General features: G+C 70.8%; 54 protein-coding genes, 3 tRNA genes and 4 pseudogenes (1 of these 61 only partly in view). 33 read left to right on the forward strand and 28 right to left on the reverse strand.

Annotated elements, in window-relative coordinates:
• Positions 1-51 precede the first annotated feature (51 nt).
• Positions 52-672 carry a hypothetical protein gene (locus tag J7I97_RS17485; protein WP_214936080.1) on the reverse strand — a complete coding sequence of 207 codons (621 nt, stop codon included), beginning with the start codon at positions 670-672 and terminating at the stop codon, positions 52-54.
• A gap of 114 nt (positions 673-786) precedes the next feature.
• Between J7I97_RS17485 and J7I97_RS17490 the strand changes: the two genes are divergently transcribed.
• The gene (locus J7I97_RS17490; protein WP_308365165.1) at positions 787-1,962 is read left to right on the forward strand and encodes an RNA polymerase sigma factor; all 1,176 of its coding nucleotides are present in this window, start codon (positions 787-789) and stop codon (positions 1,960-1,962) included.
• Positions 1,963-2,141: 179 nt separating this feature from the next.
• On the opposite strand, the gene J7I97_RS17495 is transcribed toward J7I97_RS17490, so the two are convergent.
• The 4 genes from J7I97_RS17495 to J7I97_RS17510 form a co-directional block, all read right to left on the reverse strand.
• Complete coding sequence (locus J7I97_RS17495) at positions 2,142-4,064, reverse strand: ABC transporter ATP-binding protein (RefSeq protein WP_214935936.1); 1,923 nt, start codon at positions 4,062-4,064, stop codon at positions 2,142-2,144.
• Positions 4,061-5,794, reverse strand: a complete 1,734-nt coding sequence (locus J7I97_RS17500; protein WP_214935938.1) for an ABC transporter ATP-binding protein — start codon at positions 5,792-5,794, stop codon at positions 4,061-4,063. The genes J7I97_RS17495 and J7I97_RS17500 overlap by 4 nt, the downstream gene beginning before the upstream one ends.
• 180 nt (positions 5,795-5,974) lie before the next feature.
• Complete coding sequence (locus J7I97_RS17505) at positions 5,975-7,423, reverse strand: FGGY family carbohydrate kinase (protein ID WP_214935940.1); 1,449 nt, start codon at positions 7,421-7,423, stop codon at positions 5,975-5,977.
• Positions 7,424-7,541: 118 nt separating this feature from the next.
• Entirely contained in the window at positions 7,542-7,853 is a 312-nt protein-coding gene (locus J7I97_RS17510; protein ID WP_214935942.1) for a YtxH domain-containing protein, read from the reverse strand.
• A gap of 145 nt (positions 7,854-7,998) precedes the next feature.
• On the opposite strand from J7I97_RS17510, the gene J7I97_RS17515 reads away from it, so the two are divergent.
• From J7I97_RS17515 to J7I97_RS17530, 4 genes are all read left to right on the forward strand, one after another.
• Positions 7,999-8,071, forward strand: a tRNA-Asn gene (locus J7I97_RS17515).
• A gap of 5 nt (positions 8,072-8,076) precedes the next feature.
• Positions 8,077-8,149: transfer RNA gene (locus J7I97_RS17520), tRNA-Asn, on the forward strand.
• 189 nt (positions 8,150-8,338) lie between these two features.
• A tRNA-Ile gene (locus tag J7I97_RS17525) sits at positions 8,339-8,415 on the forward strand.
• A 592-nt stretch (positions 8,416-9,007) separates the two neighbouring features.
• Positions 9,008-9,427 carry a hypothetical protein gene (locus J7I97_RS17530; RefSeq protein ID WP_214935944.1) on the forward strand — a complete coding sequence of 140 codons (420 nt, stop codon included), beginning with the start codon at positions 9,008-9,010 and terminating at the stop codon, positions 9,425-9,427.
• A 126-nt stretch (positions 9,428-9,553) separates the two neighbouring features.
• Here J7I97_RS17530 and J7I97_RS17535 read toward each other — a convergent pair.
• Together J7I97_RS17535 and J7I97_RS17540 are read right to left on the reverse strand one after the other, a co-directional pair.
• A pseudogene (locus tag J7I97_RS17535) lies at positions 9,554-9,690 on the reverse strand (thioredoxin-disulfide reductase); the annotation flags it as partial.
• A 46-nt stretch (positions 9,691-9,736) separates the two neighbouring features.
• A pseudogene (locus J7I97_RS17540) lies at positions 9,737-9,886 on the reverse strand (phosphotyrosine protein phosphatase); the annotation flags it as partial.
• A 3-nt stretch (positions 9,887-9,889) separates the two neighbouring features.
• Between J7I97_RS17540 and J7I97_RS38560 the strand changes: the two are divergent.
• The 3 genes and pseudogenes from J7I97_RS38560 to J7I97_RS17550 form a co-directional block, all read left to right on the forward strand.
• Positions 9,890-10,077: pseudogene (locus J7I97_RS38560) on the forward strand (pyridine nucleotide-disulfide oxidoreductase); the annotation flags it as partial.
• Positions 10,078-10,167: 90 nt separating this feature from the next.
• Entirely contained in the window at positions 10,168-11,496 is a 1,329-nt protein-coding gene (locus tag J7I97_RS17545) for a hypothetical protein (RefSeq protein ID WP_214935946.1), read from the forward strand.
• On the forward strand, positions 11,493-12,332 hold the full coding sequence (locus J7I97_RS17550) for a sulfite exporter TauE/SafE family protein (protein ID WP_374195486.1): 840 nt from the start codon (positions 11,493-11,495) through the stop codon (positions 12,330-12,332). Before J7I97_RS17545 ends, J7I97_RS17550 begins: the two co-directional genes overlap by 4 nt.
• A 91-nt stretch (positions 12,333-12,423) precedes the next feature.
• Here the strand turns inward: J7I97_RS17550 and J7I97_RS17555 are convergent, their stop codons facing one another.
• Positions 12,424-13,005, reverse strand: coding sequence for a hypothetical protein (locus J7I97_RS17555; protein WP_214935949.1), 582 nt, complete (start codon positions 13,003-13,005; stop codon positions 12,424-12,426).
• Between the two features lie 814 nt (positions 13,006-13,819).
• Between J7I97_RS17555 and J7I97_RS17560 the strand changes: the two genes are divergently transcribed.
• The 11 genes from J7I97_RS17560 to J7I97_RS17605 all read left to right on the forward strand — a co-directional run bounded on the left by J7I97_RS17560 (position 13,820) and on the right by J7I97_RS17605 (position 24,922).
• Entirely contained in the window at positions 13,820-14,587 is a 768-nt protein-coding gene (locus tag J7I97_RS17560; RefSeq protein WP_214935951.1) for a hypothetical protein, read from the forward strand.
• Positions 14,588-15,555: 968 nt separating this feature from the next.
• Positions 15,556-15,903 carry a CU044_2847 family protein gene (locus J7I97_RS17565; protein ID WP_214935953.1) on the forward strand — a complete coding sequence of 116 codons (348 nt, stop codon included), beginning with the start codon at positions 15,556-15,558 and terminating at the stop codon, positions 15,901-15,903.
• Between the two features lie 4 nt (positions 15,904-15,907).
• Positions 15,908-18,349: a trypsin-like peptidase domain-containing protein gene (locus J7I97_RS38565; protein ID WP_251058895.1), complete on the forward strand. Its 2,442-nt coding sequence runs from the start codon at positions 15,908-15,910 to the stop codon at positions 18,347-18,349.
• Positions 18,346-19,701, forward strand: coding sequence for a WD40 repeat domain-containing protein (locus J7I97_RS38570; protein ID WP_308378359.1), 1,356 nt, complete (start codon positions 18,346-18,348; stop codon positions 19,699-19,701). The genes J7I97_RS38565 and J7I97_RS38570 overlap by 4 nt, the downstream gene beginning before the upstream one ends.
• A gap of 1,040 nt (positions 19,702-20,741) precedes the next feature.
• On the forward strand, positions 20,742-20,975 hold the full coding sequence (locus J7I97_RS17575) for a type II toxin-antitoxin system VapB family antitoxin (RefSeq protein WP_214935955.1): 234 nt from the start codon (positions 20,742-20,744) through the stop codon (positions 20,973-20,975).
• The gene (locus J7I97_RS17580; RefSeq protein ID WP_214935957.1) at positions 20,972-21,379 is read left to right on the forward strand and encodes a PIN domain nuclease; all 408 of its coding nucleotides are present in this window, start codon (positions 20,972-20,974) and stop codon (positions 21,377-21,379) included. Before J7I97_RS17575 ends, J7I97_RS17580 begins: the two co-directional genes overlap by 4 nt.
• A gap of 59 nt (positions 21,380-21,438) precedes the next feature.
• Positions 21,439-21,768 (forward strand): hypothetical protein, encoded by a 330-nt coding sequence (locus J7I97_RS17585; RefSeq protein WP_214935958.1) that lies wholly within the window; start codon positions 21,439-21,441, stop codon positions 21,766-21,768.
• Positions 21,769-22,026: 258 nt separating this feature from the next.
• Complete coding sequence (locus J7I97_RS17590) at positions 22,027-22,332, forward strand: hypothetical protein (protein WP_214935961.1); 306 nt, start codon at positions 22,027-22,029, stop codon at positions 22,330-22,332.
• Positions 22,333-22,365: 33 nt separating this feature from the next.
• On the forward strand, positions 22,366-23,070 hold the full coding sequence (locus tag J7I97_RS17595) for an ABC transporter ATP-binding protein (RefSeq protein WP_214935963.1): 705 nt from the start codon (positions 22,366-22,368) through the stop codon (positions 23,068-23,070).
• On the forward strand, positions 23,067-24,020 hold the full coding sequence (locus J7I97_RS17600; RefSeq protein ID WP_214935965.1) for an ABC transporter permease subunit: 954 nt from the start codon (positions 23,067-23,069) through the stop codon (positions 24,018-24,020). Before J7I97_RS17595 ends, J7I97_RS17600 begins: the two co-directional genes overlap by 4 nt.
• On the forward strand, positions 24,020-24,922 hold the full coding sequence (locus tag J7I97_RS17605; RefSeq protein WP_214935967.1) for a hypothetical protein: 903 nt from the start codon (positions 24,020-24,022) through the stop codon (positions 24,920-24,922). The genes J7I97_RS17600 and J7I97_RS17605 overlap by 1 nt, the downstream gene beginning before the upstream one ends.
• 144 nt (positions 24,923-25,066) lie before the next feature.
• On the opposite strand, the gene J7I97_RS17610 is transcribed toward J7I97_RS17605, so the two are convergent.
• A complete protein-coding gene (locus J7I97_RS17610) occupies positions 25,067-26,212 on the reverse strand; it encodes a glutamate--cysteine ligase (protein WP_214935969.1) in 1,146 nt (381 codons plus the stop codon).
• Positions 26,213-26,427: 215 nt separating this feature from the next.
• Between J7I97_RS17610 and J7I97_RS17615 the strand changes: the two genes are divergently transcribed.
• Positions 26,428-27,702 (forward strand): MFS transporter, encoded by a 1,275-nt coding sequence (locus J7I97_RS17615; protein ID WP_214935970.1) that lies wholly within the window; start codon positions 26,428-26,430, stop codon positions 27,700-27,702.
• A gap of 14 nt (positions 27,703-27,716) precedes the next feature.
• Here the strand turns inward: J7I97_RS17615 and J7I97_RS17620 are convergent, their stop codons facing one another.
• Positions 27,717-28,082 (reverse strand): cupin domain-containing protein, encoded by a 366-nt coding sequence (locus J7I97_RS17620; RefSeq protein WP_214935972.1) that lies wholly within the window; start codon positions 28,080-28,082, stop codon positions 27,717-27,719.
• 49 nt (positions 28,083-28,131) lie between these two features.
• On the opposite strand from J7I97_RS17620, the gene J7I97_RS17625 reads away from it, so the two are divergent.
• A complete protein-coding gene (locus J7I97_RS17625; protein WP_251058897.1) occupies positions 28,132-28,983 on the forward strand; it encodes an AraC family transcriptional regulator in 852 nt (283 codons plus the stop codon).
• Between the two features lie 26 nt (positions 28,984-29,009).
• The gene (locus J7I97_RS17630) at positions 29,010-29,150 is read left to right on the forward strand and encodes a hypothetical protein (protein WP_214935976.1); all 141 of its coding nucleotides are present in this window, start codon (positions 29,010-29,012) and stop codon (positions 29,148-29,150) included.
• A 24-nt stretch (positions 29,151-29,174) separates the two neighbouring features.
• Here J7I97_RS17630 and J7I97_RS17635 read toward each other — a convergent pair whose 3' ends face one another.
• The 3 genes from J7I97_RS17635 to J7I97_RS17645 form a co-directional block, all read right to left on the reverse strand.
• Complete coding sequence (locus tag J7I97_RS17635) at positions 29,175-29,654, reverse strand: hypothetical protein (protein ID WP_251058898.1); 480 nt, start codon at positions 29,652-29,654, stop codon at positions 29,175-29,177.
• An 85-nt stretch (positions 29,655-29,739) separates the two neighbouring features.
• A complete protein-coding gene (locus J7I97_RS17640) occupies positions 29,740-31,143 on the reverse strand; it encodes a carboxyl transferase domain-containing protein (protein WP_214935978.1) in 1,404 nt (467 codons plus the stop codon).
• A gap of 63 nt (positions 31,144-31,206) precedes the next feature.
• Complete coding sequence (locus tag J7I97_RS17645) at positions 31,207-31,935, reverse strand: LysE family transporter (protein WP_214935980.1); 729 nt, start codon at positions 31,933-31,935, stop codon at positions 31,207-31,209.
• 70 nt (positions 31,936-32,005) lie between these two features.
• Between J7I97_RS17645 and J7I97_RS17650 the strand changes: the two genes are divergently transcribed.
• On the forward strand, positions 32,006-32,446 hold the full coding sequence (locus tag J7I97_RS17650; RefSeq protein ID WP_214935981.1) for an Lrp/AsnC family transcriptional regulator: 441 nt from the start codon (positions 32,006-32,008) through the stop codon (positions 32,444-32,446).
• A gap of 36 nt (positions 32,447-32,482) precedes the next feature.
• Here the strand turns inward: J7I97_RS17650 and J7I97_RS17655 are convergent.
• Positions 32,483-33,999 (reverse strand): annotated as a pseudogene (locus J7I97_RS17655) (GAF domain-containing protein).
• 131 nt (positions 34,000-34,130) lie between these two features.
• Positions 34,131-35,168 (reverse strand): rod shape-determining protein, encoded by a 1,038-nt coding sequence (locus J7I97_RS17660; protein WP_214935983.1) that lies wholly within the window; start codon positions 35,166-35,168, stop codon positions 34,131-34,133.
• A 222-nt stretch (positions 35,169-35,390) separates the two neighbouring features.
• On the opposite strand from J7I97_RS17660, the gene J7I97_RS17665 reads away from it, so the two are divergent.
• On the forward strand, positions 35,391-35,804 hold the full coding sequence (locus J7I97_RS17665; protein ID WP_214935985.1) for a triacylglycerol lipase: 414 nt from the start codon (positions 35,391-35,393) through the stop codon (positions 35,802-35,804).
• A 36-nt stretch (positions 35,805-35,840) separates the two neighbouring features.
• Here the strand turns inward: J7I97_RS17665 and J7I97_RS17670 are convergent, their stop codons facing one another.
• Positions 35,841-36,416 (reverse strand): hypothetical protein, encoded by a 576-nt coding sequence (locus J7I97_RS17670; RefSeq protein ID WP_214935987.1) that lies wholly within the window; start codon positions 36,414-36,416, stop codon positions 35,841-35,843.
• Between the two features lie 78 nt (positions 36,417-36,494).
• On the opposite strand from J7I97_RS17670, the gene J7I97_RS17675 reads away from it, so the two are divergent.
• The gene (locus J7I97_RS17675; RefSeq protein ID WP_214935989.1) at positions 36,495-37,349 is read left to right on the forward strand and encodes a hypothetical protein; all 855 of its coding nucleotides are present in this window, start codon (positions 36,495-36,497) and stop codon (positions 37,347-37,349) included.
• An 18-nt stretch (positions 37,350-37,367) separates the two neighbouring features.
• Here J7I97_RS17675 and J7I97_RS17680 read toward each other — a convergent pair whose 3' ends face one another.
• A complete protein-coding gene (locus J7I97_RS17680; RefSeq protein WP_214935991.1) occupies positions 37,368-37,790 on the reverse strand; it encodes a MarR family winged helix-turn-helix transcriptional regulator in 423 nt (140 codons plus the stop codon).
• A gap of 96 nt (positions 37,791-37,886) precedes the next feature.
• On the opposite strand from J7I97_RS17680, the gene J7I97_RS17685 reads away from it, so the two are divergent.
• The 3 genes from J7I97_RS17685 to J7I97_RS17695 all read left to right on the forward strand — a co-directional run bounded on the left by J7I97_RS17685 (position 37,887) and on the right by J7I97_RS17695 (position 40,322).
• Positions 37,887-38,909 (forward strand): NADP-dependent oxidoreductase, encoded by a 1,023-nt coding sequence (locus J7I97_RS17685; protein WP_214935993.1) that lies wholly within the window; start codon positions 37,887-37,889, stop codon positions 38,907-38,909.
• A 64-nt stretch (positions 38,910-38,973) separates the two neighbouring features.
• Positions 38,974-39,396 (forward strand): organic hydroperoxide resistance protein, encoded by a 423-nt coding sequence (locus tag J7I97_RS17690; protein WP_214935995.1) that lies wholly within the window; start codon positions 38,974-38,976, stop codon positions 39,394-39,396.
• A 77-nt stretch (positions 39,397-39,473) separates the two neighbouring features.
• Positions 39,474-40,322 (forward strand): EI24 domain-containing protein, encoded by an 849-nt coding sequence (locus J7I97_RS17695; protein WP_214935997.1) that lies wholly within the window; start codon positions 39,474-39,476, stop codon positions 40,320-40,322.
• Positions 40,323-40,368: 46 nt separating this feature from the next.
• On the opposite strand, the gene J7I97_RS17700 is transcribed toward J7I97_RS17695, so the two are convergent.
• Together J7I97_RS17700 and J7I97_RS17705 are read right to left on the reverse strand one after the other, a co-directional pair.
• Positions 40,369-41,082 carry a carbon-nitrogen hydrolase family protein gene (locus J7I97_RS17700; protein ID WP_214935999.1) on the reverse strand — a complete coding sequence of 238 codons (714 nt, stop codon included), beginning with the start codon at positions 41,080-41,082 and terminating at the stop codon, positions 40,369-40,371.
• Positions 41,083-41,220: 138 nt separating this feature from the next.
• On the reverse strand, positions 41,221-42,099 hold the full coding sequence (locus tag J7I97_RS17705) for an NAD(P)-dependent oxidoreductase (protein ID WP_214936001.1): 879 nt from the start codon (positions 42,097-42,099) through the stop codon (positions 41,221-41,223).
• A gap of 117 nt (positions 42,100-42,216) precedes the next feature.
• Here J7I97_RS17705 and J7I97_RS17710 point away from each other — a divergent pair, with 117 nt between their 5' ends.
• Positions 42,217-42,825 carry a TetR/AcrR family transcriptional regulator gene (locus J7I97_RS17710; protein ID WP_214936003.1) on the forward strand — a complete coding sequence of 203 codons (609 nt, stop codon included), beginning with the start codon at positions 42,217-42,219 and terminating at the stop codon, positions 42,823-42,825.
• Here J7I97_RS17710 and J7I97_RS17715 read toward each other — a convergent pair.
• A complete protein-coding gene (locus J7I97_RS17715) occupies positions 42,822-43,958 on the reverse strand; it encodes a low temperature requirement protein A (protein ID WP_214936005.1) in 1,137 nt (378 codons plus the stop codon). The genes J7I97_RS17710 and J7I97_RS17715 overlap by 4 nt on opposite strands.
• Before the next feature lie 53 nt (positions 43,959-44,011).
• Positions 44,012-44,587 carry a TetR/AcrR family transcriptional regulator gene (locus tag J7I97_RS17720; protein ID WP_214936007.1) on the reverse strand — a complete coding sequence of 192 codons (576 nt, stop codon included), beginning with the start codon at positions 44,585-44,587 and terminating at the stop codon, positions 44,012-44,014.
• 152 nt (positions 44,588-44,739) lie between these two features.
• Between J7I97_RS17720 and J7I97_RS17725 the strand changes: the two genes are divergently transcribed.
• A complete protein-coding gene (locus J7I97_RS17725) occupies positions 44,740-47,175 on the forward strand; it encodes a beta-glucosidase (RefSeq protein WP_214936009.1) in 2,436 nt (811 codons plus the stop codon).
• A 91-nt stretch (positions 47,176-47,266) separates the two neighbouring features.
• Here the strand turns inward: J7I97_RS17725 and J7I97_RS17730 are convergent, their stop codons facing one another.
• Positions 47,267-48,163, reverse strand: coding sequence for an SGNH/GDSL hydrolase family protein (locus tag J7I97_RS17730; protein ID WP_214936011.1), 897 nt, complete (start codon positions 48,161-48,163; stop codon positions 47,267-47,269).
• Positions 48,164-48,414: 251 nt separating this feature from the next.
• On the opposite strand from J7I97_RS17730, the gene J7I97_RS17735 reads away from it, so the two are divergent.
• Positions 48,415-48,909, forward strand: coding sequence for a DUF3145 domain-containing protein (locus tag J7I97_RS17735; RefSeq protein ID WP_214936013.1), 495 nt, complete (start codon positions 48,415-48,417; stop codon positions 48,907-48,909).
• A 160-nt stretch (positions 48,910-49,069) separates the two neighbouring features.
• On the opposite strand, the gene fabF is transcribed toward J7I97_RS17735, so the two are convergent.
• The 5 genes from fabF to J7I97_RS17760 all read right to left on the reverse strand — a co-directional run bounded on the left by fabF (position 49,070) and on the right by J7I97_RS17760 (position 53,964).
• Positions 49,070-50,335, reverse strand: coding sequence for a beta-ketoacyl-ACP synthase II (gene fabF, locus J7I97_RS17740; protein WP_214936015.1), 1,266 nt, complete (start codon positions 50,333-50,335; stop codon positions 49,070-49,072).
• A 79-nt stretch (positions 50,336-50,414) separates the two neighbouring features.
• Positions 50,415-50,663 carry an acyl carrier protein gene (locus tag J7I97_RS17745; protein ID WP_214936017.1) on the reverse strand — a complete coding sequence of 83 codons (249 nt, stop codon included), beginning with the start codon at positions 50,661-50,663 and terminating at the stop codon, positions 50,415-50,417.
• Positions 50,664-50,721: 58 nt separating this feature from the next.
• The gene (locus J7I97_RS17750; RefSeq protein ID WP_214936019.1) at positions 50,722-51,726 is read right to left on the reverse strand and encodes a ketoacyl-ACP synthase III; all 1,005 of its coding nucleotides are present in this window, start codon (positions 51,724-51,726) and stop codon (positions 50,722-50,724) included.
• 19 nt (positions 51,727-51,745) lie between these two features.
• A complete protein-coding gene (locus tag J7I97_RS17755) occupies positions 51,746-52,663 on the reverse strand; it encodes an ACP S-malonyltransferase (RefSeq protein ID WP_214936020.1) in 918 nt (305 codons plus the stop codon).
• Between the two features lie 89 nt (positions 52,664-52,752).
• A complete protein-coding gene (locus J7I97_RS17760; protein ID WP_214936022.1) occupies positions 52,753-53,964 on the reverse strand; it encodes a CdaR family transcriptional regulator in 1,212 nt (403 codons plus the stop codon).
• A gap of 81 nt (positions 53,965-54,045) precedes the next feature.
• Here J7I97_RS17760 and J7I97_RS17765 point away from each other — a divergent pair, with 81 nt between their 5' ends.
• Positions 54,046-54,702, forward strand: coding sequence for a pirin family protein (locus J7I97_RS17765; protein ID WP_214936024.1), 657 nt, complete (start codon positions 54,046-54,048; stop codon positions 54,700-54,702).
• Positions 54,703-54,710: 8 nt separating this feature from the next.
• On the opposite strand, the gene J7I97_RS17770 is transcribed toward J7I97_RS17765, so the two are convergent.
• The gene (locus tag J7I97_RS17770; protein ID WP_214936026.1) at positions 54,711-55,529 is read right to left on the reverse strand and encodes a serine hydrolase; all 819 of its coding nucleotides are present in this window, start codon (positions 55,527-55,529) and stop codon (positions 54,711-54,713) included.
• A gap of 52 nt (positions 55,530-55,581) precedes the next feature.
• Between J7I97_RS17770 and J7I97_RS17775 the strand changes: the two genes are divergently transcribed.
• A protein-coding gene (locus tag J7I97_RS17775) for a MerR family transcriptional regulator (protein ID WP_251050619.1) crosses the window boundary here: on the forward strand, positions 55,582-55,650 show its 5' portion. The gene runs 318 nt beyond the window's last position; the window shows 69 of its 387 coding nt (coding positions 1-69); the start codon lies at positions 55,582-55,584; the stop codon falls past the right edge of the window.

The raw sequence follows: 55,650 nt of genomic DNA on the forward strand, positions 1-55,650 counted from the left end.
CGGCCTAGGAGTCTGATGAAGATCTTGAAAACGCGCCCGGCTTGCACCGGTTCAACCCGATTGACATTTACCGGCAATATGGGGTGAATCGGCCGGTCGGAGCAAGATCTTCAAGAGCCTCCTAGGCGTCGCCGGCGCCTCTGCGAAGGTCGCCTCCAGCGCCGCCAGCAGCCGCCGGGCGTAGTCCTCCTGTGAGCCGGTGATCTGCGGGTACTCGGCTGTGAAGTGCTGCCACTCGTGGCCGGCGTCCCCGTACGTGGTGATGTCCTCCAGGATCACCCCGGGGTGCGGCAGCGGCTGCTCGGGCGCCAACCGGAACACCTGGTCGAGCAGCCCGTACGGCAGGGGGTACCGCTCGGCCAGCAGCACGGCGTCGTACAGGTCCTTCCCCTGCGGGTGGGCGTCGCTCACCAGCCACAGCACCTTCCAGGCCAGGGAGAGCGCGGGCGAGGCCGCCAGGACCACGGCCCCGCAGGCGAGTTCGACCGGCTCGGGCAGACGCTCGTGGCCCGTGCGGTCCCGGAGGGTCAGCATCGGCTGCGACACCATCCGGCCCCGGGCGAGCACGATGTGCGTCACCTTCAACTTCCTCCGCGCCGACCACACTTCGAGGTGCGCGAGGGTCTCCGCATCCGGGCAGCGCACCGTGATGTGGGTTTCGTACTCAGACATGGGATTGATCTTCTCGGACATGCGTCCGACGCGCATCGGGGTTCTCCCCAGGGGGTAACCATCCGGTCACGCACCGGACTCAGAAAGTGCTCGCACGCCCCTCGTGGCGGCGATGTGTCGTACCCCACACTGAGGTGCGGTGCCCCCGTCCTCGTTGCCCTGGAGGTCGCCCCCGTGCAGACCCAGACCCTGACCGTGAACGTGAGTCGGACCGGCACAGACGCCCAAGCTGCGAAAGACACCGACGTCGCCGAGGGTGCCGACCCCGTGGGACCCGAGGCAGAGGCCGAAGCCGTGGAAGACGAGCCCGAGGCCCTGGAGCTGATCGAGCAGGCGCCGCAGCAGCGCAGGCGCAGCGCCGACAGCGGGGGCGGAGCAGGCCCTTCCGCCGACCTCTTCCGGCAGTACCTGCGCGAGATAGGCAGGATCCCTCTGCTCACCGCGGCGGAAGAGGTCGAGCTCGCGCGGCGCGTCGAAGCCGGGCTGTTCGCCGAGGAGAAGCTCGGCAGCGCCACCGGTCTCGACCTGCAGCTCACCCTCGACCTGGACAAGCTCGTCGTCATGGGCCGGATGGCCAAACGCCGCCTCATCGAGTCGAACCTGCGGCTCGTGGTCTCCGTCGCCAAGCGCTACGTCGGCCGCGGACTCACCATGCTCGACCTGGTCCAGGAGGGGAACCTCGGGCTGATCCGGGCCGTTGAGAAATTCGACTACGCCCGCGGCTACAAGTTCTCCACCTACGCCACCTGGTGGATCCGGCAGGCGATGTCCCGGGCCATCGCCGACCAGGCCCGGACCATACGGGTGCCCGTGCATGTCGTGGAGCTGATCAACCGGGTCGTCCGCGTACAGCGCCGCATGCTCCAGGAGCGCGGGTACGAGCCCACCGCCGAAGAGGTCGCCGTCCACCTGGAGCTGACCCCCGAGCGGGTCCTGGAGGTGCTGCGCCTCGCGCAGGAACCCGTCTCGCTGCACGCCCCCGTGGGCGAAGAGGACGATGTGGCCCTCGGCGACCTCATCGAGGACGGGGACGCCGCCTCGCCCGTGGAGTCCGCCGCGTTCTTCCTGCTGCGCGAGCACCTGGAAGCCGTGCTGTCGACCCTCGGCGAGCGGGAGCGCAAGGTCGTCCAGCTGCGGTACGGGCTCGCCGACGGCCGCCCCCGCACCCTGGAGGAGATCGGCCGGATCTTCGGAGTGACCCGCGAGCGGATCCGGCAGATCGAGTCCAAGACCCTCAACAAACTGCGCGACCACGCCTTCGCCGACCAGCTCCGGGGCTACCTGGACTGAGAACGCGGAAGGGGTGCCCCCGCAAGAGAACGAGGGCACCCCTGGAAAAGCCGTCGGCCGGCTCCGGGGCCGCTAGTGCCGTGACCGGCAAGGTTCACCGGGTCGCGACGCCCAGTACGGCGCCTCGCCGCGTTGTCGGACCNNACGCCGCGCCCCGGCAAACCTATCCGGCCACGGCACTAGTCGACCTCGGCCACCGCCTGCGCGAACTGCGCCGTGTACAGCCGCGCGTAGGCGCCGTCCCAGGCCAGCAGCTCCTCGTGCGTGCCCTGCTCCACGATCGAGCCGTTCTCCATCACCAGGATCACGTCGGCGTCGCGGATCGTGGACAGCCGGTGCGCGATCACGAAGGACGTACGGCCGTGCGCGAGCCGCGCCATCGCCTTCTGGATCAGCACCTCGGTACGGGTGTCCACCGAGCTCGTCGCCTCGTCGAGCACCAGGATCACCGGGTCCGACAGGAACGCCCGGGCGATGGTGATCAGCTGCTTCTCGCCGGCGCTGACGCCCGCGCCCTCGTCGTCCAGCACGGTGTCGTAGCCGTCCGGCAGGGTGCGGATGAAGCGGTCCGCGTGCGCCGCCCGCGCAGCCTCCTCGACCTCGGCGCGGGTGACCTCGCGCGAGGCGCCGTAGGCGATGTTCTCCGCGATGGTGCCCCCGAACAGCCAGGTGTCCTGGAGCACCATGCCGATGCCGCCGCGCAGTTCCTCGCGGGTCATCTTCGCGATGTCCACCCCGTCGAGGGCGATCCGGCCGCCCGTGACCTCGTAGAACCGCATCAGGAGGTTCACGAGGGTGGTCTTCCCGGCGCCCGTCGGCCCGACGATCGCGACCGTGTGGCCCGGCTCGACCGCCAGCGAGAGGTTCTCGATCAGCGGCTTGTCCGGCTCGTAGCGGAAGGCCACCTTGTCGAGCGTGACCTGCCCGCGCAGCTGCTCCGGACGCTCCGGAACCTCGGCGTCCGGCTCCTGCTCAGCCGCGTCCAGCAACTCGTACACCCGCTCCGCCGAGGCGACACCGGACTGCACCAGGTTCGCCAGCGACGCGAGCTGCGTCAGCGGCATCGAGAACTGGCGCGAGTACTGGATGAAGGCCTGGACGTCACCGATCGACAGCGTGCCCGAGGCGACCCGCAGACCGCCGACGACCGCTATCAGCACGTAGTTGATGTTCGAGATGAAGAGCATGACCGGCTGCATGACGCCGGTGACCAGCTGCGCCTTGAACGAGGCCCGGAACAGCGCCTCGTTCTGCTCGGCGAAGATCGCCGCGGACTCCTTCTGCCGGCCGAAGACCTTGACCAGGCTGTGGCCCGAGTACATCTCCTCGATGTGCGCGTTGAGCGTGCCGGTGGTCTTCCACTGCGCCACGAACTGCGGCTGCGACTTCTTGCCGATCTTCGCCGCGGCGAAGATCGAGAGCGGCACGGTCACCAGCGCGACCAGCGCCAGCAACGGCGAGATCCAGAACATCATCGCCAGCACGCCGACGATCGTCAGCAGAGAGTTGAGCAGCTGGCTCATCGTCTGCTGGAGCGTCTGCCCGATGTTGTCGATGTCGTTCGTCGCCCGGCTCAGCACCTCGCCGCGCTTCTGCTGGTCGAAATACGACAGCGGCAGCCGCGACAGCTTCGCCTGGAGCTCCTCGCGCAGCCGGTACACGGTGCCGTTCGTGACGTGGTTCGACAGCCGGGTCGCGACCAGCATCAGCACACCCGACAGGGTGAAGACCACCAGCGCCCAGATCGCGACGACTCCGACGGCGCCGAAGTCGATGCCCTCGCCCGGGGTGAAGTCGGTGCCGGCAAGCATGTCCGCCATGCCGTCCTGGCCCTTGGCGCGCAGCCCGTCCAGCGCCTGCTGCTTGGTGAGCCCCTCCGGCATCTGCCGGCCGACGATCCCCCCGAAGACCAGGTCGGTGGCGGCGCCCAGGATCTTCGGGCCGACGACCGTGAGCGCGACGCTGCCGACGACGGCGACGATCATGCCCCAGATCTTGGCCCGGTCCTGTGCGATCTGCCTTAGCAGCCGCCCGCCCGAGCCCTTGAAGTCCAGGGACCGCTCAGCCGGCCCCATCATCATCCGTCCTCCGGGCCCGCTCATGCGGCCTCCGCCTCCGTCAGCTGGGAGAGCACGATCTCCCGGTAGGTCTCGTTCCCGGCCATCAGCTCGTGGTGGCGCCCCTCACCCACCACCTGTCCCTCGTCGAGGACGATGATCCGGTCGGCATCGCGGATCGTGGAGACCCGCTGGGCGACGATGACCACGGTCGCGTCCTCGGTCTCGCGGGCCAGCGCCGCGCGCAGCGCCGCGTCCGTCGCGTAGTCCAGGGCCGAGAAGGAGTCGTCGAAGAGGTAGATCTCCGGGCGCTGCACGAGGGTGCGGGCGATCGCCAGACGCTGGCGCTGGCCGCCGGAGACGTTCGTCCCGCCCTGGCTGATGGGGGCGTCGAGACCGCCTTCCAGCTCGGACACGAAGTCCTTGGCCTGGGCCACCTCCAGGGCCTCCCACAGCTCTTGGTCGGTGGCCTGCGGGCGCCCGTAGCGCAGGTTGGACGCCACGGTTCCGGAGAACAGGTACGGCTTCTGCGGGACCATGCCGACCGTCCGCGCCAGCAGCTCCGGGTCGAGCCGCCGTACGTCCTCCCCGTCGACCAGTACCTCGCCGCCGGTCGCGTCGAACAGCCGGGGGACCAGGCCCAGCAGCGTGGACTTGCCGCTGCCGGTGGAGCCGATCACCGCGGTGGTCTCGCCGGGGCGGGCCACCAGGTCCACCCCGCGCAGTACCGAGGCCTCGGCGCCCGGGTAGCGGAAGTCGGCGCCGCGCAGCTCCAGCCGCCCGCGCCGGACGAGCTCGCGCACCGGGTCGGCGGGCGGGACCACGCTGGACTCGGTGTCCAGTACCTCCTGGATGCGCTCGGCGCAGACCTCGGCGCGCGGCACCATCATGAACATGAAGGTGGCCATCATCACGGACATGACGATCTGCATCAGGTAGGCGAGGAAGGCCGTCAGCTGGCCGATCTCCATGGAGCCGCTGTCGACGCGCATCGCGCCGAACCAGATGACGGCGACGCTGGAGATGTTCACAACCACGATCACCGCGGGGAACATCAGGGCGAGCAGCTTGCCGGCGGCCAGCGAGACGCCGGTGAGGTCGGCGTTGGCCTCCCGGAAGCGGTCCTTCTCGTAGTCGTCGCGGACGAAGGCGCGGATCACCCGGTTGCCGGTGATCTGCTCGCGCAGCACCCGGTTCACGGTGTCCAGGCGCGTCTGCATCTTCCGGAACAGCGGGCGCGTCTTGAAGACGATGGCGCCCACCGAGACGCCCAGCACCGGCACGACGGCGAGCAGTACGCCCGACAGCTTCACGTCGAGGGAGAGCGCCATGGCGATGCCGCCGACGCACATGATCGGCGCGGAGACCATCAGCGTGAAGGTCATCAGCACCAGCATCTGGACCTGCTGGACGTCGTTCGTCGTACGGGTGATCAGCGACGGGGCGCCGAACTGGCCGACCTCCCGTGCGGAGAAGCTCTGCACCCGGTCGAAGACGGCGGCGCGGACGTCCCGGCCGACGGCGGCCGCGGTGCGGGCGCCGAAGTAGACGGCACCGCCGTTGCAGATGAGCTGGATGAGCGAGACACCGAGCATCAGCACGCCGAAGCGCAGGATGTAGCCGGTGTCGCCGTTGACGACACCGTTGTCAATGATGTCGGCGTTGAGCGTGGGCAGGTAGAGGGTCGCGCTGGTCTGCAGGAGTTGCAGCAGGACCAGGATCGAGATCGGTTTCCGGTACGGACCGAGGTGAGTCCGCAGAAATCGTATGAGCACGCGCAGGCTCCGGTCGGCAATGTCGAGGGGGGTTCACCCCATCTTGAGCCACCACGGGGCCGGAACCCCACCGGTTTTCGTAAACGGCGGTCAAAAGGAGTAGCCCCGCCGCACCGGTCCTAGGCCTCCGGTCCCGGGCGCACCCGGGGCCTCTTGATCGCGGACCGCTTCTCGAACGCCCTAGAACGCCTGGAACGCTCCGGGGTGGATCTGCTCCCGGGTGGCGATGTACTGCTGGCGCACCGCCTGCCAGGCCGGGAACTCCTCGCCGGGCTCGAAGACCTGCGCCGCCGGAGCCGGCCACACCGGCGGGGTGTGCGCGGCCAGCGTGCCCTGCTGCACCCCGAGCGCCCACGCCGCCTGACGCGCCGCGCCCAGCGCGGCGTAGTCGGCCGGCGCCGGTACGACGACCTGCGTCCCGAAGAGCCCGGGAGCCGCGGCCTGTACGGCGGGCAGCCCGGCCGCCGCGCCCAGCAGGAACACCCGGCGGATCTCCACCCCGCGCGACCGCAGCACGTCGAGCGCGTCCACCAGCCCGCACAGCATGCCCTCGAAGGCCGCCCGCGCCAGGTGCTCGGGCTTCATCGAGTCGCGCCGCAGCCCGGACAGGGTCCCGGCGGTGTGCGGCAGGTTCGGAGTCCGCTCGCCCTCCAGATACGGCAGGAGTACGAGGCCGTGCGCGCCCGGCGTCGACTTCAGCGCGAGCTCGGACAGCCCCTCCAGATCGGTGCCCAGCAGCTCGGCGGTGCCGCGCAGGGCCCGTACCGCGTTGGAGGTGTTCACCACCGGCAGGTGCATGCCGCTGGCATCGGCGAGGGAGGTGATCAGCCCGCCTGGCTCCGACAGCGCCTCGTGGTGCACGGCCATCACCGACCCGGAGGCGCCGAGCGAGACCACCGCGTCGCCGGGGCCGAGCCCCAGCCCGAGGGCGGCGGCCATGGTCTCCCCGGTGCCGGCGGATATCAGCAGCCCCTCCGGCGTGGTCCCGGCGGCATCGGCCGGGCCGAGCACCTCGGGCAGCAGGGCCATGTGCCCGAGGGCCAGCTCGACCAGGTCGGGGCGGTACGAGCCGGTGGCCGGCGACCAGTAGCCGGTGCCGGAGGCGCCACCCCGGTCGGTGGTCCGCCGGGCCGGCCGGCCCAGCAATTGCCAGACCAGCCAGTCGTGCGGGGACATCAACACGGCCACCCGCCGGGCCGCCTCCGGTTCGGCGCGGGCCAGCCAGGCCAGCTTCGCTATCGGCTGCGCGGAGTGCGGGACGCCACCCACGGCCTCGGCCCAGGCCTGGCGGCCGCCGAGCGCCTCGATGAGGTCGGCCGCGGCGACCTGCCCGCGCTTGTCGTTGCCGACCAGCGCCGGACGGACCAGTCCGCCCTGCGCGTCCAGCGGCAGCAGGCCTCGCTGCTGCGCCGAGACCCCGATGGCCTGCACACCTTCGAGGAGCCCGCCGCCGGCGGCCTCGCCCAGCGAGAGCAGCCAGGCCTGTGGATCGGTCTCGTGGGGTACGGCGTCACCCGTGGGCTGTGGATGGGGCGCGTAGCCCTGCCGCAGCACGGCACCGGTGTCGGTGTCACAGACGACGATGCGAGTGAAGGCGGAAGAACTGTCCAGCCCGGCGACTATCCCCATGGGGGGAATTCTGCCGCACGGGGCGACGGTCTCCGCCGTCCCGGGCGCCTCGAACTTCACAGAGGCCCCGGCCGCACCGGCGTCGCATGACGCCGATGCGGCCGGGGCCCCTCACGGCTCAGGTGTTGCTGGTGCCCCAGTCGTCCTCGCCGCCACCGCCGCCGGCCCGGTTGCGCAGACTCCGTACCCGCCCGGCCAGGGCGTGGCGATCGGGGAGGGCGTCGCCGACCTTCTCGCTCACTACGGTGAACGCCTTACCGGCGAACTGGCGCCCGGTCTGCCCGGCGCTCTCGGCGGCGTTCCGCACCGCCGGGTTCTGCGCGAGCTCCCGCGCGGACTTCTTCAGCTCCTCGTACCGCTCGCGCCCGGCCCGGGTCCCGAGCACGTACCCGAGGGCCAGTCCGACCACGAACGTGACCTTGTACCGCATGCCTGCCACCCTTCGTCGTGTGGTGCCCGGCCTGCTTCAGATACCGATTGGCGGAGCACCCCCCTGCTTGCGCTAATCTATGACTCGCAGCGAACGCTCGCCCCTCGGGAACACCGGAGGTGGGCCGTTCGGTGCACCGCAGCAATCCCCTGTAGCTCAATTGGCAGAGCAGCCGGCTGTTAACCGGCAGGTTACTGGTTCGAGTCCAGTCGGGGGAGCGCAGTCCCCTGTAGCTCAATTGGCAGAGCATTCGGCTGTTAACCGGAGGGTTGCTGGTTCGAGTCCAGCCGGGGGAGCGTGAAAGAAGAAGAGGGCCCCGGTGGGTCCTCTTCTTCTTTGTTGCCCTGCTCCTGGAACCGGGCAGCCCTCTGCGCGGTCTCTCTGAGCAGGCGAAGCCGATCATGCGAGGCATCCGAGGCAGGAGATCGTATGAGCGGCTATGCTGCGGCAGACGGCGCGCACACATGTACGCGCCACGCCGTAAAGGGGCGGTAGCTCAGCCGGTTAGAGCAGCGGACTCATAATCCGTCGGCCGTGGGTTCGAGTCCCACCCGCCCCACCATCGCAGGTCTCTGACCTGCAGAAACGTTCCTTTCCGGGTCTCGGAGTGGCAACTTCGGCTCAGCGGAGTGAATCCGCTGCTCGCGAGTTTGGCTCTCGGCCGGTTTGTGATGGCTGGCACTGCGGTGACCTGCGTGTATGCATGGTCTCGCTGGTCGTGCGAGCTGGTCGCAGATGGCTGGCCTGACGGCCTTGGCTGTGAATTGTGGACGCTGGCAGGACGCAGGGAACCGGAAGTCGCTTCCTTGGGACATCTCATCGGCGCTGCTCGAGTAGTGCGGAGTAGATGCTGTGCCGCAGCAGGCGACCGGGGCTGCCGACCTCTGGGTCGTACTGTGGCTACCGCGGCTGACCGACGGGGAAATGGCCCGTACTGGAACGGCCCAGAACAGCACCCGGCTCGTGCGGAGACGGCTTATGGGCGTGGCTCCTGCTCCCAGCAGCTGGGCCGGACGTCGGCCTCGCGGAGGCCGGGACACCGGGGCATACGGCTCTTCCGAGAGTCTTGGACGCCCTCTTCTGGGCGCCAGACTCGCAGAAGTACGGTCAGGCACGGCGATGCGATGCTTCCGATCCGCCACACAGTTGTTGCGATGGCTGAGGGCAGGCTTGGGCGGCGGATGCTCGATGGCTCCGGCCCGGCGGGCGGAGCGGCCCCGGGGCCGGGGCGCAGAGTGCTGTCGATACTGGCGATGTTCGCTGGGGCCCTCGCGGGTACCCGACTCCTGCGTCACACCAACCTCCTGGTGACACTGCGGCTCGCCCTGCTGCTGCTCGCAGTGGACCTCGGTGACCACCCACCGGCTCACCACGGCCGACCCTGTCTGGGCCAGGGCGTAAACACCCCGGATGTGGACGGTCAACGCGGCGCCTGCCACGTGAAAGTCCGGCAGGGCGAGCCACTCCTGCCAGGTGAAGTCGCGGCGTATGCAGTGCGGGACGCGGGGGATAACGACTTCGCAGCCATGGCGAGTGTCCTCAAGGACGTGCAGCAGCGGGACATCCGTACCTGAGCCGGTCGCAGGCACCACGCACTCAGCGTCACATCAGGAGACATGGCCATCGCCTCGCCGTGCTGTACAGGTGGCGAGAGATCTGGCTGAGGGCCGGCCAGTGCGGCTTCCGCATCCTTGCAGCCGAAAGTTCTCGACCTCGGTGGTTGTGGTGAGTGAGCCGCCGACGAAGATGGAGCTGCCGAACAACAGGGGCTTCAGCTGAGCGCGCGAGCGGTGTAGAGGGCGGCGATGTATCCGGCGGGGCCGGAGCCGATGATGATGACGTGGCGTGCGCCGTCGTCTGTGGTGGTCGTGTCGGGCGCTGGATCAACCCTGCTTCTTGGCGTCGATCTCGGCGATCAGGCCCTCGATGAGGCCCTTGATTTCGTCGCGGATGGGGCGGACGGCCTCGACGCCCTGGCCGGCCGGGTCCTCGAGCTGCCAGGCGAGGTAGGTCTTGCCGGGGAAGTATGGGCAGGTCACTTCGCCGCCCTGCGCCTGCGCGGCACCCGTGGGCACATCGCGACCGTTGGGACCCGCGCCGTGGACGAGCCGCGCCTGCACCTGCTCGGCTACGGCGACTGGACCGGACCCGCCTCCGCCACCCTCATCGGCGTTGGCCGCCCGCCCGTGAGGCCGTCCGCCAGATCACCGATCTACTGCGCTGACGAACCGAGTAAATATTAGGACAGGTTGGCTGAATCTCGCGTCTAATGGCCGGTGTGACGAGACCTCCCTCATCCGGCCTGTGGCTTCCCGTGCAAGACGATGACCCCGAAGAACTCACGCTCATCGTGGACACCCCCAACGGCACGCACATACGTTGCGTACCGCCCGCCCTGCCGCTGCCTGCCCACATCGACCACGGTCCCGGTGCCGAAGAGGCAACCCACATGGCAGCAGCCGCCTGGGGCATGCCCGACTTCGTGTTCCAGCAGGCGGCCCACGCCGCCAAGGGGTCAGGTCGGCGAGAACTGGGCGACAGGCTTCTCCTGGCTGGGCACCGCGGCGCTGTCGTGCAGGTCAAGGCCCGCACCATCAGCCCCAAGACCGACGCTCAGGAGATCTCCTGGATCCAGAAGGTGGCCGCGAAGGCGATGAGCCAGGCCAAGGGCACGGTACGGCAACTGCGCATGCTGCCCGCCGACATGGTCAACGGCCGCAACCGGACCCTGCACGTCGATGGTCACGCGTTCGAGTGGATCGCGGTGTTTCTGCTGGACCACCCCCGCGTCCCGCGCGACGCCGTGCCCACCTGGCAGCCGCTCGGCATTCCCGCCATCGCGCTCACCCGCCGCGATTGGGACTTCCTCTTCAACCAGCTGCGCTCCACCACCGCCGTGCTCGACTACCTCTTCCGGGCCGCCGCCGAACCGGCTGTACCGCTTGGTGAGGAGCCGGTGCGGTACTACGAGTTCGCCGCAGCCGACGTTGCCGCGCCTCCCGGTGACATCGACACCGAGCTGGTGGGAGCCGGCGGCACGCTGTTCTCCGCCCCGCAGCTGCCTCAGGCCCCGGCCGGCAGCGACGGCACCAACGTCCACCGAGTCGTCCGCATCATTCTCGAAGACGTTGCGCTCACCCCGCTCGGCGAGTCACTGACAGAGCGGGACCGCTTCACCGTGCTCTCGGACCTCGACCGGCTCCCCGTCTCATCCAGGGCGGAGTGGGGTCACCTGCTGCTGGACATGCTCCGCGATGTCCCGGAAGTACCTGAGGATCACTGCAAGTGGCGCTTCCGGCGCCTGCTCGACGCCGACGGCACACGCCAGCTCATCGTCGGCGCCGCGACTCGCTTCGACCGCGACGTCCAGGCAGCCTTCACCGCCTACGTGCAGCTTCGCCACCACGAAGTCACCAGTCGCACCGGCCGGACCGAGGAATCATCGGCCCTCGGCGTCCTGCTCACCCCTCGCCGCGACCGGCACCGCCCGTGGGACACCACCACCGTGCGCGTACACGGGGACCTCGAACTGCCGCCGGAGGACCTGCAGGTCTACAGCGAGGCCTGGAACCGCGCCTTCGACGAGGGCGCCGTAGTCGATCACGGCCGAGCCGAACAGCCTCCGGCGCCGGCCAGCGCGTGAAGGGACCTCACGCCACGCTGGGACTGCGGCGCTCCAGCAGCCAGAATATCGTTCCGCTTCGCCCGACACACTCAGCACCCGTGGTGTTCGGTGCGGGAGCGGCCATCGGCGTATTGGGCGGGATGATCGGACTGGGCGGCGCGGAGTTCCGCCTACCGCTGCTGATCGGCCTCTTCGGGTTCGCCGCGCTCTCGGCCGTCATCCTGAACAAGGCGATGAGCCTGGCCGTGGTCCTGATCGCGCTACCCGCACGCCTTGCGTCAGTCCCGGCCGCCGAGGTGGCTGGACGCTGGCCCGTCGCGGTCAACCTGCTCGCTGGCAGCCTGCTCGGCGCGTGGGTCGGAGCGAGCTGGGCGGTACGCATGCGCACCGCGACCCTCTACAAGGTGCTGGCGGTGCTCATGGCGGCCGCCCTAGTGGTCACGCACACCACCACCTTGGGCACCCTCTCCCTGCCGCTGTGGGCCCAGGTGCCCGCCGGGGTCGTCGCCGGGTTCGGCATCGGGGTGGTCGCCGCGATCATGGGCGTGGCCGGAGGCGAGCTGCTGATCCCGACGATCGTGCTGCTGTTCGGAGAGGACATCAAGACCGCCGGAAGCCTCTCCCTGCTGGTCTCCCTGCCGACGATGCTCGTCGCGTTCGCCCGCTACAGTCGCGACGGCAGCTTCGCCGTCCTCGGCGCCAACCTCCGTTTCACCACGATCATGGCTGCAGGCTCCGTCGTCGGCGCGGTACTGGGCGGGCTGCTCTTGGGGGTGTTCCCGGACATGGTCCTCATCCCCGCGCTGGCCGTGATACTGCTCGTCTCCGCAGTCAAACTCGCCCGTCACGACTGACCTTGCCGAGACGCCTCGGAGACCATCTGCGAGGCCCTGTTCTCGGCGACTCCAGCCCTGGACCAAGACAAGTGCCTTGAGCACAGCCTCCCTAGACCAAATCGCCATCCGTCCGAGAGGCCGGCCTTCTTACGGCCTCGACGAGGGTGACCTCCATCTCGACTACCTCCTTGTTGTCATTCACACGAGCCGCCAGAGCCTGAAGGGACGCACTGTCGAACTGGTATGGCGGAGGCCAGTCGAGATCCGAACCAGTGGGCGGCCACACCTGAACGACCGAGCCAAGGAAATCAGGCAGAGGAGCGAGATCCCCCTCAATGAGAGGGATAAAGACCTGAAAGGCAACCCTCACGACTGCGAAGGTCACGCACCAACCGCTGAGCCGTTCGGCTTCCTCTGCCGACTCCGCGTAGATGGGTCGAATTATCAGCGGAAGGGGGTCTGGATCGTGATAGGCGGCGATCCAGACGCGGACGTCAGGGGGCGGCTGCCGAAAGATGTTAAGGCTCTGACCGAACCCATGGGGGACGACGGGCTCCCCGGCAACATCGAACAAGATGGCCTTCATCACCGCCCAGAGCGCCAAACGCCTCTGGTCAATCTCAGAGACCATGCGGGTGTGGAGGAACATCGGCCGCAAGACCCCCGAGACATCGTTCTCCAGGGCGGACATCCACGTGTTGTTGCAACGCCTGCACACCGGAGTCGTCGGCCAAGTGACCTTGCGACGACGAGGATCTGACGAGCTGATCTTCGCCCCAAGGCGGCGCAGTTCCTTAACCAGCCAGATCGAATAGATGTCCTCCTTCGTGGGATCCGGGTAAAGATCCTGACAGAACGGACAGTGACCGCGAGGTGGAGGCAGCCAGTTCGTATGCGTGCGACCGCCGGGAGGCGCATCCACGAAGAGCTCCTGGAGGGGCTCATCCAACACGGCCCCGCCCCCACGCAGGAGGACCTCGGCCGCGTCGAGACAAGCGCGGTGCGCCACACCGAGCACGTACAACTGCTCATCAGCCGGAGCAGGCAACGCATCGACCACTGCCTGCCCAGCGTCAGTGGGAAAGGCAGTCAACCAACTCCCCGAACGGGTCCCGCCCAGCTCGATCCAGGCATGAACCGCCCGCTTCACGGGCTCATCACAGCCGCCGAGGCATCGGAGTCTCCGCCAGTCCGACGCCCAGGCGCCATATGCTCTTGTCATGCCTCCAACATGGCCTGAATCGAGTGCCCGCAAACCGGCTCTCGTCGGGGCAGCTCGCAAGGGGCGACACGAGCTCCCGGTCACCCGGCGTCGCGGCGTCGGCGGGGCCAGAGTGGTCGCAGACGTGTCGGCCCGTCCAGAGCTACGAGGTTCCGCCCCAAACAGCCACTTTGCTTTGGAAGGGAATCCGCTGCGCGATACCTCGTCTGGGGCGGGCCAGCGATTGTTCTGGGTGTCGGCGTGGTGTGGAGATGGCCAGTTTCGCTGCCTGTATCTGTAAAGCATGGCAGTCACGTCTGAGCACGTTCGCGCTCTGGCCGATGCGTATCGAAAGACTCTGGACGAGGGGGACGTCGCCCTCCGAGGTAGCTGGCTCGATCGGAAGATTCTCGTCGCGATCGTGGTGAAGTCAGCCACGGAGCAGTCTGACTGGCTCGAAACCCGTGTTCCCGCTGGCGGTGAGCTTAAGGGGGAACTGGAGGGACTCATTTCGGTTCTCGTCAAGCATGATGTGGTTGGTGCCAATCTTGCGTCGACGAAGAAGTGGCTCAGCAAGCAGATGCTCATTCTGATCGGCGCAGTGTGCGCGTTCGTCGCTTGGCCAGCGTGGGTGGGGATCGTTGTCGCATGGGCTGGGAACATTTTCTTAGGTGCATACAATTTCGGATACTGGCTGGGTCTGCTACTAGGCGGCGTGGTGCTCACGTGGATCGGCAGGGCACTCTGGGCGGCCATGACTAATGTGTATCTTTATGGAGATTTTCGCAGTTTTTTCGCAGCGCCGAAATCGATCGGCGTGCGGGCAAACGAGCTCTTCCTTTCCCACGTCCTCCCTCCGCTAGAAGCCATGCGTTCCGGCCACGGTCAGGTCAAAAAGAAGGACCTCGTCACCCCTATCGTTGGCGAGCTCAGGCGTTGGGCATACGTGTTGCTCGGGGTGTCAATCGCTATTTTCGTTGTTGTTGCGTTGCAGTTTGTTTTGGGGGTCATCGCTGCGCTCAAGTGCAAAGCCGACTCGCCCTGGACCTCAGAGGTTGAGCCTTGCTCGTAGTGCCGTTCATGGTGGATACCGCCAGGGGACGCGCAGGGGACGCAAGGACAGGAACCACCGACAAAGGCCGATGCGACCTGTGTTGTGATCCCGGACCGTCCTGAATCTGGATTCTGCGTCTCGCGGGGACCTCTTCTGATGCTCCAGGGGACGAGTCAGGGGACGAACTCCCCCACGGTTTGAGTGGTTTTCACCCCTGTGTCGTGGGTGAGTGTCCTTTATGTGCCGCCCAGGCGATTACGGTCCTAACTAACAGGAAACGACCCAGAGTCGCCCTCGCTTCTATGCCGAGGGTGTCGCTCGCTGGAGCCGGGCTGTGAAATGCGTGAGGCGCTTCGGCGCCTCGTCAAGCTGCCCCAGAGGGAGCGTGTGCGGAGGCGTGGGGCCGCGCCCCCGCGAAATCGACGCCCGGGGCACCCCGAGGGGCCCACAAGCTGACCCTCGGCTACTTCGGGCTCTTCAAGCTGCGGGTGACGGCCTCGGTGACCAGCGGCCACTCGGCCGGCATGGAGTTGCGACAGTGCGCCCTCAGCCGGGTGCGGCCGGAGACTCCGGCGAGGAGATGGAAGGGCTCGCCAGCTGCCGCCCTCGGTACCCGGGAGGTCTGCGCGGGCGCCGGTGGCGATCAGGTGGAGGCTTCGAGTGCTTGGAGCCGGCGTTCCACCTGTCAGGCGTACGGCCCACCCCGGATGCGGCATGCAATGGATTCAATGACTATCACTAGTGGCGCTGGTGCACCTGCGCGGCTTCGCTGTGCCGCAGTTGCTGTCCCCGACCGGAACTGCGGACGTGCGTGGCCATAGGTCTGATGCTTTAGGGATGGATCCTCCAAGCGGGAATGGGTGGAGCGTCGGCGCGTGAGCAAGGGCATGAAGGCTGGCGCTGACCGAGACTCCTGTGCGGCCCCGTGACGGAACATCGCGACGGCCGAGTCGCAGTCGACGAGCACGATGAGTGAAGGAGGAGCCTTGACGCATCTGGCTCGGATTCCATTGGAAGGCGGAGGATCCATCCTCGTCGAGGCTCCGGCCTCGACGGAGGGGCCGGTGAAGGCCGGTCGCGTCAGCGACGCCATTCACGACCTGCCGGGAAACCTGCAGGAGGCGCTGGGCTCGGTCTCGGAGGCGGCGCACGCCATGCTCCATCAGTTGCGCAAGGCGGGGCCGGACGGGATCAGCATGGAGTTCGGGGTCGACCTGGCGGTCGAGGCGGGCGTCGTGATCACCAAGAGCAGTCTCAACAGCCACCTGAAGGTCACCATGTCGTGGAAGAAGGACGGCCCCGAGCGGTCCGCTACGGACAAGTACGCGGGGTGATCCCATGGACAGCACAAGCAAGGCCCAGAACGGAGACGGCGCCTCAGGACTCCTCCCCGCCGTCGCTCAGGTCATCGGGCCGAACGATCAGGTGGCAGGGGCCGGATTCCTCGTCGCCGACGGCATACTGATTACCTGCGCGCACGTCGTCCGCGCCGCGGGCAGCGGGCCCGGGGAGCGTGTTCGGCTGGTGTTCCCGCACGTCAACGAGGCGTGCCCCGTGGAGGGGCTCGTCCTGGACGAGCCATGGCGTGACCCCGAGGCCGAAGACGTGGCCATCGTGCGTCTGAACAGTTTTCCGGCGAGGCTGACGCCGTTGCCGTTGGGCTCCGCGTCAGGCTGCCGAGGCCATCAAGTCCGCTCGTTCGGATTCCCCGCCCAAGCCCCGGAAGGCGGGCACTTCGGCTTTGGCGTGGCCGGAGATCTGCTTCCGGCCACCGAGAGTAGGGGTGTCCATCTGCAATTGACGGCGGCCAACGACCTGACCACCGGGTTCAGTGGCGGGCCGGTCGTGGACGAGGTGACGGGCCTGGTCATCGGCATGCTGACCGAGATCACAGCCCCCGACGACCACGAGCGGGGGCAGGGGATCGCCTACGTCACTCCCACTCAGGTCCTGCGGGAGATCTGGCCCGCACTGAGCGAGCGGGATGTGTACCCCTACCGGGGACTGGAGTCTTTCACCGCGGAACACGCCCAGTGGTTTGAGGGCCGCAAGGATGCGGTGCGGCAGGTACTGGCGAACGTGGCCGAGCAGCGGGTTACCCTGCTGCTTGGGCCCTCCGGCTCGGGTAAGTCATCCCTGGTCCAGGCCGGCGTTATGCCCGCACTGGCCTCCGGCGGGCTGCCGGGCAGCGACACGTGGCTGCCTGTGCTCGTCCGGCCGAGGCAGGACCTGCTGGCCGAGCTCGAACGTGCCGGACTACTCGGGGTGGAGAGCGACGGGATTGCCGCAGCCGTCAGCCACACGCTCGCCACCGAACCGGGACGTCAGCGCCTTCTGCTGATCGTCGATCAGTTCGAAGAGCTGCTCACCCAGCCCTCCACCGGGCACCAACTGGAACGCCGCCTGGCTGCGACGGAACAGATCACCACCGCAGTCAGATCACACGCCAGGCTCAGCGTGATCCTGATCATGCGCGACGACTTCTACCCCCAGCAGGCGGCCCTGGCCCCCAAGCTGCTGGAAGCCGCGATGCCCGGACTCCTCAACATTCCAGGCACGCTGAGCGAGGACGACCTGCACGACATCATCACCCGGCCCGCCCTGAACGCGGGCGCCCGCTTCGAGCGCGGGCTGCCCGAACAGATCATCAGCGACGTCCTGGCCACCACCCCAGAGGGAGCCATGACTCGCCGCGCACCGGTTACCGTGCTGCCACTGCTGGAGCTGGCACTCAGCCAGCTGTGGGAAAGGCGCCACGACGGCTACCTCACCCACGACGCCTACCGGCGGGTCGGCGGCGTCACCGGCAGCCTAACCACCTGGTGCGACACCGCCCTCGAACAGATACCTTCCGACCACCAGCCCATCGCACAGCGCATCCTGACCTCCCTGGTGCGGCCCGCCGACCCCCGCTACAACATTCCCGCCGTCCGCGCGCAGGTCCCGCTTCAAGAACTGCGCGAGCTGGCAGTTGACCCGAACAGCTTGCCCGACAGCGCCGAAGCCATTGACGACACCCTCGCCGCTCTCACGCGGCATCGCATCATCACCACCCACACACCCCGCAGCTCCGGGCTCTCCGACAACAGCCCTGCGCTGCCCGTAGCCGAACTGATCCACGACGCACTCATCCAGGACTGGGGCACACTGCGCGACTGGGTCAGCCAAGACCACCGATTCCACGAATGGTTCGTGCGCGCCCGCGAACAACGGGCCCGCTACGCCCAAGGGCACGACCACGGAGACCTACTTGGGGGAACAGCACTCGCAGAAGCCCTCGAATGGTCGCAACAACGCCGTCTACCACGCGATATCACTGCTTTCCTCACCGCCAGCAAGCAACACCAACAAGCCGTCATCCGGCGCAGCAGACGCCTCATCGCGATCCTCGCAGCCCTGCTTGTCCTCGCACTCGCCGGAGGAGTGTTCTCGGGGACGGAGTCATGGCGCCGGCAAGTAGCCATCCATGAACTGCAGACAGCTTTGTCCCGTCAGTTCGCTGTCCAGTCCGGCGCGCTCCTGAGTGCCAACCCAGATCTTGCCGCGCTCCTGGCCGTCAAGGCTTACCGCGCCGACGACACTCCCGCGTCCATCGAAAGCTTGGTGAACGCCGCAGCCCTTCCATTGCAGCGGCGCTTGTCCGCCCACACTGTCGCGGTGACCGCGGTGGCGTTCAGCCCTGATGGGCGCACTCTCGCCACCGGCAGTGGCGACAGGTCCGTGCGGTTGTGGGACGTGGCCAGTCCCGCGCTGCCCTGTCCGGTCACACCGACGCGGTGACCGCGGTGGCGTTCAGCCCTGATGGGCGCACTCTCGCCACCGGCAGTGGCGACAAGTTCGTGCGGTTGTGGGACGTGGCCAGTGGCAAGTCCCGCGCTGCCCTGTCCGGTCACACCGACGCGGTGACCGCGGTGGCGTTCAGCCCTGATGGGCGCACTCTCGCCACCGGCAGTAGCGACAAGTCCGTGCGGTTGTGGGACGTAGCCACCGGCACGAGTGCCGCCCTGATCGGCCACACAGATACGGTCGGCTCGGTGGCGTTCAGCCCTGATGGGCGTAGTCTTGCCACCGGCAGTAGCGACATGTCCGTGCGGCTGTGGGACGTAGCCACCGGTAAGACCCGCGTCGCTCTGGCCGGCCACACTGGGCCGGTGTGGTCGGTGGCGTTCAGCCCCGATGGGCAAGTCCTCGCTACCGGCAGCGCCGACAGCACCGCGCGCCTGTGGGACGTAGCCACCGGCAAGACCCGTACCGCCCTGGCCGGTCACACAGATACGGTTGGCTCGGTGGCGTTCAGCCCCGATGGGCAAGTCCTCGCTACCGGCAGCGCCGACAGCACCGTGCGCTTGTGGGACATAGCCACCGGCAAGACCCGTACCGCTCTGACTGGCCACACCGACCGGGTCGACTCGGTGGCGTTCAGCCCCGATGGGCAAGTCCTCGCTACCGGCAGCGCCGACAGCACCGTGCGCCTATGGGACGTAGCCACCGGCAAGACCCGTGCCATTCTGGCCGGTCACAAAGATGCGGTTGGCTCGGTGGCGTTCAGCCCCGATGGGCAAGTCCTTGCCACCGGCAGCGCCGACACCACCGTGCGCTTGTGGGACGTAGCCTCCGGTACGGTCCGTGCCACTCTGACTGGCCACACCGACCGGGTCGACTCGGTGGCGTTCAGTCCCGATGGGCAAGTCCTTGCCACCGGCAGCGCCGACAGCACCGTGCGCTTGTGGGACGTAGCCTCCGGTACGGTCCGTGCCACTCTGACTGGCCACACCAACTGGGTCGGTTCGGTCGTGTTCAGTCCCGATGGGCGCACCCTTGCCACCGGCAGCGCCGACAGCACCGTGCGCTTGTGGGACGTAGCTGCCGGCAAGATCCGTACCACTCTGACCGACCACACCAACACGGTGGGCTCGGTGGCGTTCAGCCCTGATGGGCGCACCCTTGCCACCGGCAGCGGCGATAACACGGTGCGGCTGAGGAACATTGTCCTCTACGCGCCTGACGCAGCGATCCAAAAGATCTGCGCGGCCGTCAACCGCGAACTCACGAAAGAGGAACAGACGGCATACCTGCCACACCGATCAGCCAGTCCTGTATGCCCAACAGCTAAAGCAACATCACGCCGATAGAAACAGGCGCCCAGCCAGCTGCCCGAACGGGTCCCACTCAGGTCGATCCAGGCATGAACCGCCGTTTCACGGGCTCGTCACAGCTGCGCAGGCATCGAAGTCTCCGCCGGTCCGACGCCCAGGTGCCGTATGCCCTTTTCGTGCCTCCAATATGGCCTGAATCGAGTGCTCTGAAGCCGGCTCTCGTCGGTGCCGCTCGCAGGGGCGCCACAAGCTCCCAGTCACCCAGCGTCGTTGCGTCGGCGGCGCTAAAGTGATCGCAGACATGTCGGCCCGTCAAGGGCTACGAGGCTCCGCCCCAAGCTACGGGGCGGAGCTTCCTTGCTTTGGAAGGGGAATCCGCTGCGCACGAGTTCTGTGAGCTGCGGGCACCTGGGACTCTCCGCGTGGACTGCTGGTTGAGCGGTGTCCTGTGGGACGCGTTGAGGACGGCGTGAGGACACAAGGACAGGAACGGATCGGCAAGGGCCGGTAGAGCCTGACAACGACGCCCCAGTTTGACCTGGGGAAACGTCAGGAATCGGCAGGGATGATCAAGGGCCGTCAAGATCCCCAAAGGACTCATAATCCGTCGGCCGTGGGTTCGAGTCCCACCCGCCCCACTGCGAGCCAGGAGTGCAGAAACGTTCTGGCCAGCGTCTTAGCTGGCAGGGTCGCAGGCTTCGGGGACCTTGACGGCTCCTGGCGGTCAAGGTTTCTTGATCGACAGGACGAGCTGTGGACGCCGATGTCCGGCATATCCGACGCAGCCCGAATGACCTGGAGTCCGGTCCAGTTGAGACAAGTCTCAACTGCAGGATCAGGCCCGCTGGGAGCGGGCCGGCTTAGCCGTCAGATGCCAGAGTTGGACCCTGTGGCCGGGCGGGTCGGGGCTGATCTTCTCCTGACTGATCTCTATCTCGAACGTGCCACTGGTGGTCGGTCGCACGTCTGAATCAACCAGGCCTCCGTTCTTTATCGGCGGGGATTTGTCGTTCCTGCCGCAGTGCATGTTGGCGATGTATTGTGAATGCATACATTGCCCTCAGGAGGTGGTTACTGTGTCGGTGACCCAGATTGATCTCGATGACGAGGCGCTGGCTGAGGCCATGAGGTTGATGGGCGTCACGACGAAGAAGGAGACGGTCAACGCCGCCTTGAGGGACTACGTGAACCGGGTGCGGCGGCTGGAGGCCGCGGAGAACCTGGCTGCCCGTGGGGCGCGGGGCGAGTTTGAGCAGGCCGCTGCCGCATACGACGCTGCGAAGCAGGCGCGGCGGGCGGCCTTCGAGTGATCTCGTACCTGCTCGACACTTCTGCACTGTGGCATCTGTTCCGCACTCCAGGGGCGCTGCAGCCTTGGGAGGGGCATATCGCCGCCGGGGTGTTCCGTGTCTGCGAGCCCACGAGGACCGAATTCCTGTACTCAGCCACCAGCCCGTCCCACAGGGATGAACTGGCCGAGGAGTTGGACGCGTTGTGTCCACTGTCCGCGGTGCCGAAGAACGCGTGGCGCTGGGTGGACACCGCCCAGTACAAGCTCACCCAGCGCGGCCAGCACTGCGCCGCCGGGCCGATCGACCTGTTGGTATGCGCGACCGCGGTCCACCACGGCCACACTGTGCTCCACGTGGACAACGACTTCGCAGCCGTGGCGAGTGTCCTCAAGGACGTGCGGCAGCGGGGCATCCGCACCTGAGCCGGTCGCGGGCACCACGTACTCAGCGTCAAATCAGAAGACATGGCCATCGCCTCGCCGTGCAGAACCGGAGGCGGGAGCTCTGGTTGAAGGCCTGGCAGCGTCTCGACACACAGCGGCAGCGCGTCCTTCAGGCCTTCGAGGAGCAGCCTCGGGGCCTCCTGGTGCTGATCACGCTGGACGAGTTCAAGCACGCCATTCAGGCGTTCCGCCGCGAGGTCGACACTGAGGTCGTCGCCTTCGTCCGCCGCTCGCACCCCTACCCGCAGGGCACCGAGCAAGCCGCCACGCGGCTCGGCGCCTGCTTCACCTGGACGATGATCCACCGCGACGCGCTCCTCAACCTCGCGAGCGACTTGTACGGAGACTTCCTGCGCCGCTCGGAATGAGGCCGAGCGCATGGCCAAGTTCTAGCGCGCCGCTCGGGCCGCAGCCCGCCGCGAGGTCCCCTCCCTGTCGCAGGGAACGTCACCGGGCGGATGTGCGGGCGGTGGCTGGGCTGACGTGTGACTGCACGGCGGGTCGGTGCTCGATCCGTGGCTGGGGCCCCGGTCCGGCACGGTGTGCGGCATGCGTGAGGAGCGACTCGGCCGGTGCGCGTCACAAGCGGGGCGCCCCGCGACCGGTCTCGCCTGGACGCTCCTGCTGTGGGTGGAATCAAGCCATCGAAGGGCGTTGGGGCGGAGACCGGCCGTTGGGCGGCCGCTGGTGGCTACCGGTCGGCGTCGCAGGACGCGTGCGCCACGAGCAACGGCGCTACGGGGCGGATCGGCTACGATTTCAAGATCGACATCTCCTGGTCGCCCGGCCAGTGGGTGGCATGGCGTGACTGGTCTTGCGACAACGGCGTTTACTGCAAGGAGTTCAAGGCCAGCGACGGCGGTAACTACTACCTGCAGATCGCCAACGCTCCGGCCTATGTCCACTCGTCGGGTCGCGTCGTCTACAACTGATCCGAGAAGATGAGCATCCTTTCCTGTCACGAAGTGACCAAGCGATTCCGGAAGCACTCCGTGCTGGAAGGGGTCCACCTCAGCCTGGAGGCCGGCGAGATCGTCGGCCTCCTCGGGCTCAACGGCGCGGGCAAGACCACCCTGATGCGGGTGATCACCGGGCTGTCCACCCCCGATTCCGGTGAAGTGCGGCTGTTCGGGGAGGCCTTGCCCATGCGGCCGCGGCAACTCGACCGGCTCGGGGCCGCTCTCGACGCGCCCGCCTTCCACCGGTGGTCCACCGGACGCGCCATGCTGCGCACCCTGCTCGACACCGCCGGGCTCCCTGACGGCGGGCGGATCGCCCGTACGCTCGACCGCGTCGGACTGACCGGTGCCGCCGACCGGCGGCTCGGGACGTACTCGCAGGGCATGCGGCAGCGCCTCGCCATCGCCGCGGCGCTGCTCAAGCAGCCCGATCTGCTGATCCTGGACGAGCCCACCAACGGGCTCGACCCCGAGGGTTTGCGGATGGTGCGGCGGATCGTGGCCGAGGAGGCCGAGCGGGGGGCCGCCGTCCTCGTCTCCAGCCACCAGCTCGACGAGATCCAGCGGATCTGCCACCGCGTGATCATGCTCGCCCAGGGCCGGATGGTCGCCGCCGGCACCCTCGACGCGCTCGGCTACGACCCCGAAAGCGGTCCGGCCGCCTTCGAGGACTGGTTCTTCGGGCTCGTCGGAGACGGCGGCCGCCAGTGAACCGCCTCGTCCGGGCCGAGACCCGGCGGCTGCTGCGGCACCCGCTCGCACTGACCCTCGCCGCGCTGTTCGTCTTCGGCTCCCTCTACTGTGCCTGGGTGAGCCAGAGCATGGCCTCGCACAACATCACGCAGGTGCAGGCCAACCTCGACTTCCTCCCCGCATCGTGCGAGTCCGCGCAGAACACCCCGGAGCAGAAGGCCAGGTGCCTCGCCGACGTGCCCATGGAGGCCGCCGGGCTGGAGCGGATCCAGGACAGGTTCACCGCCGAAGGAGTCCGCGCCGCCCACGCCCAGCACCCGGTGGGCGCCCTGCTGTGGACCGTACGGTTGCTGACGTCCCTGCCGGGGCTCGCGCTCCTCGTCATGCTGGCGGCCTTCTCCGTCGCCGGCGAGTGGAGCCGGGGCAGCATCGTGCCGCTCCTCCTCTACGAGTCCTTCCTCGGCCGGCTGCTCGCCGCCAAGGCCCTCGCGATCTGGGTGTGGAGCCTGGCGCTGCTGTGCGTGTCCGGCGCCGTGACGGCCGCGTTCGGCCTGCTCTACGGCCGTGACGCCTACCCGCTGCCCTCGCCCGGAGCCGTCGGCTCTGTCCTCGCCGACACCGCTTTCGGCGTACTGGCCGGGGCCGCCGTGCTGGCCGGGGCCGCGGCCGTCGCGGTCGCCCTGGCCGCACTGCTCCGCCAGCCGATGCGCGCCTTCCTCGCCGGGATGCTGCTGCTCGTCCTCGTGGTCCGCACCTCCGCCGCCCCGGGGCTGGGCGCCTGGCTTCCCGGGGGCGCGCTGGCCGACCTCGTCGGCTTCGGCGCGGTGGACGGGGTCTGGGACCACTTCTGGATCTCCACCGCCCCCTCCACCGCCCCCGTCCTGCTCCGCGTCCTGCCGACCCTGGCCCTCATCGGCCTGCTCTGGCTCGGGCTGGACCGCCTCAACCGGACCCGGGACCGCGCCTGATGACCGGTACCCGGCGGCGGCCGACGCGCGGGGAAGGGATCGCCTGGGCCGGCGAGCTGCGGGCCCTGTGGACCGCTCCTGTGTGGGGGGCCACCGCAGCTGTGATGGTGCTGGCCCTGGCGCTCGTCGCCCGGCTCTGGATGGCGGGCGCCTCGTACGGGGTGCTCGACCCCTCGGTGTCGGCGCTCACCTCGCTACCGGCCGCGCTGCGGGCGGCCGCCTGGCAGTTCGCGACCCTGCTGGGGCTCCTCCTCACAGCAGTGGTCGTCGCGACCGGACTCGGCCAGACCCTGGAGGGCGGCACCTGGAGCGCCCTGCGCCTGTTCGAGAACCGGGTCGGGGTGCTGTGGGCCCGTAAGGCCGGTGCCGCGCTCGCCCTGTCGCTCGCCAGCCAGATCGTCACCGGCGTGCTGCTGTGGCTGGGGACTTCGGCGCTCGCCCGGCTGTGGCCGGTGCGGCCCCGCGCGGCGGCCCCGGGGTTCAGCGGCAGCGGGGCGGTCCACGCGCCGCCTCCCCTGCCCGTCGAGACCGCGACCTGGGGCCAGGCCGCGGGCGCGATCGCCGGCGCCCTCCTCGTCCAGTTCCTCTTCATCTCCCTGGCCGGGCTCGCGGCGGCCCTGCTGCGCAGCGTCATCGGGACCCTCGCGCTCGGGGTCGGCCCCCTGCTGGTGACCGCGCCGCTCGTGATGCTTCCGGCGGCGCCGTTCCTGCCGCACCGCTGGATCGCCGATCTGCTGAACCTGCCCGCCGAGGCCCAGTATCAGCTGTACGTCTGGAATCAGGCCCCGCCCGATCCGTCGCCCCTGACCGGGGGCCTCGCCCTCGCCGGGGTCGCGGCCCTGGCCGCCGTGGCCGCCTGGGCGGGGCTGCGGTCCGAGCGGGCGCTACGGCCCGTCGACTGACGCCGCGGCCCGGTGTGACGCGGCGACTCTGCCGCGTCACAGTGGCCCTTCCGCCCCGCTACGGGTCCGGCGGGCCGGAGAGTTGGGCCGGTGGGTGGCGGATCGCCCGCCCGGCCGGCGATCGCGGCCTTGTGGGGCACGTCACTAGAAGTCCTCCGTTTCGTCCGCCAAGTGGCGCAGCACGTCCATCAGGTCCTGGCGGCGGGCGAACGCCGCGCGCTGGCGGTGGGCGCCCGAGCCCTCGCGGAGCAGTCTGGCCAGGGTCTTCGCCGCGTGGTCGAGGTCGCCGGCGGCGGCCAGTTCCGGGGCGACCAGGTCCAGCAGGGCCTCCGCGAGGTCCGCCGCCGGGAGTTCCGCGCCCGTGTACGGGTCCAGGCCGAAGCCCTCCAGGCCGTCGTGGGCCCCCCGCCAGCGCGCGAGGCGCAGTACGTCGTCCCGTAGAGCCGGTTCAGGGCGCTGCTCCGCGATCTCTCGGAGCGCCGTGGCCACCAGTGCGCGGGCCAGCTCCGCCTGGAGGATGGCCGTGTCGATGTCCGGGGACATGTCCGGCGCCCGGATTTCGAGCGTGGGCCAGTTCCCGGAGGGGCGGAGGTCCCAATAGACCATCTTGGTGTCCAGGGCCGCCCCGGAGCCGAGCAGCGTCTGCACCGAGCGCCGGAAGTGGGCCGTGGACGTGAAGTGCGGAGGCAGCCCCGCCGAGGGCCAGCCCGACCAGGCCATCGCCCGCCAGCTGGCATGGCCGGTGTCCCGGCCGCCCCAGAACGGCGAGTTGGCGGCCAGCGCGATCAGCGTGGGCAGCCAGGGCCGGACCCGGTTGGACACCGCCACCGCCGTGTCCACATCGAGGGTGCCGATGTGGATGTGCCGGCCGCAGCTGACCAGGGTGTCGGTGAGCGCGCCGAACCGCCGGTGCTGCTCGCGCTGGCGCGGCTCGTCGTCCGTCAGGTGCAGCGGCCCCTCCACGGCCACGACCGGCGACGGCGCGGCCAGCAACCGGCAGCCGTGCGCGCGGGCGGCTCTGGCGAGGGTGCGCCGCAGGGCGGCGAGTTCCGCGCGCAGGGTGACCGCCGAGTGGGCGACCGGGGTGGAGATCTCCACCTGGTAGCGGGTCCCCTCGGGATGCAGCTGGTGCGGCAGACCGGCGGCGGTGGCGAGGACGATCGGGGCGGCCGGGACCACCCGGAAGGTGCGGGCGTCGACGAGGAGGAACTCCTCCTCGACCCCGACGGTGAGCGGGGCCGTGTCGGTCGTGGTGCTGGTGCTCGTGGTGCTGGTGCCAGGTTCGATCACTGCGCCTCCCTGGACATACGAGTCTTTTCATCATGAGCTGAACACCAGGCGGGGAGCGCACGTCGATTCAGTCAAATGTCAGGCGATAATGGCGAGTTACCGGCAAGCGCGGGCCCGGTATGGGGCCGAGGATCCCCATGGGGTGACTGTTGCGCGTGCGTGAACAGGGAAGTCGGGCCCGGCGGGACCGGACCGGCTGCTGGTTATCATCCGTTGTGACTGGTATCGCCGCGCCCGACCGCCCCCGGCGGCGGATATTCGCCGACCTGACGCCGCTCCGCACCTCCCCGCACTACCGGCGGCTGTGGGTCGGCGGCACCATTTCCTGGACGGGCCAGGCGATGACCGCCCTCGCCATCTCGCTCCAGGTCTACGAGATCACCGGATCCAGCTTCTCCGTCGGACTGGTAGGGCTCTTCACGCTCGTCCCGCTCGTCGCCTTCGGGCTCTACGGCGGAGCCATCGCCGACACCGTGGACCGGCGCAAGCTCGGCCTCTACAGCGCCATGGGCCTGACAGGGCTGTCGATCGCGCTGGCCGGCGCCGCGCTGCTGGACCACCACCGGGTCTGGCTGCTGTACGCGGTCGTCGCGCTCCAGGCGGTCTGCGGGGCGCTGAACGGGCCGGCCAGGTCCGCGATGATCCCCCGGCTGCTGCCGCGCGAGCAGCTGCCCGCCGCCAACGCGCTGAACTCGGTGACGATGACCTCCGGGGTGATGGTCGGCCCGGCGCTCGGCGGGCTCGTCGTCGGCTGGTGGGGCTACCAGGTGGCGTATCTGATCGACGCCGTCACCTTCACCGCGGCCCTCTACGCGATGTGGCGGCTGCCGTTGATGAAGCCCGAACGGGAGGACGGCTCGGCGCCCGGCGAGCGCGGCCGGGCCTCGGTGCTCGACGGGCTGCGCTTCCTCGGGACCCGGCCCAACATCCGGATGACCTTCTTCTCCGACATGGCCGCCATGGTGCTGGCCCACCCGAAGGCGCTGTTCCCGGCGATCGCCGTGCTCTGGTACGGGGGCGACGCGAAGACGGCCGGCCTGCTGGTGGCGGCGCCCGCGATCGGAGCGCTGCTGGGCGGGCTGTTCTCCGGCTGGCAGGGGCGGATCCGCCGGCACGGGCTGGCGATCCTGCTCTCCGTCGCCGCCTGGGGGCTGGCCATCGCCGTCTTCGGGCTCACCCGGAACCTGTGGCTCGGGCTGTTCTTCCTGGCCGTGGCCGGGTTCGCCGACACCACCTCGATGGTGTTCCGCTCCACGATGATGCAGGCGGCCACCCCGGACGAGATGCGGGGCCGCCTCCAGGGCGTCTTCATCGTGGTCGTCGCGGGCGGGCCCCGGCTCGGGGACTTCCTCGCCGGGACCGTCGCCGACCTCACCTCCCCGGGTGTGGCGATCACGGGCGGGGGGCTCGCCTGCGTGCTCGTCCTGGCGCTGCTCGCCCTGCGGTGGCGGGGCTTCGCCCGGTACGACGCCAGGTCGCCGCAGGCCTGACCGGGCCGGCCGCGCTACGCGTCCACCGGCTCCCGGGTGCGGGGGCCGGGGGTGCTTCCGGTGTTGGCGGTGCCGGCCGGCTCGAACAGCAGGATCGACACCTCGCCGTCGGCGGCCGGGCAGTGCTCCACCCCGCGCGGGACGACGTACAGCTCGCCGGGGTTCAGGACGACGTCCCCGTCCCGGAGGCGGATGGTGAGGGTGCCGCTCACGACGAGGAACAGCTCGTCGGTGTCCTCGTGGGTGTGCCAGACGAACTCGCCCTGGAGCTTGGCGGCCTTGACCTCGTAGTCGTTGATACGGGCGATCCGGCGCGGGGCCCACTGCTCGGTGAAGCCGGCCAGTTTCTCCGCGATGTTCACTGCGCGCTGTGTCGTCATGCGGACAGGCTGCCGGGGCGGGGGCGGGTCGGTCTTGTACGTTCCTGACATGGTCGGGATACGTCCGCGCAGTACGGTCTCCGCCTGGCAGCCGCCGGTGCCGGGCATCGCCGAGGTCTTCCACGCCCGTTTCACCGACCATGCGTACCCGGCCCATGTGCACGACACGTGGGCGCTGATGATTCTGGACGGCGGACGCGTCGACTTCGCCCTCGACCGGGAGCGGCACGGCGCCGGGGTCTCGGATTCGGTGGTCCTGCTGCCGCCCGGGGTGGTCCACGACGGGCGGACCGTCACCGAAGCCGGGTTCCGCAAGCGGGTGCTGTACCTGGACACGTCGGTGCTGCCGGAGGGGCTGGCCGGGGCGGCCGTGGACACGCCGCTGCTGCGCGACCCCGCGCTGCGGGAGCGGGTGCACGGGCTGCACCTGGCGCTGGGGTCGGGAGCGGGAGCGGGAGCGGCGGCGGTGGCGGTGCCGGCCGAGGGGTTCGAGGCGGAGTCGCGGCTGGCCTTCGTACAGGAGCGGCTGTGGCGCTGGCTGGCGGGGCGCGAGGGGCCGGCGGCGTACGAGGCGCCGGGCGAGGGGGTCGCCGTACGGCTGCGCGAGCTGCTCGACGCCAGGGTGGCCGAGGGGATCACCCTCCAGGAGGCGTCGGCGGAACTGGGTCACGTACATCCCACACACCTGATCCGCAGCTTCCGGCGGGCGTACGGGCTGCCCCCGCACGCCTACCTGACCGGGCGGCGGGTGGACGCGGCGCGGCGGCTGCTCCTGGCCGGGATGCGGCCGGTGGAGGCGGCGACGGCGGCGGGGTTCTACGACCAGGCGCACCTGGCGCGGCACTTCGGGCGCCATGTGGGGACCAGCCCGGCACGGTTCGCCCGATCCGGCCTGGCGTGAAGGCGAGTTGGGACAACGTGGAGGGGATGGCGGTCGCCGGTTACGAGGGCGGCAACCGGCTGCGGCTGCTCCTCGTCAGCGATGACAACGAGCTGCCGCAGCAGATCACCCCGGTCACCCGCCTGTACACCGCGGACGTACGGCTCCCCGCGCGCCGGTGGCGGTAGGCCGGGGCCGCCGCCCGTCGGCGCCTACGCGAGCCAGAGGGCGCCGCGGCGGTGGCGTGCGGGCGGGATGTCCGCGTCCTCGGCGCGGGCCAGGTCGAGCGGGGCGCCGCGCCGGCTGCCGATGAGGCGGACCAGCGACCGGGCCTCGGCGCGCAGCCGCTGCCGGGCCCGGCGCTCCTCCTGCGCGGCCATGACGGCCACGGAGGAATCGCGCAGCAGCCGCGGCAGCCGGCTGATCCGGACGCGGCGGCGGGTGGCCTCCGGCCGGACGCGGCGTCCGGCCCGCTCCGCCTCGGCGAGGCGGCGTGCGCTGAAGCGCAGATCGCGGACGACCACGCTGAGGAGCGGGGCACCGGGGCCGGCCCAGGGCCCTGCCCCGGCCCAGGGCCCTGCCCCGGGCCCGGTCTCGGTCTCGGTCTCGGCCCCGGGCTCGGCCCCGGGCTCGGCGAGATCGGCGGGGTGGTGGATGTGGCGGGATCGGATGTGGTGGGCGGTGCGTGACATGGGTGACTCCCGGGTCAGGGCCGCCAGGTGAGTCCTGGCGGTACCTACCGGAAGGCGTGCGGGCCGTCTCCGCGAGGGTGGCCGCTCATGCGGAAGCCCCGGGCGGCTTCGGGCCGACCACGCCGCGGGCCACGCCCAGGGCGACCAGGTCCTGGGGGCGGATGCGGAGTTGGTCCGCGGTGGCCGGGGCGTCCTCCGGGGGGCGCTTGAGGATGGCCGCCGCGAGCTCCGGGGCGATCACCGAGAAGTAGCTGTCCGGGGTGACCCAGGTGTTGCCCGGCGCGGCCAGCGCGAGGGCGCCGCCCGAGCCGCCCTCCCCGATGACCAGGGTGGTCACCGGGACCGAGGCCGCCGCGACCGCCGTGAAGGTGTCCGCGATGGCCGCGCCGGCGCCCGCGTGCTCGGCGGCGGTGTCGTTGGCCGCGCCCGGGGTGTCCACCAGGGTGAGCACCGGGATCCCGAGCCGGTCCGCGAGGCGGATCACGCGCGCCGCGGTGCGGTAGCCCGCCGGGCGCGTGGCGGTGCCGCACTGGGCGGCGTAGGCGACGGGCCGCCCCTCCCGCAGCCCGAATCCGCAGAGCATCCCGGGGTCCGTGCCGCCGGCCCGGTCCCCTGAGAGGGGGAGGCGGAGGGTGAAGTACGCGTCGAGGTACGCCTGCGCGTGCGGGCGGTCCGGGTGGCGGGCCTGTTGTACGGCGTCCCAGCCGGTTGGCGGAATCGGGTCGTCGCCGTCGCCGTCGCCGTCTTGCGCTTCTTGTACGTCTTGTACGTCGCCCAGCGCGGCTGGGGGCGGGGCCGGCTGGGCGGGGCTGGGCGGGGTGAGGAGGCGGAGCCAGTCGGCGACGGTCCCGGCCAGGTCCACGGGGGGTACGACGGCGTCGACGTGCCCGGCCGCGTACTGGCCCTCGGCGCTGTAAGCCGCCGGATCCGCGTCCGCCGGCCGTACGCGGGAGCCGGCGAAGCCGACCTGGGCGCCGGGGAGGGCGAGGATGACGTCCGCCCCCGCGCCGAGGGTGGCCCAGCCGCCGCCGGTGGTCGGGTCGCGAAGGACGGCGATCTGCGGGACCCCGGCGGCCCGGGTGAGCACGCACTGGCGGGCCACGCGCTGGAGTTGGGTCAGCGCGAGCATGCCCTCCTGCATCCGGGAGCCACCGGTGGCGATGAGGGACACGAGGGGGAGGCGGTGCGTGCGAGCGTGCGTGTACGCGGCTTCGAGCCGGTCTCCGGTGCGTTCGCCGAGGGACCCGCCGAGGAAGCCGAACTCGAAGGAGATCAGGGTGGCTTCGGCGCCGCCGATGCGGGCGGTGCCGGTGACGACGGACTCCTCTTCGCCGGTCCGCCGCGCGGCGCGGGCGCGGGAGTCGTCGTAGCCGGACCAGGCGAGGGGGCCGTCCGGGGGCGAGTCCCTTTGTGGTGCGGGGAGTTCGGTGAAGCTGCCGGGGTCGGTCACGGAGGCGATGGCCGCACGGGCCGAGAGGCGGGTCGTCACGGGGTCACCCTAGGGGGTGAGCGCGGGTGGTCCTGGTCGGGTCGGCGGTGGGTGTGGCGGGGGTCATGGGAGGGGGAAGGCGATCTTGAGCGCGTAGGCGGCGACGAGACCGTGGCCGAGGCGAAAGGTCCAGATGCGGGCGGCGGGGGAGATCTTGTCGGCGGCGAATGCGCCGAGGGCGACGAGGGTCAGCTGCCAGAGGAGCGAGGCGAGGGCTACGCCGGCGAGGAAGGCGGCGGCGGTGGGCGGGGTGCGCAGGGTGGTGGCCTGGGCGGTGGTGAGGGCGGCGAAGTAGAGGGCGGTGGTGGGGTTCACCGCGGTGAGGCCGACGTACCGCGCGAATGTCTTGGCCGGCCCTGGCCGCCTTGGCCCCGGCCCCGGCCCGTGTTCCGACGCCGGCCCGTTCCCGAAACCGGGGCTCCGCCCCAGCCCCCGCGCCTCAAACGCCGGCGGGGCTGGATGGGCGGGCGCCGCTGGGGCTGGGGCTGGGGCTGTGCGGGAGGCGGTGGCGCGGGTGAGGCCGTGGGTGGCGAGGGTGAGGAGGACGGCGGCCGAGGTCAGGCGGAGCCAGGCTTCGACCGGGGTGACGTGGGAGGCGACCCAGGGGCCCAGGGTGGTGGCCAGTGTCGCGTAGCCGAGGTCCACCGTGGCGATTCCCGCGGCGGCGGCCACCGCCGCGCGGCGGTATCCCATCGCCTGCTGGAGCAGCAGCACGCTCATCGCACCCATCGGCATCGCCACGCCCAGGCCCGCGACCGTGCCCGCCAGGGCCGGTGTCAACAGTTCGCTCATGGAGGGGAGGGTGCGGGAGCGGCCCGGAAACGGGGCGGCGAATATCGGGCGCCACTGCGAGAATCGCGGCATGGACCGCCTCGACAGGGAAATCCTCGGGATTCTGGCGCAGGAAGCGCGGATCTCGTACCGGGACCTCGGCGTCCGTGTCGGTCTCAGTGCCAACGCCACCGCCGACCGGGTGCGCCGGATGCGGCGGGACGGGGTGATCCGGGGCTTCACCGTCATCGTGGATCCGGCCGCCGATACGCGGGGCGGCCTCGTGGTCTTCATCGACCTCACCCTGCGGCAGGAGACCACCAACGAGGAGTTCGAGCGGCGGGTCGCCAAGCTCCCCGGGATCACCGAAGTCGTGCACGTGACGGGGGAGTACGACTACCTGGTGCGTGCCCGCGCGGCTGATCCGGCCGCGCTGGACGCACTGCTGCGCAGGCTGAAGGGGGAGGCGGGGGTGGCCCAGTCCAATACCCGGATCGCGCTGCGTGCCGCCGACCGGCCACCCGGGCGGTAAGTAGTAGTAGTCGTAGGAGGAGCAGCAGGAGCAGTACTAGAGAGGTGACTCCCAGGTCACCGTCGTGCCCCGGGTATCCGACTCCGTGCGGCCGTCGTCCGTCACCGTCAGGCGGACCCGCGTCGGGACCGCGTCCACCTCCACGTCGATGGACGTGACCCCGCTGCGGCGGTGGGCAGCGGCGAGGGCGCCGCGCAGGGCGGAGAGGAGGTCGGCCGCGACCGGTTCCGGGAGCAGCGCGTCCACCGGGCCGGCGAAGTGGACCGATGGCTGGAAGCCCAGCAGGACGGCCGCGCCGCCCGTCTCCCGCAGTACCCGGCCGCGGAAGGTGGTCGGGGCGTCCGTCGGCGGCTGCTGGAGCGCGAAGATGGCCGTACGGACCTCCTGGATGGTGGAGTTCAGTTCGTCCACCGCACGGCTGAGTTCGTCGCCCACGGTTTCCCCGGTGGGGGCGTTCGACGATCGGCGCCGGGTGCTCTCCAGCATCATCCCGTCGCGAACAGCCGCTGGACCACCAGGTCGTGCAGGTCCCGCGCGATCCGGTCGCGGCCTTCGTAGACCGCCAGTTGCTCGCGGTCGTGCTGCGCGTCCGCCAGTACGAGGGCCAGCGCGGCCTGGGAGGCGAACTGCGAGGCCAGCAGCCGGTCCACCGCGTCGTACGGCGGGCCGCCCCGGGCGCGCGGCAGGGCGAGGGTGCCGATGAGCTGGCCGCCGCTCTGGAGGGGGAGCATCATGCTCGGCCCGAAACGTTTCCGTACGTGGGTCGTCATCCGGGGGTCCGTCGCCGAGTCCTCGATGAAGACCGCTTCGCCGCCGAGGAGTTGTTCCAGCACCGCCGAGCCGGGGGCGATGGTGGTGCCGACCAGGTCCCCGGGGTCGCCGTGGGTGGAGGCGGCCACGATCTCCATGCCGCCCTCGGGGGTCGGCTGGAGCACCACTCCGGCCGCCGCGTCCGCCAGCAGCCGGGCCCGTTCGGCCACGCACATCAGCGCGTCCGCCGCCGGGCGGCCGGCCAGCAGGGTGGTGGTCACGGCGGCGGCGCCCTCGATCCAGCGTTCCCGGCGGCGCGCGGTCTCGTACAGCCGGGCGTTGCCGATCGCTATGCCCGCCTGCGATGCCAGTACGCGCAGCAGGGCGAGGTCGGCGTCGTCGAACGGGCCGCCGCCCCGTTTTTCGGTGAGGTAGAGGTTCCCGAAGACCTCCGTGTGCACCCTGATGGGGACGCCGAGGAAGCTGCGCATGGGCGGATGGCCGGGTGGGAAGCCGACCGAGCGTGGGTCCTTCGTCAGGTCGTCCAGCAGGAGGGGGCGGGGGTCGGTGATCAGGGCGCCGAGTACGCCGGAGCGGCCGTCGGGCAGCCGGGGGATCGCGGCCCGTTCCGCCTCGGTCATCCCGGCCGTGAACAGCTCGGTCAGCCTGAGGCGCTCGGGGTCGATGACCCCGAGCGCCCCGTACCGGGCCGCTCACAGCTTGGCCGCCGATTCCACGAGGTGCTGGAGGGTGGCGTGCAGCTCCGGCTCGGAGCCGACGCTGAGGACCGCCTCCAGGAGCATCGGGAGGTTCGACGGTTCGGCTGCGTCCGTATCCGTATCCGCGTCCGTGTTCGCGCCGCCGCGCGTGGCTACGTCGGTGCCCGGGTCCGTGGCCGCGTCACTGCCCGCGTCCGCGTCCTTCGGGTTCGGCGTCATTCGGCCAGCGGGTTGAGAACCATAGGGGCGATTTTCCCTTCGAGCATCGCGCCGAGACCGAGTACGGCGCACACGTCCGGCCGCTCCGCGATGGCGACGGGCATTCCGGTCGCGTCCCGCAGCATCTGGTCCAGCCCCGGCAGCAGGGCACTGCCGCCCACCATCATGATCCCCCGGTCCGTCAGGTCGGCGACCAGGTCCGGCGGGCAGTCCCGCAGCACCTTGCCGATGCCGTCGAGGACGGCGGTCAGCGGGGTGTGGATGGCGTCCCGTACGGCTGCGGTGTCCACGTGGACGGAGCGGGCCAGTCCGGTGGCCACGTCGCGGCCGTGGATCAGGGTGGAGGCGGGGCCCTCGGAAGTGATGCCGTTGCCGTGCAGGGCCAGCTGGAGCGGCCGGACGGCCTGGCTGGGCAGCATCAGCTCGTGCGCGTGCCGCAGGTGCTGGACCACGGCGTGGTCGATGGCCTCGCCGCCCACCGGGATCCGCTCGGCGGTGACGATCGAGCCGAGGGAGAGGACCGCCACCTGGGTGGCCGCGGCCCCGCACACCATGATCATCGTCGCGGTCGGCTGCTCCACGGGCAGTCCGCAGCCGACGGCCGCCGCGATCAGGGTGTCGACCAGTTCCACGCGGCGGGCGCCGAGCCCGACCAGCGTCTCCACCGTCGCGCGCTGGGCGAGCGGATCGGCGTCGTGCGGGGTGCAGGCGGCCGCCCGCAGCCGGGGCTTGCGGCGCAGGGCGCGCCGCAGCTTCTCGCCGAGGAGGTGACGCAGCATCCGCTGGGCCATCTCGATGTCCACGACGGTGCCGCCGGAGACGGGGCGCACGACCCGGATGTAGTCGGGCGTGCGGCCGGTCATCCGTTCGGCGAAGGTCCCGACGGCGATGAGTGCACCGGTGCGTGTGTTCACCGCGGCGACGCTGGGCTCGTCGACGACGAGGCCGGCGCCCTTGACGTACACGCGGGTCCTGGCCGCGCCCAGGTCGACGGCGACGTGGCAGCGGCGCAACTGCTCAAGACTGACGGTCACGGCAGATCCTCCCGAGAGCGCTGACGCAAGAAGACCGGCGACTGCCGGTTGCATTTCATATCTTCTCGGGCGAATGGGTCATATCGCCCGTTGTGCTGCTCCGGTCGGGGCGGGCCGAGGGGGCGCCGAGGGTGCTGCACGGGGGTGGATTTCTGTACCGACAGGCAGCGCCATGCGCACACCGACCGCGCTACTCGCGCGTAACAAGGTATAGGGGGACCCGTGCTGACGCCCCGCCAGCAACTCCTGGCACTGCTGACGCTCTGCCTGGCGCTGCTCGCGCCCTTCCCGGCCCAAGCCGCCGGCCAGGCCCGGGACTGGGCCCCCGCCCAAGCCGCTGACCAGGAAGCCCTGCGCGAACCGGTGGTCTTTGTGCACGGTTACAACGCCGACCCGGGCGTCTGGGGCGCCCTGCGCGAGGATCTCCGGGCCGCCGGGTACGCCGACTCGGAGCTCTTCTCCTGGGATTACGACACCCATCAGTCCGTCAACGAGGTCCTCGCCGGGCAGCTCGGCGACTACGTCGAGCAGGTTCGCCGGCAGACCGGCGCAACGGTCGGCTGCCAGAAGCACAACGACCTGCTCGGCGACGACGCCACCTCGGCGGGCGTCCGCGCCTTCCTCGCGACCCCTTAGTCCCCCTGAATCGCCCTTAATCCTCCTTAGTCCCCCTTAGTCCCCGCCCACCGAGACCCGCTGGAGCAGGCCGTACGTGAACTCCGCCACGCAGGGCACCCCCTGCGCGGCGAACGCCAGCCGCCACCGGGTCGGCGCGGTGCCCTCCATCGGGCGCGCCGGGGCGAAGGCCCGCGCCACCTCGTCCACCGTGGCCGACCAGGGCCGCAGGTCGTCCGGCGCCTCCAGTACGGGCCCCCGCGCGCCGGGGGCCCGTACCAGCCACTCGTTCCACACCGCCCCGTCCGGCGCGGCCAGCACCTCGAAGCGCAGGTCCGGCCAGAGCGGCAGCGGCCACAGCAGGGCCTCGCACTCCAGGTCCCCGATGGTGCGGGCCGCGGTGGACTCCGGCGGGCCGAGCACCGAGCGGTAGCGGGCCAGCGCGCCGCGCGAGCGAGGGGAGCGGACCATCGCCTGCCAGCGCTTGTTCGCCTCCCGCTGATCCGCGAGGGAGGCGCCCAGCCGCAGCCGGGCCGTCTCGGCGAGGTCGGGCTGGAAGTCGGCCATCCGGCGCAGCAGCACCAGCTGGAAGGCGGTCGGCCCGAACCGGTGTGCGGGTGAGGCTGCTGTCATGGACCTCACGATTCCACACAGGATCCTTACGTTCCCGCGATGTGGATGTTGCGGGGGACCGCGTAGCCTGCGGGCGCCATGAACTACTGCCACGCCTGCCGGAGGCACCTCAACGGCGCACTGGCGTGCGCCGGGTGCGGAACCCCGGCCGAGTACCTGATACCCGTCGGCCCGGCTGTACCCGCCGAGGCTCCCTTCGCCGCGCCCGGCCCCGGCCCCGACTTCACCTTCGGCCCCGGCCCCGGCGCCGGCTTCATGGTGCCCGAGCCCGAGCCCGGACCCGAGCCCGAGCCCGGACCCGAGCCGGGGCGTGAGCCCGAGCCCGAGTCCGAGCCCGAGCCCGACGACTGGATCGTCACGCTCGCCACCCCGTACGAGCGGCGGCCCGGGGCCCGCCGCCGCGCCACGCACCGCCGGCGCCGCAAGGCCGTGCTGACGGTCGGGGTCGCACTGGCGCTCGCGGTCGGGGGCTCGGTGGCGCTGGCCCGGATGGCGGACGACGGGCAGCGCACCGACCGGGCCGACAGGGTGCTGCTGACGGACGCCGGGCCGGATCAGCCGGCTCCGCTGCCGAGCCGGCCGGGCAAGCCCGTCGCGCCCTCGGCGTTGCCGTCCGCGAAGGGTTCCGTGACCGTGAAGACCACCGGCGGCGCCACGAAGGCGGCCGGGGCGAGCCAGTCCCCGGGCGGTACGGCGGAGCCCGGCCCCACCCCGAGCGCGTCGGTGCCCGCCGCGCCTGAGCCGACGAAGGACGCCCCCAGCACAGCGGGGGACGGCTCCTCCGCGAAGCCCCGCAAGTCGGGCAAGCCCGCGCCCAGCGGCTCCGCGAGTGCGCAGCCGTCGACGTCTGCGACCGCCGCCCCGACCCCCACGCCGACCCCTACGCCGACTCCGACGAAGGACGACTGCTGGTTCTGGTTCATCTGCGGATGATCCGCGTGGAGGGAACCCTCAGCCCAGCATCCGCTTGAGCAGGTCCCGCAGTACCGCCCGCTCGGCCGTCGACAGCCCGGCCAGCGGCTCGCGGGCGAAGTCGAGCGATTCGCGCAGCCGGTCCGCGGTCTGCATGCCCTCCTCCGTCGGAGCGGCCAGCTTGACCCGGCGGTCGGCCGGGTCCGGCAGGCGCTCGACCAGCCCGCGGCTCTCCAGCCGGTCCACGATGCCGGTGATGTTCGAGGGCTCGCACCTCAGCTTCTGCGCGATCTTGCGCATCGGCATCGGCTCCAGGGACAGCAGTGTCAGCACTTTGGCCTGGGCGCCGGTGAGCTGGTGCTGGGCGGCCGCGTGCTCGTACTCCACGTGGTAGCGGGCCACGACATCGCCGATGAGCTCGACGACCTCGAGGGTCAGGGGGTCTGCACGACGACTGGGCATGGATCCAGGGTACCCATTTACTTGACAACATGAAATATCCAGGCGCATGGTTGTTTCACCTTGTGAAGCATTTCCCTCTCCCACCAGGAGCACCCCATGTCTGAGATCCCCGCCGTGAGCCGCGAGTGGCACCTCGTCCGCCGCCCGCAGGGCTGGCCGGTTGCCGAGGACTTCGCCCTGCGCGAGGTGCCCGTGGCCGCCGAGCCCGCTCCTGGCCGGATCCTGGTCCGCAACATCCACATGTCCGTGGACCCCTACATGCGCGGCCGGATGAACGACCTGAAGTCGTACGTACCGCCCTTCCAGCTCGACAAGCCCATGGACGGCGGCGCGGTCGGCGAGGTCGTCGCCTCCGCCGACGAGCGCTTCGCGGTCGGCGACCACGTCCTGCACGGACTGGGCTGGCGCGAGTACGCCGACCTGGACGCCAAGCACGCCACCAAGGTCGACGCCGCGCTCGCGCCCCTCTCCGCCTACCTCGGCGTCCTCGGCATGCCGGGCCTGACCGCCTACGCCGGGCTCTTCGAGGTCGCCTCCTTCAAGGAGGGTGACTCCGTCTTCGTCTCCGGCGCCGCCGGTGCGGTCGGCAGCCTCGTCGGCCAGTTCGCCAAGATCAAGGGCGCCTCCCGCGTGATCGGCTCCGCCGGCTCGGACGAGAAGGTGACGCTCCTCACGGAGAAGTACGGCTTCGACGCCGCCTTCAACTACAAGAACGGCCCCGTGGGCGAGCAGCTGAAGTCGGCCGCCACCGAGGGCATCGACGTCTACTTCGACAACGTCGGCGGCGACCACCTGGAGGCCGCCATCTCCTCCCTGAACATGCACGGCCGCGCCACCCTGTGCGGGGCGATCGCCCAGTACAACGACACCCAGCCGGCCGCCGGCCCGCGCAACCTGGTGCAGGTCATCGGCAAGCGGCTGCGCCTCCAGGGCATCCTGGTCAGCGACCACGCCGGACTCCAGCCGCAGTTCGTCCAGGACGTCGCCGGCTGGCTGCGCTCCGGTGAGCTCGTGGCCGACGAGACCGTGGTCGAGGGCGTGGAGAACGCGACCGACGCCTTCCTCGGAATGCTGCGCGGCGACAACACCGGAAAGATGATCGTTTCTTTCACCGGTTAGGCTCACTGCACACCGTCGTGATCGTGGGCGCGAGTCACGGCGATTACCAGGAGGATCTCTCTACATGTCCATCCAGCAGTCCGACGTCGTCTACACCGCTGTCGCCACCGCCGAGAACGGCCGTGACGGCCGCGTGGCCACCAACGACGGCCAGCTCGACGTCGTCGTGAACCCGCCGAAGGAGCTGGGCGGCAGCGGCGCCGGCACCAACCCGGAGCAGCTCTTCGCCGCCGGCTACAGCGCCTGCTTCCAGGGTGCGCTCGGTGTCGTCGCCCGCAACGAGAACGCTGACATCTCCGGCTCCACGGTCACCGCCGAGGTCGGCATCGGCAAGAACGACGACGGCTTCGGCATCATCGTCAAGATCTCCGCCGCCATCCCGAACGTGGACGCCGCCACCGCCAAGGACCTCATCGAGAAGGCCCACCAGGTCTGCCCGTACTCCAAGGCGACCCGCGGCAACATCACGGTCGAGCTCGCCGTCTGATCCGGCATCCCGCTCGCCGGAGGCCGCATCCCGATCCGGGGTGCGGCCTTCGCCGTTCCCAGCTCTAAGCTGGACCCATGCGTGATCTTGCGGGGGGTTTCGGCTATCTGATGGCCGGACAGCGATGGGTGTTCCGGAACGGCCGGTGGCTGGGCTTCGGCCTGCTGCCCGGGCTGGTGGCGCTGGTGCTGTACGCCGGCGCCCTCATCGGGCTCGGCCAAGGAGCCGACGATCTCACCGCCTGGGCCACGCCCTTCGCCGACGACTGGTCCTCGCCCTGGCTCGGCCTGTTCCGGGGCTTCCTGACCGCCCTGGTGTTCTGCCTCGGGCTCTTCCTCGCGGTGATCACCTTCACCGCCGTGACCCTGCTGATCGGCCAGCCGTTCTACGAGTCCCTCTCGGAGCAGGTCGACCGCAGCGAGGGCGGCGAGGTCCCCAAGTCGGGGCTGACGCTGGCGCAGGAGCTGTGGATCTCGGCCCGGGACAGCGTGAAGGTGCTCGGCCGCGTGATGCTCTACGGGATCCTGCTCTTCGCGCTCGGTTTCATCCCGGTGATCGGGCAGACCGTGATCCCGGCCATCGGGTTCTGCGTCTCCGGGTACTTCCTCACCCAGGAGCTCACCGCGGTCGCCCTCCAGCGCCGCAAGGTGGACCTGTCCGCGCGGCTGGAGCTGCTGCGGTCGCGGCGGCTGCTGGTGCTCGGCTTCGGGGTCCCGCTGGTGCTGGCGTTCCTGGTGCCGCTGGTCGCGGTGTTCCTGATGCCGGGCGCGGTCGCGGGGGCCACGCTGATGGCCCGGGACCTGACCCGGCCCGACAACGCCGCCCCGGACGCCCCGGACGCCCCCGCCGTACCGGCCGCGCCGCAGGGTCCGGCGGCCGAGAACCCGGCCGGCGGGTTCGGACCGCCGCCGCCCGCCTACTCCTGACCACCACCGCCCGAGCAGGGTGACCCGGGCGGTCCGGGCAGCCCCCTCAGGCCCCGATCTCCGCCGTCACGACCGAGGGCGTACGGTCGTCGGCCTCAGCCAGGAGGGCGCCGCCCGGGGCCCAGACGGCGGCGCGTCCGCAGCCGGTCCACGGGCCCGACGGGCCGACGTGGTTGGCGAGCACCACGTACATGCCGTCCCGTTCCGCGATCCCGGGGTAGACGGTGGCCCGCTCGTGGATCCCGTCGCCCGTCCCGTACAGGGAGCTCGCCAGGTGGACTCGGCAGCCGTCCGCCGCGCCCCGGCCGGTCAGCCCGGGGAAGTGGTTGTCGTAGCAGACGCCCAGCGAGAAGCGGATCCCGTCGAGTTCGAAGCGCCCGTCGGCGTCGCCGGCCGCGAAGGGGCCCCGCTCGTGCCCGTAGAGGTGCTGCTTCGCGTACGTCGTCACGTGCGCGCCGTCCGCCCCGTACACCAGGGTGGCGATGCGGGGGAGCGAGCCCTCGGTGCGCAGCGCGACGTTCACCGCCGTGGCGATTCCGGCGGAGCGGACCGGGTCCAGGCGCGGGTCGTCGGCGTCGGCCACCCACAGGCCGGGGTCGCCGGCCAGCGCCTCCAGCTCGTACCCGGTGAGCGTGAACTCGGGGAACACGACGAGCTCGGCGCCCTGCCGGCGCGCTTCGCAGGCGAGCGCGGCCGCCCGGGCGACGTTGACGGCGATGTCGGTCGGTTCACAAGTCATCTGCGCTGCGGCGATCTTCATACGCCACAGGATGCATCACAAGCTCAAGCAGTGACGCGGCCTCGTCACCCACTACGACAAGACCGCCGCCGTCTACCTCGCCGGACTCCACCTCGCCGCCGTCTTCAGCTGGTCAGCCAGGTGATCCGAAGGAAACGCTCAGGCAGGGTCGCCGAGCAGCTGGAGGAGCCGGGTGGTGCCGTCGGCGCCGAAGCCCGCGTCGACCCCGCGCCGGTACAGGTCCGCGTGGGCGGCGAGGATCCCGGTGTCCACACCGGAGTCGGCGGCGGTGTGCAGCACGTGCTCGACGCTGGCGGCGCACATGGCGAGGCGGGCGGCCGCGCCGTCGTGGTCGCCGGCGTCTATGGGCGGGGCGGAGTGGGTGTAGAAGCCGCGCATGCTGTCGGCCGTGTACTGGGCGTACGGGAGGATGTCGGCCGCGGTCAGGCCGTTGGCCCGGGCGACGGCGACGGCCTGGTACCAGCCGGTGTACGCGGTCCAGAACATGATCATGTTGAGCTGGTAGTAGAGCTGTGCGTAACCGGGGTCGGCGCCCCGGTAGTCGGTGGCGGCGAGCACGTCGAGCGCGGCGCGGTGGCGGTCGTACACCTCCTGCGGTCCGCTGACGAAGATGGACGCCCCTTCCTGGCCGATCCCGGTCGGCGGGACGTTGACCCCGCCGGTGAGGTACGAGGCTCCGCGCGCCTCGGCCCATTCCGCGGCGGCCCGCGCCTTGTCCGGGACGTCGGAGGACAGGTTGGCGAGCACCCGGCCGGTGAGGTCGGTGCCCGCGAGGGTGCCGTACATGACGTCCACGTCGATGAGGCTGAGGACGGTGAGGGCGCTCGCGGTGACGGCCTCGTCGACGGACCCGGCCCGCCGGGCGCCACGTGCTACGAGCTCGGCGTCCTTGCCGGGGCTGCGGTTCCAGACGGTGACCCGGTAGCCGGCGTCGAGGTACGCGGCGGCCATGGCCCGGCCCATGGGCCCCAGGCCGACGACGGTGACGGTGTTCTGCTGACCCTGGTTCTGGTTCATGACGGAGTTCTCCCCAAACGATGCGTCTAGAACGAACGCTCTATCCAGCGCTTGGGGCCGACCGTAGCACGGGACTAGAACGAACGCTCTATCTAGAATCCGGGTAGGATCGCGCCCATGGCATCAGCAGCGACGACGAAGACAGCGCCGGGGACGCGGGACCGACTGGTCAGCACGGCCTCCCGCCTCATGCAGCGCGGCGGGTACGAGAACACCCCGGTCAAGCAGCTCGTCCGCGAGGCCGAAGCCACTCTGGGTTCGCTGTACCACTTCTTCCCGGGCGGGAAGCAGGAGCTTGCGGTGGCCGCGGTCCACTACGGCGACGAGGAGTTCGCGGAGCTGCTCCGCGCCGGACTCGCCTCGCACCCCGGCCCGGCACAGGCTGTGGAGGCCGTCGCGGTCCTGCTCGCCGACGCCCTCGCCGACTCCGACTGGCGCGACGGCTGCCCGGTGACGGCCACGGCCCTGGAAACGGTCGGCCGCATCCCGGAGCTCCAGACGGCCTGCGCCCAGGCCTTCGCCCACTGGCAGGAGATGGTGGCGGCGAAGCTCCTGGCTTCGGGGTACCCCGAGGCGGAGGCCCGCGACCTGGCGGCGACCGTCATCAACACCCTGGAGGGCGCCGAGACCAGCGCCCAGGTCACCCAGAGCCGGACCCCGCTCCTGGTGGCGGGCCGCCACCTGGCCCGGCTGGTGGCCTCGTACGCGAGCCCGGACAGGGCCTAATCGGCGACGGGCGAGGCGGCGGCGAGGACGTCCTGGCGTCGCCGCAGGTAGCCCGGCTCGGCCAGGTTGAGGCCGGTCACCACCGCGGTGAGCAGCGCGAGCGCACCGAGCGCGGGGAGCAGCGCCGCCACCGGGAGCAGCGCGAGCACCGCCGCCGCGGCCGCCAGCCGGGTCGTCGACCACTTCCGGAACAGGTGCCAGCGGGTGTACCCGTACGTGCCGAGGTAGAGCGCGCAGCCCCCGTACAGCAGCGCCGCCACACCCAGCGGCAGCTGCCCGCCCGGCCGGTTGACGGCCTCGGCCATGCCGACGGCGACGGCGATGATCGAGGCGATGAGGGAGAGGTGCCCGTACGAGAGCACCTGGCGCACGATGTCCGCCTGGACCGTCGCCGTCCGCAGGCCGTGCCGGATGGCGTCGGCGGCGCGGTGGAAGTACACCCACCACAGGCCGCACGCCAGGGCGAAGGCCGTCGCGACCGCCACCAGCGGGCCCGCGCCGAGGTGTTCGCGGGAGGCGATCGGTGCGCCGACCGCGACGATGGACTCCCCGAGGGCGATCATCACGAACAGCCCGAACCGCTCCGCGAGGTGGTCGGAGTCGAAGGGGATGCGGACCATCCAGCGCCGGGTCAGCCGCGGCGAGGCGAGGTCGGCCGCCGCGGCCACCGCCCACAGCCCGGTCCGGGCCCATCCGTCGAGGAACGCGCCCGCCACCAGCAGCGGCCCGCTGACGACGACCGACATCGCCACGGGGCTCGGACGCAGCCGCAGTCCGGGGTGGACGAGCAGGGCCAGCACCAGCCGCGCGCCCAGGTAGCCGCAGGCGAAGAGCAGTCCCCGGTCTCCGAACGCGTCGGGGGCGGCCAGGGCCATCAGCAGGCCGCCCAGGCCGATGGCGAAGATGCCGAGCCGGGTCAGCGGCCGGTCCGCGTCATGGGTGTTGGCGTGGACCGTGGTGCCGACCCACACCCAGTAGATCGGCACGAAGGCGATCAGCGCCCGGCCCACGCCGCCCCACGAATGGTCGTGGTGCAACAGCGCGGACACCTCGGTGATCGCGAACACCAGGACCAGATCGAAGAACAGCTCCGACCAGGCGACCTTCTTCTCGGCGAATTCCAGCGACTCCATGCCCAACCCCCTTGTGCTGTACGGGGAACAGGATGCCCCGCCCGGCGGCGGGATCAGGCGCCGGGCCCCCGAAGGAGGGTCAGGAAGGACCGGAAGGCCGCCGGCATGTCCACCGATTCCGGGGCGAGCAGCCACTGGTACTGAAGGCCGTCCATCACCGCCGTCAGCAGCGGAGCCGCCTGTTCCGGGGTGAGGCCCGAGGGGAGCCGGTCGCCGAACTCGGCGCGCAGTACCGCGGCCATCTCCGCGCGGACCTGGGCGTAGCGCTCGGTGAAGAACTCCCGCGCCGGGTGCCCGTCGGTGACGCTCTCGCCCAGCAGCGCCGAGAAGGTCTGCACGATCCCCGGACGCATGGCGTTGTACTCCACCAGTGAGGCCAGCAGGTCGAGGCGCCAGGCGTCCGCCGAGGCGCGCGAACCGCCCCCCGTGTCCCAGCGGTCGCGCTCCTCCAGCACCGCGACCAGCAGCGCCTCCTTGGTCGGGAAGTAGTGCAGCAGGCCCTGCTGGGTCAGGCCCACGCGTTCGGCGACCGCGCCCAGGGACGCGCCCCGGTAGCCGCGTTCCGCGATCACCTCGACGGCGGCGCGGACGATGTCGCCACGCCGCTCCTCGCTCCTCGCCCTGGCCATCGCCCCGCACCCCTTCCGATCGGACCTTGCCTTCAGGACCGTACGGCATCGAGTTATCACGGATACATAACGAACCCTACCGCTTACCAGGCAATCGGTCCACGATGGGGAAACCGCACGCACCGCACGCACTCAAATGAGGAGGCACGGCCGTGACCGATGCCGATCAGGTCCGCAACGACGCCGTGGAAGCGGCACTGGGCAAGCTGGATCTCGACGCCAAGACCCGCCTCCTGGCCGGCCAGGACATGTGGTCCCTGCCCGCCGTCCCCGAGATCGGGCTGACGTCCCTGGTCATGTCCGACGGCCCCATCGGCGTCCGCGGCGTGCGCTGGACCGCCGACGACCCCTCCATCGCGCTGCCCTCCCCGACCGCGCTCGCCGCCGCCTGGGACGCCGCCCTCGCCCGCCGCGCGGGCCGCCTCCTCGCCCAGGAGGCCCGCCGCAAGGGCGTGCACGTCCTCCTCGCCCCCACCGTCAACCTGCACCGCTCCCCGCTCGGCGGCCGCCACTTCGAGTGCTACTCCGAGGACCCGTACCTCACCGGCGCCATCGGCAGCGGCTACGTGAACGGCGTCCAGGACGGCGGGGTGGCGACCACCGTCAAGCACTTCGTCGGCAACGACGCCGAGACGGAGCGGTTCACGGTCGACAGCGTCATCGCCCCGCGCCCGCTGCGCGAGCTGTACCTGGCGCCCTTCGAGGCCATCGTGGCGAACGCCCACCCCTGGGGCATCATGACCGCCTACAACCAGGTCAACGGCACGACGATGACCGAGCACCAGTACCTGGTCAACGAAGTCCTGCGCGGCGAATGGGGCTTCGACGGGTACAACGTCTCCGACTGGATGGCCGCCCGCTCCACCACCGGCGCCATCCTCGGCGGCCTGGACGTGGCCATGCCCGGCCCGCAGACCGTCTACGGCCCCGCCCTCGCCGAGGCCGTCCGGGCCGGCGAGGTCCCCGAGTCCGCCGTGGACGAGGCCGTGCGCAACGTGCTGCGCCTGGCCGCCCGCGTGGGCGTCCTGGAGGGCGCCCCCGCCGTCGTCACCGAGGCCCCCGCGCCCATCGACGGCCAGGCCCTGGCCCGCGAGATCGCCGCCCGCGGCTTCGTCCTGGTCCAGAACCGCGGGGCGCTGCCGCTGGACACCGCCGCGAGCCGCACCGTCGCCCTCATCGGCGCCGCGGCCCGCGACGCCCGCGTCCTCGGCGGCGGCTCCGCCACCGTCTTCCCCGAGCGGGTCGTCTCCCCGCTCGACGGCCTCACCGCCGCGCTCCCCGAAGGTGCGCTGGCCTACGCCGTCGGCGCCGACCCCAGCGAGGAACTCGCCCCCGCCGACAAGGGCTTCGAGCTCCGCGCGATCTGCCGGGACGCCTCCGGCGCCGTCATCGGCGAGGGCAGCCTGCCGACCGGCCAGGTCCAGTGGATCGGCGGGGACCTGCCGGCGGGCGCCACCTACGAGACCATGGCGAGCATCGAGGTCACCGGTACGTATCTGCCGCGCGAGAGCGGCGAGCACGCCTTCGGCACCCGCGGACTCGGCGCCTTCACCCTCACCGTCGGCGGGGAGGGCCTCTGGGACGGCGTCCAGGAGATGGGCAACGAGGCCGACCCCTTCGAGGCGTTCTTCGGCGCCCCCAGCGAGCGCGCCCGGGTCACCCTCACCGAGGGCGAGCCGGTGGAGGTCTCGCTCACCTTCCAGGTCCCCGACATGACCGCCCTGCCGCTCAAGGCGATCATGTTCTCCCTCCTCCACCTCGGGCCGCGGCGCGACGGCGACGAGCTGATCGCCGAGGCCGTGGAAGCCGCCCGCGCCGCCGACACCGCCGTGGTGGTCGTCGCCACCACCGAGCGCGTCGAGTCCGAGGGCTTCGACCGCAAGGACCTCACCCTGCCGGGCTGGCAGAACGACCTGGTCCGCGCCGTCGCCGCCGTCAACCCGAACACGGTGGTCGTCGTCAACGCGGGCTCCCCAGTGGAACTCCCGTGGCGCGAGGACGTCGCCGCCGTGCTGCTGACCTGGTTCCCCGGGCAGGAGGGCGGGGCCGCGCTGGCCGACGTACTCCTCGGGGACGCGGAGCCCGGCGGACGGCTGCCCACGACCTGGCCCGCGGAGTTCGCCGACGCACCCGTCACCGAGGTCGTCCCCGCCGAGGGGCGACTGGAGTACGGAGAGGGCCTCTTCATCGGCTACCGGGCCTACGAGAAGCACGGCGTCGCCCCCGCCTTCCCGTTCGGGCACGGCCTTGGCTACACCAGCTGGGCGTACGAGTCCCTGGAGGTCACCGGCGGCACGGCCAGGATCCGCGTCACCAACACCGGCACCCGGCGCGGCCGCGAGGTCATCCAGATCTACGTCGCCCCCGTCGACGACGGTGTCGAGCGCCCGGCGAGCTGGCTGGCCGCCTTCGCGGGCGTCGTGGCGGGCCCGGGGGAGACCGTCGAGGCGGAGATCGCCCTGCCCGACCGGGCCTTCGAGATCTGGGACGAGGCGGCCCGCGGCTGGCGGCGGATCGGCGGCGCCTACGAGGTCCGCGCGAGCCACTCGCACGCCGACACACGACTCACGGCGACCCTCGAAATCTAGGGCGCGCCGGATGGCCGGAAATCAACCCTGCGCCATCACCCGAGAACCGGACCGGGGGCGGGCCCTGACACCCGCCCCCGGCCCGTCCCGTTCAGCGCGGCGGCTCGGCCGAGGTCACCTGGCGGTGCGCCAGCTCCGCCAGCCTCGCCTGCCCGCCCCGGCCGGGGTGGAACCAGTCCCAGCGGCTCAACTGCTCCGACCCGAACGGGTACTGGAACACCGCGCCGCCGTCGTAGCGGCACAGGGCGTCCTTCGCGCAGACCTCGCGCAGCACCTCGTTGTACTCGACCACCCGCGCCCGCACCCGCTCGCGCCGGGTCGTCGCCCGCGTCGCCGCCGACAGCGGATCGGCCAGCATCGACTGACAGATGCCCAGCTTCCAGATCTGCCGCACCAGCGGGCTGTCCTTGCCCTGCTCCCACAACCGCTGGAGGTCGGGCACGGAGGAGACGTACACCTCGGTCGTGGGCGATGCGGCCCGCAGATCGGCGAGCGCCTTCTCGAAACCGGACCGGAACTCCGCGACCGACGTCATCGACGAAGCCGTCGGCCGGCAGGCGTCGTTCGAGCCCACCATCACCGTGACCAGGTCGGGCTTGTGTGCGGCCGCCGAGGCGAGCTGCCCCGGCAGGTCCGCCATCCGGGAGCCGGTCACCGCGTAGTTCCAGCTGCGCTCGGGCGCCTCGGTCTCCCCGAGCAGCCGGGCGGCGAGCGAGTGCACCTCGGGGTCGCTCCCCGTGGCCCAGGAGACCTCCGGGCAGTCCGCCAGCACCGAACAGGCATCGAAACCACGGGTGATGGAGTCGCCAACGGCGGCGATCGAGGCGGGCGCGGTGTTCCAGCGCGGCGCTGCCTGCGCCCCGCGCTCGCCGTCCGCTCCCGGCTCGCCCGACTGGCACCCCGTAAGGGACCCGGCCAGGAGGGCGACCGCCGCGCCCGCGCCCGCGAGAGCGCGACGCGCGCGGCGCTGCGGAGCGGTGGTGCGCATCGGGTTCGTCCCCTCCCTCGTCGCCCCGCGTCCTTCGGGGGCGTCCTGCTGAGTGAATGCTCTGTGTTTACCGGGCCTGGAGCGACCGTACGTCACACCATGACCCCTGGCGCACGGTAGCTTTTTCCCGTGGCGTTTCGGCCGCAGGTCCCGCGACGCAATGTCAGATCATTTCCGGTAAATTACGTCACGTCACATTCTGTCCGTTTTCTGGAGTTTATTCCCGACCTCGTCCCACACTGGAGGTCCCGGTGACGACACGTGGAGTTCTGTACGTGCATTCCGCACCGCGCGCGCTCTGCCCGCATGTGGAATGGGCTGTTGCGGGCGTGCTCGGGGTGCGGGTGAACCTCGACTGGATCAGGCAGCCCGCCTCCCCCGGCACCTGGAGAGCCGAGTTCTCCTGGCAGGCAGAAGCGGGCACCGCCTCGAAGCTCGCCTCCGCACTGCGCGGCTGGCGCCTGCTGCGGTTCGAGGTGACCGCGGAGCCCTGTCCCACCGCCGAGGGCGAGCGCTACAGCTCCACCCCGGAGCTCGGCATCTTCCACGCCGTCACCGGAATGCACGGCGACATCCTCATCCCCGAGGACCGGCTGCGCGCCGCCCTCGCCCGGTCCGCGCTCGGGGAGACCGACCTGGAGGCGGAGATCGCCAAGCTGCTCGGCAAGCCCTGGGACGACGAGCTGGAGCCCTTCCGCTACGCGGGCGAGGGCGCCCCGGTGCGCTGGCTCCACCAGGTGGTCTGAGGCGCCCCATGTGCGCCTAAACCGGCGCCGCTCTCGCGGACCTGGTTGCTCGCCGTTGGGGTTCCTCAATTGATGGTTGCGGTGTTCGTCGCTTCGAACGTCCAACCGGTACGCGCAAGGCCCACCCGGAACCGCCGGGTGGGCCTTGCGCGTAGTGGGCTTAGACAGTGCGGAACGCCAGGGTGACGTTGTGCCCGCCGAAGCCGAACGAGTTGTTGATCGCGGAGATCGGGCCGTCGGCCGGCAGCTTGCGCGGCTCGCCGACGACGATGTCCGCGTCGATGTCGTCGTCCAGCTCGTCGACGTTGATCGTCGGCGGGGCCAGCCGGTTGTACAGCGCCAGCACGGTCGCCACGGTCTCGATACCGCCGGCACCGCCCAGCAGGTGGCCCGTCATCGACTTGGTCGCGGAGATCGCGATGTGGTCGAGGTCGTCGCCCAGGACCTTGCGCAGGGCCTTCAGCTCGGCCGTGTCACCCTGCGGGGTCGACGTGGCGTGCGCGTTCAGGTGGACCAGCTCGGCCGGGTCCAGACCCGTGTTGTCCAGCAGGTTCTGCACCGCGGCCGCGACACCGCGGCCGGTCGGCTCCGGCTGCGCGATGTGGTGGCTGTCCGCGGACAGACCCTGGCCCAGCACCTCGCAGTAGACCCGGGCGCCACGCGCCGCGGCGTGCTCGGCGGACTCCAGGATCACGACGCCCGCGCCCTCGCCGAGGACGAAGCCGTCACGGCCCTTGTCGTAGGGGCGCGAGGCCTGCTCGGGGTTCTCGTTGTTCTTGGACATCGCCATCATGTTGGCGAACGCGGCGATCGGCAGCGGGTGGATCGCCGCCTCGGTGCCGCCCGCGACGACCACATCGGCACGGCCGGTGCGGATCATCTCGACGGCGTAGCCGATGGCCTCGGCGCCGGACGCGCAGGCGCTGACCGGAGTGTGCACGCCCGCGCGGGCATTGACCTCCAGGCCGACGTTGGCCGACGGGCCGTTCGGCATGAGCATGGGGACGGTGTGCGGGGAGACCCGGCGCACACCCTTTTCCTTCAGTACGTCGTACTGGTCGAGCAGTGTGGTGACGCCGCCGATACCGGAGGCGATCACGGTGCCCAGGCGCTCGGGAGCGATGGACTCGTCCTCGCCCGCCGGGGCGGTGTAGCCGGCGTCGGCCCATGCCTCACGGGCCGCGATGACGGCGAACTGCGCCGAGCGGTCCAGCTTCCGGGCCAGCGGCCGGGGCAGTACCTCGCTCGGGTCCACAGCGGCCGAAGCGGCGATCCGAACCGGGAGTTCGGCGAAGCGCTCACCCTCCAGGGGCTTTACGCCGGAACGGCCGGCAAGCAGACCTTCCCAGGTCGAAGCGCTGTCGCCACCCAGCGGAGTGGTTGCGCCGATACCGGTGACGACCACGGTGCGATTGGTCGGGCTCACAGGAATTCTTTCTCCACGTCTAAGGGGGTGCTGAATTGTCACGGCGCCACCGCCGGGTGGCGACAAACGCTCGTCAGACTCAGGCCTGGTTCTTCAGGATGTAGTCAGCGGCGTCGCCGACCGTCTTGAGGTTCTTGACGTCCTCGTCCGGGATCTTGACGTCGAAGCGCTCTTCGGCGGCGACGACGACCTCGACCATGGACAGGGAGTCGACGTCCAGGTCGTCGGTGAAGGACTTCTCGATCTGGACGTCCTCGGTCGGGATGCCGGCGATCTCGTTGACGATCTCGGCGAGACCCTCGACGATCTCTTCCTGGGTGGCGGCCATGTGGCGCTCCTTCTATAGCTAACTGAGGTGGAACAGGGCGGGATGTGGATCCCGGGCCCTAGGGGAGGGTAACGACCGTCGCGGCGTAGACGAGTCCCGCCCCGAAGCCGATGACGAGCGCGGTGTCGCCGCTCTTCGCCGCACCGGTCGCCAGGAGCCGCTCCATTGCGAGCGGGATCGAGGCGGCCGAGGTGTTGCCGGTCGTCTCCACGTCACGGGCGACCGTGACGTGCTCCGGCAGTTTCAGAGTCTTCACCATCGAGTCGATGATCCGCATGTTTGCCTGGTGCGGAATGAAGACGTCCAGGTCATCGGCGGTGATCCCGGCGGCGTCGAGCGCCTGCTGGGCCACCTTGGCCATCTCGAAGACGGCCCAGCGGAAGACCGCCTGACCCTCCTGCGTGATGGCCGGGAACTTCTCGCCGCCGTCGCTCTGGCGGTACTCGTCCCACGGCACGGTCTGCTTGATCGTCTCGGACTTGTCGCCCTCCGAGCCCCACACCGTGGGGCCGATGGCCGGCTCGTCCGAGGGGCCGACGACCACGGCGCCGGCGCCGTCGCCGAACAGGAAGGCCGTCGCGCGGTCCTCCAGGTCGGTCAGGTCCGAGAGCCGCTCCACGCCGATGACGAGGACGTACTCGGCGGAACCTTCCACCACCAGGCCCTTGGCCAGGGTCAGGCCGTAGCCGAAGCCGGCGCAGCCCGCAGAGATGTCGAACGCGGCCGGCTTGCCCGCACCGATCCGGTGCGCGATCTCGGTCGCGACGGCCGGGGTCTGCTTGAAGTGCGAGACCGTCGAGACGATCACGGCGCCGATCTGCTCCGGGGCGACCCCGGCATCGGCCAGCGCCTTGCCCGAGGCCTCCACCGACATCGCGGCCACGGTCTCCTGGGGCGAGGCCCAGTGCCGGGTCGCGATACCGGAGCGCGAGCGGATCCACTCGTCGGACGAGTCGATCGTCTCGAGGATGACCTCGTTGGGCACCACCCGGGACGGGCGGTAGCCGCCGACACCGAGGATGCGGGCGTACGGGGAGCCCTTGGCAGGCTTGATCTTCGTCATGCTGTGTGGGCTCCTTCTCTCAGGCCGCGTGCTCGGCGATGAGCGCAGCGGCCTTTTCGAGATCGTCCGGGGTCTTCAGGGCCACGCTCGGCACGCCCTTCAGCGCCCGCTTGGCCAGACCCGTCAGGGTGCCGCCGGGGCTGAGTTCGATGATCCCGGTGACGCCCAGCTCGGCGAACGTCTCCATGCACAGGTCCCAGCGGACCGGGTTGGCGACCTGGCCGACCAGCCGGGCCACGACATCGGAGCCCGAGGTGACGACCTGGCCGTCCTTGTTCGAAACGTACTTCAGCGCCGGGTCGGCCACCGTGAGGGCCTGCGCGGCCTTCTCCAGCGTGGAGACCGCGGGGGCCATGTGCTCCGTGTGGAAGGCGCCCGCGACCTTGAGGGCGACGACCTTCATGGAGCCTTCGGGCTTCTCGGCGACCAGAGCGGCGATCTGCTCCACGGTGCCGGCGGCCACGATCTGGCCCGCGCCGTTGATGTTGGCCGGGGTCAGGCCCAGCTTGTCCAGGTGGGCGAGGACCACCTCGGGCTCGCCGCCCAGGACCGCGGCCATGCCGGTCTCGGTGACGGCGGCGGCCTCGGCCATGCCGAGCCCGCGGGTCCGTACGAACGACAGCGCGTCCGCGTCGGACAGCACACCGGCGTACGCGGCGGCGGTGATCTCACCCACGCTGTGGCCCGCGACGGCGCCGAAGGCCGTCGGAGCGTCCAGCGCGGAAGCGGACAGGAGTCCGGCGGCCACCAGCAGCGGCTGGGCCACGGCCGTGTCGCGGATCTCGTCCGCGTCGGCCTTCGTGCCGTAGTGGGCAAGGTCGAGCCCGATGGCGTCCGACCACGCACCGACGCGGTCGGCCGCGCCGGGGAGTTCGAGCCAGGGAGTCAGGAAGCCGGGCGTCTGTGCGCCTTGGCCGGGAGCGACGAGTACGAGCACCCTCACACTCTCTCTTGTGGATGGTCCCTGCCGCCCGTGGGGACAGGGACCAAGAACGGTCGGGGTAATTGTTGATGTCCGACAAAAGTCTAGGACTGAAGATCGCCGTCGGCCAGACGTCCGAGGATCAGGGCGATCCGCAGCGTGAACGCCGAACGGACATCAGAGGGCGACCAGCCGGTGACGTCCGTCACACGTCGCAGCCGGTAGCGCACCGTGTTCGGGTGGACGAACAGCATCCGGGCCGCCCCCTCCAGGCTGCTCGCCTGCTCCAGATAGACGGCCAGCGTCTCCAGGAGCGCCGAGCCCGCTTCCTCCAGCGGTCTGTAGATCTCCTCCACCAACTGCTCGCGCGCCGAAGGGTCGGAGGCGATCGCGCGCTCCGGAAGGAGATCGTCCGCCAGCACCGGCCGCGGGGCGTCCTGCCAGGCCGTGCACGCCTTCAGGCCGGCCGCCGCGGCCTGCGCCGACTTTGTCGCGTTCAGCAGGTCCGGGACCACGGGGCCGGCCACGACCGGACCGGCCGCGAAGGGCCCGATCAGGGACTTCGCCACCCGCATGGGGTTGTCGCTGCCGCCCGCGATCACGACCAGGCGGTCGCCGAGCACGCCCGTCAGGACCTGAAGCTTGTGGTGCCGGGCCGCGCGCCGGATCGCCTCGACCGTCAGCTCGCTGTCCCCGTCCGGAGCGGTGCCCAGCACCACGCACACGTGTTCCGGGGAGTTCCAGCCGAGCGCCGCGGCCCGCGACAGCGCGCCCTCGTCGGCCTCGCCGGACAGCACCGCGTTGACGACCAGGGACTCCAGCCGGGCGTCCCACGCCCCGCGCGCCTCCGCCGCCTGGGCGTACACCTGGGCGGTCGCGAAGGCGATCTCCCGGGCGTACACCAGCAGCGCCTCGCGCAGGATCGACTCGTCGCCCGGGGCCGCCACCTCGTCGATCGCGGCCTCCATGACCTCGATCGTGGTGCGGACCATCTCGACGGTCTGGCGCAGGGTGATCGCCCGGGTCAGCTCGCGCGGAGCCGTCCCGAAGACGTCGGTCGAGATCGCCTGCGGGGTCTCCGGGTGCCGGAACCACTCCGTGAACGCGGCGATACCGGCCTGGGCGACCAGGCCGATCCAGGACCGGTTCTCCGGGGGCATCGCCCGGTACCACGGCAGGGTCTCGTCCATCCGCGCGATCGCGTTGGCGGCGAGCCGGCCGGAGGACTTCTCCAGTCGGCGCAACGTCGCGGAGTGCGGATGGGCGGGATGCGCGGGACGGGTCGCGGGGGACTGCTCGTGTTCGGGTTCGGGCACGGGACAAGACTGCCTTATCGGGACGCCGGTGCGGACGCCGGTCTCACAGCGGCGTTCCGCCGGAGGGCTACGGTGGCTCCCATGATTGATGTACGCCGCGGCGCGGACCGGTACGAGGGCGGGGCCCCGGCCACCGGGATCACCACCCGGCACGCCTTCTCCTTCGGGCAGTTCTACGATCCGGACAACATCCGGTTCGGCCCGGTCCTGGCCTGTAACGAGGAGACCCTCGCCCCGGGCGCCGGCTTCGACGAGCACCCGCACAGTCACACCGAGATCGTCACCTGGGTGGTGGAGGGCGAGCTCACGCACAAGGACAGCACCACCGGGTACACCGGCCTGGTCCGGCCCGGGGACGTGCAGCGGCTCGGCTCCGGATCCGGGACGCGGCACGTGGAGCGCAACGACGGCCCGGAGCCGCTGCGGTTCGTGCAGATGTGGCTCGCGCCCCTGGTCGCCGGCGGGGAGCCCTCGTACGAGCTGGTCCCGGGGATCGCCGAGGGCACCCCCTACGAGGTCCCCGCGGCCGGCGCCGTACTGCACGTGCGGCGGCCGGGCGCGGGCGAGCGGGTCCCCGTACCGGCGGCCAAGCGGGTGTACCTGCACGTCGTGCGCGGGGACCTGCGGCTGGACGGGGAGGAACTCGGGCCCGGGGACTCGGCGCGGATCACCGGCGAGGAGCAGCTGGAGATCGTCGCCGGTTCCCCGGGAGAGCTGCTGATCTGGGAGCTGCCCTAGCCAGGGTCCTAAGCTGCGCGGAGCTCCGCGAGGACCGCGTCGGTGAACGCGGGCCAGGCCTCCACGGCCCACGGGCCGAAGGCGCGGTCGGTCAGCGCCACGCACGCGGCGCGCGCGTCCGGATCCACCCACAGGAAGGTCCCGGACTGCCCGAAGTGCCCGAAGGTGCGCGGGGAGGACGCGGAGCCCGTCCAGTGCGGGGACTTTCCGTCGCGGATCTCCACGCCGAGCCCCCAGTCGTTGGGGGACTGGTGCCCGTAGCCGGGCAGTACGCCCTTGAGCCCCGGGTGCACCACGGAGATCGCCTCGGCGACCGTGCGGACGTCGAGCAGCCGCGGCGCCTGGAGCTCGGCGGCGAAACGCGCGAGGTCGCTGACGGTGGAGACGCCGTCCTTGGCGGGCGAGCCCTCCAGGGCGGAGGAGGTCATGCCCAGCGGCTCGAAGACGGCCTGGTGCAGGTACTCCGCGAAGGGGATCCCGGTGGCCTTGGCGATGTGGTCGCCGAGGACCTCGAACCCGGCGTTGGAGTACAGCCGGCGGGTCCCCGCCGGGGCCATCGTGCGGTGCTCGTCGAAGGCCAGGCCGCTCGTGTGCGCGAGCAGGTGGCGGACGGTGGAGCCGTCCGGTCCGGCCGGTTCGTCCAGCTCGACCGCCCCTTCCTCGTAGGCGACGAGGGCGGCGTACGCGGCCAGCGGCTTGGTGACCGAGGCGAGCGGGAAGCGGTGGCCGACCGGCCCGTGGGAGCCGGCGAGACTCCCGTCGGCGCGTACGACGGCCGCGGCCGCGTTCGGTACCGGCCAGCTCTCGATGATCCGCAGACTTTCCATGCCGCCGAGCCTACTTGCTTGGAGCGCACTCAAAGGTTTTAGCGTGGTGGTCATGAGCCTGACGCAGACGCAGACGCGGTACACGATCAGTGAGGTCGAGGCCCGGACCGGTCTGACCCAG

Origin of the sequence: Streptomyces sp. ISL-87, assembly GCF_018614095.1 — a bacterium.
Taxonomy (GTDB): domain Bacteria; phylum Actinomycetota; class Actinomycetes; order Streptomycetales; family Streptomycetaceae; genus Streptomyces.

Coding starts and splice junctions, on each gene's coding strand:
- J7I97_RS17675 (WP_214935989.1), top strand. CDS start 36,495: ATGAACTACTGCCACGCCTGCCGGAGGCACCTCAACGGCGCACTGGCG.
- J7I97_RS17650 (WP_214935981.1), top strand. CDS start 32,006: ATGGACCGCCTCGACAGGGAAATCCTCGGGATTCTGGCGCAGGAAGCG.
- J7I97_RS17495 (WP_214935936.1), bottom strand. CDS start 4,064: ATGAGCGGGCCCGGAGGACGGATGATGATGGGGCCGGCTGAGCGGTCC.
- J7I97_RS17485 (WP_214936080.1), bottom strand. CDS start 672: ATGTCTGAGTACGAAACCCACATCACGGTGCGCTGCCCGGATGCGGAG.
- J7I97_RS17765 (WP_214936024.1), top strand. CDS start 54,046: ATGATTGATGTACGCCGCGGCGCGGACCGGTACGAGGGCGGGGCCCCG.
- J7I97_RS17745 (WP_214936017.1), bottom strand. CDS start 50,663: ATGGCCGCCACCCAGGAAGAGATCGTCGAGGGTCTCGCCGAGATCGTC.
- J7I97_RS17750 (WP_214936019.1), bottom strand. CDS start 51,726: ATGACGAAGATCAAGCCTGCCAAGGGCTCCCCGTACGCCCGCATCCTC.
- J7I97_RS17620 (WP_214935972.1), bottom strand. CDS start 28,082: ATGACGACACAGCGCGCAGTGAACATCGCGGAGAAACTGGCCGGCTTC.
- J7I97_RS17630 (WP_214935976.1), top strand. CDS start 29,010: ATGGCGGTCGCCGGTTACGAGGGCGGCAACCGGCTGCGGCTGCTCCTC.
- J7I97_RS17695 (WP_214935997.1), top strand. CDS start 39,474: ATGCGTGATCTTGCGGGGGGTTTCGGCTATCTGATGGCCGGACAGCGA.
- J7I97_RS17680 (WP_214935991.1), bottom strand. CDS start 37,790: ATGCCCAGTCGTCGTGCAGACCCCCTGACCCTCGAGGTCGTCGAGCTC.
- J7I97_RS17710 (WP_214936003.1), top strand. CDS start 42,217: ATGGCATCAGCAGCGACGACGAAGACAGCGCCGGGGACGCGGGACCGA.
- J7I97_RS17670 (WP_214935987.1), bottom strand. CDS start 36,416: ATGACAGCAGCCTCACCCGCACACCGGTTCGGGCCGACCGCCTTCCAG.
- J7I97_RS17690 (WP_214935995.1), top strand. CDS start 38,974: ATGTCCATCCAGCAGTCCGACGTCGTCTACACCGCTGTCGCCACCGCC.
- J7I97_RS17720 (WP_214936007.1), bottom strand. CDS start 44,587: ATGGCCAGGGCGAGGAGCGAGGAGCGGCGTGGCGACATCGTCCGCGCC.
- J7I97_RS17560 (WP_214935951.1), top strand. CDS start 13,820: ATGGCAGTCACGTCTGAGCACGTTCGCGCTCTGGCCGATGCGTATCGA.
- J7I97_RS17555 (WP_214935949.1), bottom strand. CDS start 13,005: ATGTCCGCCCTGGAGAACGATGTCTCGGGGGTCTTGCGGCCGATGTTC.
- J7I97_RS17730 (WP_214936011.1), bottom strand. CDS start 48,163: ATGCGCACCACCGCTCCGCAGCGCCGCGCGCGTCGCGCTCTCGCGGGC.
- J7I97_RS17700 (WP_214935999.1), bottom strand. CDS start 41,082: ATGAAGATCGCCGCAGCGCAGATGACTTGTGAACCGACCGACATCGCC.
- J7I97_RS17510 (WP_214935942.1), bottom strand. CDS start 7,853: ATGCGGTACAAGGTCACGTTCGTGGTCGGACTGGCCCTCGGGTACGTG.
- J7I97_RS17685 (WP_214935993.1), top strand. CDS start 37,887: ATGTCTGAGATCCCCGCCGTGAGCCGCGAGTGGCACCTCGTCCGCCGC.
- J7I97_RS17645 (WP_214935980.1), bottom strand. CDS start 31,935: ATGAGCGAACTGTTGACACCGGCCCTGGCGGGCACGGTCGCGGGCCTG.
- J7I97_RS38565 (WP_251058895.1), top strand. CDS start 15,908: ATGGACAGCACAAGCAAGGCCCAGAACGGAGACGGCGCCTCAGGACTC.
- J7I97_RS17635 (WP_251058898.1), bottom strand. CDS start 29,654: ATGTCACGCACCGCCCACCACATCCGATCCCGCCACATCCACCACCCC.
- J7I97_RS17530 (WP_214935944.1), top strand. CDS start 9,008: ATGGCTGAGGGCAGGCTTGGGCGGCGGATGCTCGATGGCTCCGGCCCG.
- J7I97_RS17505 (WP_214935940.1), bottom strand. CDS start 7,423: ATGGGGATAGTCGCCGGGCTGGACAGTTCTTCCGCCTTCACTCGCATC.
- J7I97_RS17625 (WP_251058897.1), top strand. CDS start 28,132: ATGGTCGGGATACGTCCGCGCAGTACGGTCTCCGCCTGGCAGCCGCCG.
- J7I97_RS17715 (WP_214936005.1), bottom strand. CDS start 43,958: ATGGAGTCGCTGGAATTCGCCGAGAAGAAGGTCGCCTGGTCGGAGCTG.
- J7I97_RS17605 (WP_214935967.1), top strand. CDS start 24,020: ATGACCGGTACCCGGCGGCGGCCGACGCGCGGGGAAGGGATCGCCTGG.
- J7I97_RS17770 (WP_214936026.1), bottom strand. CDS start 55,529: ATGGAAAGTCTGCGGATCATCGAGAGCTGGCCGGTACCGAACGCGGCC.
- J7I97_RS17705 (WP_214936001.1), bottom strand. CDS start 42,099: ATGAACCAGAACCAGGGTCAGCAGAACACCGTCACCGTCGTCGGCCTG.